The following is a 57671-nucleotide window of genomic DNA, read 5'->3' as shown; positions in this document are numbered from 1 at the left end:
GATTATTTCGACGGCGTCGCCGTCCCATGGTGGGGATGCTTTGCACTGGTAGCAGTCGTCGGGGGCGCTATCGCGTGGGCGTTGACTTAGCCAAACGACTGCTTCTGGGTTTAGCCGCCGATACCCAAGAGCATTGCCAGGAACGGAAAACCGATCAGCGTCAGGAATATAGTCCACCCTTCCCACGTCGCCGGAAAGTACGGTTTACCTCGACCAACGCGGAACCAGGCGGAGGGATGATTAAAGCGGGATCGCGACTTAGCCACGCCGATGAAGGTAGCCCGTGCTCGAATGTCCGCAAGTGGACGATTGCGGAAGGTCCGCTTGTGGATTGTTGGCTGCCGATGACCGTTCCCCGGCGGGGGCTATTTTCAGGGGTCAGGCCGTCGACTGATGTTCCGGCTGCGTGCGCCGCTTTCGAGAAAGGTGAGCGCTTTGTTTAGATGACCGGTTAACTGCTCTACCAGCCGTTGCGAGTCGTGCGCTGTCCAGAAGCGCGTCGGTAACCACCATGGCTTTCCCCAAAAATGGAGATACTCGCTCGGCCGCTGCACGAGGTTGCCCGAGCGAATCCAGGTATGAGGGAACGCGGCCTTACGCCGCGTCAGGTGAACCTGGAACGCGGGTCGGTGATGCTTGTCAAAGTTAAAAACAATGTCGTCGATCTCGTTGCCGAGCCTGCGCACTAGATTTATCTCGCCGCCGCCGACTGGCTGATCGAGATCGGCCCAAGAGGTCTCCGCCCATTCAAACCCTCTCTCAATTAGTGGCGGCACGAGCCGTTCCTCGACAAGCCCTGCCAGTGTAAGAAGTGGTTCGCCGCCGAGGCGGCACCAGTTAGTCAACCGTCCATGATGCTGCCTTCTTCGGTTCGCCACTCTTTGATTCCTCGAGAAGAGCCGTCGAATCATAGGCGGGGCCGGTGCTGTCCGCTACTGGGCGATCATCGTCGCTCGAATGCAATTGTCTCGTTTGTCGCGAAAGGCGGATTGACCACCGCCTCGTACCAATCGTTGCGAAATCCCGGCAGAGCAGAGAGGTGGGCAGTCAGTGCCTGCCACTCAGCCGCTTCTTCGTGGAAGGTCCAGAGACGGCCCTGTATCGCCACGGCGCAGCAGATCAGGTCCGTCGTGATCTCGTCGCGCTTGTAGAAAATGACCGCGTCGATCTCGGAAAGTGGTAGCTGGCCAAGGATGGCGAGATTGTTCGTCACCGCGTCATGCTGCCTTGCTGAACGATCGTCCGCAATCGGGAAGCGTGTCGGTGGCCGGGAGCGGCAAGCAATGGGCGCTTTCAGCCTGGCAGGTTTCGGGGTCCGCTTTTCGGCCCACGAATGTCGCGATCTGGTGGAGACCAGCCAGTCCGCTTTCGGGCGGCAATTGCCGAAAGCTGCCGTTCGTTCAGGCGACCGGGCAGGGGCTTGATTGCCCGGAAGTGGTGGGGAGCCGCCCGACCGCTTTGGAGAAACCAGGGGCGGTAAGCAGCCGTTCATTCATGATCGATCGGTCGGCAGCTGTGCGCCCTAATTCAGTCATTCGAGCCGCGGAACGGCGATCTCGAGTTCGCACCTGTCCCTTTCCCTGTGTAGTCTCAATCCAGAATTGATAGGTGTTCTGATTGCCTGTTATAGCAATAGCGGCACGCTTTGCGAACTGTGACGAAAACAGCTGACACTTGCGAGGCTACCGCATAGAAAATGGTAAACTGATGAGCGGGGGGAAGTATGGACGTTGACGCTTTCGAGGCACCGCTCGAGGAGCTACTCAAGGACGTCGGCGGAAGGCTGGAAGCGATCGAGACCGAGGCCGACGCACGCTTCCAGCTGATCGACCGGCTCCTAATCGAGGCACTCGGTTGGGGTCACGAGGACTTTCGGATGGAGCCTCACAACCCGTCCGGTTACACAGACTATCTCGTGCAGTATCGCGGCACACCTGCACTAGTCGTCGAAGCCAAGCGCATTGGGAAGCTATCTATCGACACGGCTGACCCGAAGCTCGGAAAATATAAGATCGGCGGTCCGGCGCTCAAGTCTGCGGCAGAGGGCTTCACTCAGGCGGCAAGTTATTGCCTTGAGCACGGGGTCGAGTTCGCCGCCCTCACCAGTGGCACCGTCTGGATTGCCTTCATGGCGCTGCGCGCGAGCGGCAAGTCCTTTCGAGAATACAAGGCGTTTGTATTTCCGAATATTTCCTCGATCCAGAGCAACTTCGCGACCTTCTATGATCTTTTCTCCAAGGAGGGAATGTCGCAGAAGATCTACCGGACGCACTTCGCCAAGCTTGACGGGGTGTCAGCAAAGCGCTTCGAGCCGATGCTGAGCGTGAACAAGCCGAACAACCTCCGGCTTCTAGCGAAGACCGATTTGGCGCGAGAGCTCGAGCCCGTGCTGTCGAGCTTCTTCGGCGACCTATCAGGTGTCAACGACCCGGAGCTCCGGCGTCAGTGCTTCGTGGAATCTCGCGAGAGCCGCACTGCGGATGTAACTCTGCAGAAGATGATCGGAACAATTTCGTCGGGCATCACGGCGCTGCCGACGGATACCGGCAGGCAGATCGTCGAGCGCATCAACGCGGTCATGGATACGAGACGCAGCGAGAACATACTGATCGCTGGCGGCGAGGGAGCCGGCAAGACGACGTTCATCACGAGGTTCTTCGAGGACGTGCTCGAGAAGCCTTTGAAGGAAGCCTGCCTAGTGATCCGGATCGATCTTGCCCTCATGCTGGACGATCCCGCGCTTGCTCCGCCGAACGTAACGGCTGCGGTCAAGGCGGAGATCGAACGGCAGCTCTACGCCGGTGGCTATCCCCAATACGATGACCTCTTGGGCCTCTATTTTGACGAGTATCAGCGCCAGAGTGACGGTGAGTTTCGCCCGCTCTACGAGCGCGACAAGGGCGCGTTCAAAGAGAAGTTTGGGGAATTCCTCCACGCGGCGGTCCGCTCGGATCCATTCTCCTACGTCGCTCGCTCGCTGGAAAGCGTCGTGAAGAGTCGCAAGCTGCTCCCCGTCTTCGTGTTCGACAATGCAGATAGCCGCAGCGTGGCCTTCCAAGAAGCGGTTTTCGAGTGGTCGCAAACGGTCAAGCGGCAGGTCCCGCTGTGCCTCGTCATGCTGCCTGTGTCGGACCGCACGATCTGGCGCATGTCTAGGGAGGGACCGTTGCGCACAAGCGACGGTAGAATCTTCTATCTCCCCACACCATCAACGAAAGAGGTTTTAGAAAAGCGAATTCGCTATCTCATCGATAATTCCGCGCCGCAAAAGGGGCGCGCCAAGTACTTTCTTGAAAAGGGCATCGGACTGAAGCTCACCGACATCAACGCATTCGCAGCTTGCGTAGAGGAGATCTTCATCAATGAGGACTTCATCTCTAGGCGGATCGGTTGGCTGACTAACCACAATCTTCTGCGTACGCTAGAGCTTACCAGAGACACGATTACGTCGCCATACCTTAGTATCGACGAACTTGTAGCTTCATACCTAAAGCATGGCGGGAACTCGGTCCCCATCAAACACCGCAAGTTTGTGCAGGCGCTGATCGGGGGTAACTATAATCAGTTTGATGGAACCAAGCACGGGTATATACGCGACGTTTTTGAAACCTCGGCGGACTTTCCGTCGAGTCCTCTGCTCACGTTGAGCCTCCTACGTCTCCTAATCGACAAAGCGGGTGATCAAGCGTCGAATAGTTCTCTGGGCTATGTCACCTACGAGCACATCCAGAGTTATTTCGGCGCCATGAGCGCCGATGACGACGCCGTGCGCGACGCGCTAGCGCGAGCCCTTGCAAACGGTCTTGTTGAACCGTTCGAAAAGGGTGACCTGGAAATCGCCAACGAGCAGCGCTTCGCTGTTACGAGTCCCGGCCGAATGCACTACGAAATGGCGTTGCGTGACGCTGTCTACGTTAGCGAGATGGCCTTCGCGACGCCAATCCGGTCTGAGGCAGCGATCGATCAGATGCGCGCGATTAAGAATGGCGGCGGTGCGATGCGCACTGATCAGTGGCGCGAAATATGCAAGATTTTTATCAATTACTGCATTGCCGAGGACCGAGCGTTCTTGGTTCTGCCTGGCGATCCGATGTTCGGGGGCCAGCACCAGCTCCGGGCTGACCTTGCAGCGCTGTGGGGTGAACAGGCGATGCCTGTGAAGGGAGCGACGAATAGCACGGCGTTGGATGCGGTCTCTCGCGACCAAGTCCGCGCCACGGTCAAGTGGATAGACGCCGCGAAGGGTTACGGCTTCTTGACCGATCCTGAAAGCGGAGAAGACGTATTCGTTTCCACGCGGCTCTTCCGCGAGCGAATGTTCGACGTCCCCATACAAGGATCAGTGGTGGTATGCGACGTCGCTCCGGGAAAGGAGGGGAGGCCTCAGGCAGTATCGATAAGCTCGGTCGAGCCAGCACCCGAAGAAGGTGGAAAATACGTCAGCGCACGCATCAAGTTCTACAACTGGGAGAGCGGATTCGGCTTCGCGACGCTAGCTAGCGGGGACGACGCCTATCTTTCTCGTAGGCTTGTAGAAGCCAGCGACGTGCAAAATCTGTCAGAAGGAGCGCCAGTCGAAGTGATCATCCAGCCAAACTCGAACCGAGGGATGCTGGCAACGGCTCTTCGGCCTGTCCGAAGTGTCTAGCTGATCATATAAGCTAAAGACCGGTTGTTTAAACGGCCAGAAAAATTTTAAACTCTCTTGTGGGTCTTTCCGCCTTTTGCGGATTGTTGTCGGACGTCCGTCTTTACTGGCAAAAGCGCTCGGAGCCGCCAGTCCGCAACCGGCCCAATCGCGGCCGAAGCATCCTGCATGAACGAACGTCCGCTTCCGGTCATGCGCAGAGCTGGCTTGAACGGCCGTAACTGGGTCGTCTGAAGTTGCGAAGGGTTTACGAAGGAGGCGCCGCCCCTGCGTTCATGCGTATCCGCGGCATAACCCCGCAATCTGCCCACGTTCGATCGAGATCAAGAAGACGGCGACGCTGTGATTTCAATTTGCCCGCGACGGAAAGGGGCCAGCACCGCGTTGAAGGAGCAGTGACAAGGAGAACGAGATGTTGAAGCTACGTTTTACCGCCGCCCTCACGGCAGCATTGGTGCTCGCCGGGGCTGCAGATGCGCAGAGCGTTAACCAGCGTCAGGGCCGTCAACAGGCGCGCATCAATCAGGGCGTTGCCAGCGGGCGCCTGACTGCCGGTGAGGCCGTTCGCGACGAGCGCCAGCAGGGTCGTATCAACGCCACCGAAGCGCGTATGCGCGCGAACAACAATGGCCACCTCAACGGCAACCAGCGTGCTCGCCTCGAGAACCGTCAGAACCGGGCCAGCGCGCATATCTACAACAGCAAGCACAACCGCCGCCGTTACTGAGCCACAGCCGGGGCGACCCCTGCCGCCCCGGCCTTTCGTTATGCTGTGGAGAGGCCCCCATGAACCGTCGTGATTTTGTTCAGGCGACTGCAGCAAGTGCCGCTGTCGCTGCAACAGGCGTTCGTGCTGTGACTGCGCGACGACGGCCTAATCTCCTCTACGTTTTCAGCGATCAGCACCGAGCCGCATCGCTGCCAGGCGAGCCTTTCAACCAGGCCGCGGCACCCCATCTCGACGCCTTCCGGCACGCGAACTTCTCGATGGATCGGTGCGTCTCCAACTATCCGCTTTGCACACCTTATCGCGGCATCCTGATGAGCGGACGCTGGCCGTATCAGACGGGTCTGACCCACAACAACGTCGCGCTGCCGTCGAACGAAATCTCGCTCGGCCGCGTGTTCCTCGATGCCGGCTACCACACCGGCTATGTCGGCAAATGGCATCTGCAGGGTCGCGGCAATGCGTTCATACCCGCTGGTCCCGACCGCATGGGGTTCGAAGATTGGCATGTCTGGGCGCGGACCAATGCGCACTACCGCTCCTGGACCTACGATCCCGATACCGGCGCCCGGATCCAGCCCGACGGCTGGAACTGCACGACGATGACCGATCAGGCGATCACCCTCATCGAGCAGCAGCACGGTGCGACCAAGCCCTGGATGTTGATGGTGTCGTGGAACCCGCCGCATCCGCCTTACAACCCACCTGCGCAGGACGCCGAGCGTTACCCTCCCGACCAGCTCAAGCTGCGACCCAACGTCTCGTTTCCCCTGCAAGGGAAGCCTGCCGCTGGTGAGGCGAAACCATTGACCGCCGCCGAACCGCTGCGTGAAGCGATGCAGGGCTATTATGGTGCGATCACCGGTGTCGATGCGGAGTTCGGACGGCTGCTGGCGGCGTTGGAGGCCAGTGGTCAGGCAGAGGACACGATCGTCGTCTACACCTCCGACCACGGCGACATGATGGGCTCGCAGGGGCGTATGGCGAAGCAGGTGCCCTTCGAGGAGTCCTGCCGGGTCCCGTTCTTCATCCGTTATCCCGGCGTTACGCCTAAAGGCGGTAAGTCCGACACGCTGTTCGCTGCCATCGACATCTATCCGACGCTATGTGCCTTGGCTGGCCTGCCGGTCCCGCGTCATTGCGCCGGGCGCGACATGTCGGCCGTGATGCGCGGTGGCAGCGTCGAGGCGTCGCAAGCCGTGTTCCTGATGAACCAATTGCCACATGCAGCCGAAGGAATGCCGGCAAGCGGTGAGGACGGCGATGCAGGAGAGACGGCGTCCGACAGCCTCGTACGCCACGGACGGGAGACGCGACCAGGCCACCAGTTCATCAACCAGCCGACCTATCGCGGTTTGCGGACCGACACCCATACCTACGCTGTTGCCGAGAGCGGTCGTTGGTGCCTTTACGACAATGTCGCCGACCCGTTCCAGATGAAGAATCTGGTCCGTGACCCGGCACACCAGGCGATGATGACGGGTTTCGACAAGCAGATCGGAGCATGGTTGATATCGGCTGGTGACCCCTTCCCGCTGGCAGATGCGGTCACACGTATTACCGACTTTCCGACCTGAGCGCTGATGGGTTGTTGTTCTCCCGATCACCCAAGCCAAGCACCACGCACGCCGTCGCTGCATGTCGGGGTGTGCTCCGCCGCGACTGATCCGATGGTCGAGATCCCGGGCGGCGTGTTCCGGATGGGTTCGGACGATCCGCTTGGGTTCCCCGAGGATGGGGAGGGGCCGGTTCGTGCCGTGCGCCTTCCCCCCTTCCTGATCGATGCGACCGCCGTCACCAACGCCTCGTTCGCGCTTTTCGTGAAGGCGACCGACCATGTCACCGATGCCGAGCATCTGGGCTGGTCCTTTGTGTTCGTAGGCGAAACGCGATCTAGCGATCCGGTCGTAGAGCAGGCGCCGTGGTGGGCGGCAGTCGAGGGCGTCAACTGGCGTCACCCCTCTGGCCCCCAGAGCGATATCAACGACCAGGGCGGTCACCCAGTCGTTCATGTCTCCTGGCACGATGCGCTCGCCTATGCAGGCTGGGCGGGCAAGCGCCTGCCGACCGAAGCGGAATGGGAATGCGCGGCACGCGGGGGGCTCGACCAGCAGATTTATCCCTGGGGCGATGTTTTCTTGCCCGAGGGCGAACCACGCTGTCGGATTTGGGACGGGCCGTTCCCAAGCCGACGAGCCGGGTTCCTACTCCCCGGCACGGGGCCGGTGCGCGAGTTTCCGGCCAACGGCTACGGCGTGTACGGCATGGCCGGCAACGTCTGGGACTGGTGCGCCGACTGGTTCGATCCTGCGCATCATCTCTTTGCATCGCGGGACAATCCTCACGGTCCCGCCAGTGGCGAGCGTCGGGTGCTGCGGGGCGGCTCGCATCTGTGTCACCCATCCTATTGCAACCGGTACCGGGTTGCGGCCCGTAGCAGCAGCACCCCCGAGAGCAGTACCGGTCATATCGGCTTTCGCTGTGCTCGAGACATGCCAAGCGGTGGCTAGATCGCCCTGTTGAAAACGAACTACGACGGAAACCGCTTTCGGTGGCGTTGAACGATTGTCCGGTTCAAATCCGGATGCGTAAGCAAATGAGAGGTGATCATGAAAATGCTTATCCTGGCGGCTCTGGCCGCCACAACAACGCTTGGCGTGGCGTCGACCGCCGACGCCGCGCAAGGCTGCGGGCGGGGCTTTCATCGCGCTGCCTACGGGCGCTGCGTTCCCAATCGCGGCCCTGGGTACGGGCGGCGCGGTCCGGTAATCGGCGTGTTCTACCCCGGCCGAGGCTATTGGCATGGCGGCCGCTATTGGGGGCACCGTTACCGCTGGCATGGCGGTTGGCGCTACCGCTGAGTGAATGATTGGCCGGGGCACCGCGGTGCCCCGGCTCTACGTTAAAATCCGTCAGCTGCGGTAAGCGGCCGGCCATAATTTGTCGTGAAGAGCGTGTGGACGAGCTGCCCCGAATTGCCCATCGGATTGGCTGGCGTTGATCCCTTGTATGTTGTCGGGGCCCATCCAGGCACCGTCTGGGTCATCACATCCGGCACGTCGAACGCCCCGCCGCCCAGCGGAATAGAATGGTCGCGCAGGTAGTTCAGAAGGTCGACCGCGACCTGATAGCTGGTTAGATTGCCAAGGCCGATATCGGCGCCGAACCCGGCGGACCATTCATCGGCCCAAACCGGCATTTTGGTGCTGGGAATGCCAAAATCCACATCCCATTTGCTCTCGTCGTCACTACCGCGCTGATATGGGTGGACTGCGTAGACGACACGGCCGAGCGGGTCGTTGATCGTCGGCGCGCCGTCGAGCGTGCGACCGATCCCTAGCCCGTCAAGCACCATGACATTCTGGCTGCCGGCCGCACGCAGATGGTCGACCAGCGGCTGCATACCGACCGCGACGGGATCGCTTGCGCCGGCAGCATTGGTACCGCCATTGGCCCATAGCGCCCAGTTCGCATCGCTCTTCGCCGATCGCGGCTCGTTGTACAGCTCATACAGCACACCACGGTCCGCCCCGAATGTTGCGTTGAGCGCATCCCAATCGCGTACCGTCACGGCGGTGGCGAAAGGGTTGAACCCCGTCTCTCCGCTATTGGTCTCGTCCTGCATCGAGATCATGACGACGAACCCGGCAGCTCGCGCCTGCTTGATCGCGGCGGTGACGCTGGCGGCATAAGCGGCATCGTAAAGCGGCGATTGCGGATCCAGCGACGGCTGGCTGACCTGGAAGCGAAGCGTGTCCGCGCCGAACGCCGTCGCTGCTGCCAGTTCGGCTGCCCCATAGTTCACGGTTCCCGTGTACGTTTTTGGCAGATTGGCCTGCAAATACGCAGGTGTGGCGACAAAGCCGCGAATCACTACGCTCCGCGGCATCCAGTTTTGACCGTTGAGGGTGAGGTGAAGCCCGGATACCCCGACCGCCTGCGCAGCCACTGGTGTGGGAGCAGGCGTTGGCGTTGGCGTGGGTAAAGACGCTGCTGTCGGGGTCGGCGTTGCGCCTGGGACAATGGCAATAGGCGCCGAAGTCGCACTGCCCCCGCTACCGCATGCCGCGACACACAGGAGGGCGGCGGTCGTCATCAGACGCGTTATCAGGCTTGTTCTCAATGGAGCGTGACCTTCTGTTCGGTTCGTTGCTCGTTGAACGGCGCGTCACTGCAAATCCGTCGCGACGCCCCGTTGCCATCGGCGTCACCGATCCCGCTTGCGTATTCTGCTGGTCAACGCATTCGCAATGCTCTGGCGGTCCGCCTGCGGGAGCGTGGCGGCAAAATCCACGGCGCGGTCTTCGACGATCGCACGGACCCGGGCGTCGTTGGCGCGAGCTCGAGCAAGCGACGCCTTGATCGCGACCGCATTCGGTACCGGCTCGCCTAGCAGTCTTGCTGCCTTCGCCTTGGCAGCGTTGCTGTCGACGATGAGTGGCCGCACCGACGCGCGGGCCTGACGCAGGTTGGTACGGAACGCACGGCGCTCGTCGCGTGGCAGTTCCGAGCCGATCACGCGTAGCGCGCCCGCAGCGATCATGCGGTGACCACCCTTCAGCCAGACCGTTCCGCCGATCAGTGCTCCTGCGAGGAACAGGTTGAGCAACAGCGAGGCGATGACCAGAATGCGCATCCTACCCATTGCTGTCACTCCCGGCCGGTAGGTCGCCGAATACCGTCATGCTGTCTGCCTGGCTCGTCGGTGTAAGAATCGTCGTAGCAGCGATGCCGGCCGTGGCGCCTGACAGTGCGGCGGTCATCCCGATCGCAGTCCACCAAAGTTTGACCGATCGCGCGATCGAGGTTCTGGGCGCACCCGCAAGAACACGGGCCGCGAGCGCGTGGTTGGGGGCTGGCACCAGCCAACTATCGAGCGTATCGTCGAGCGCCCGTGCATCGGCAAGGATAGCTCTCCCTTCCAGCGTTCTCGACACGCGCAGCGCGTCATCCTTCTGGGAAATCGGCCACCGTGCGATCACACCGCCATAGGCATCGGCCAGCGCTTGAAAACGCTCCAGGCTGAAAGGCTCAGATGTCACCGTTCGCTCCTTTTTGCGAAAGCTGTGCGCGCAAGGTCCGTCGACCGCGCGCCAGCAAGGATTCCAGCGCCTCGACGCTGACCTCCAGCGCTTCGGCTGCGGCCGCGCCTGTCAGATCCTGATAATGAACGAGCAATATGGCCTCTCGTTGACGTTCCGGTAGCGCGGCAATCGCTGCTGCTACCGCCCCATCGCGTTCTGCCGAGACAAGCGTAGCCTCGGCATTGGGCGTAGGGTCGGTAAGGTCGACGACCGCTTCGCTCGTAATCTCGCGCCGACGACGCAACCGATCGCGGCACAGATTGAGGACTACCGTGTGCAGCCAGGTATCGAACCGCGCACGCCCTGGCTCCCAGCTGCCAGCTTGCCGCCAGACACGGACGAATGCCTCCTGGGCGACGTCCTCTGCTTCCGTGGTATCGCGCAGCATGCGGTTCGCCAAGCCGACGATGCGCGGGAGCTTGCCCGTGACTAGCAAGCGCGCCGCTGTCGGATCGCCGCGTGAGAGGCGTGACAGCAACGCAACGTCGGGATCGGGGTTGTCCAAATTGGGCGTACCTTACCAGCAAGGTTCCTGACCCGATATCATTCGCCGGCGTCGTCGGCTGATCCAGCGCCACTACCGGTAGCCGAGGCGTGTCCCGCCTTGCGCTCAGCACGGGTCGGTCGACCATCGCTGTTGCTATCCAACCGGCGGAAACGCTGGCTGGCGGCCGTATCAATCTCCGGGCGATCCACGAAACCGTCGCCGTCGCGGTCGAGATGCTTGAACCGCTTGGCGGGGTCACCCTTGCCGTTCGTCATCGCTGCCACGAATTCGGCTCGGCTGACCCGGCCGTCGTGATTGGCATCTGCTGCCATTACTTTGCGTTCGCGATGCTGCTGAAACTGCTGAAGGCTCCAGCCAAGGGCGTTATGACGTCCGTTTGATGATGGAGCAGAGCCAGCGCTAGGAGAAATGCGAATGGCGGGCTGATCATTGGTGGCGACGGTCGATTGTGGCCCATCGCCGTTAGTCTGCTTGCCACACGCTGCTGTCGGAAGAGCGCCTGCGACCATCAACGCCAACGCTAAAATCCGCCGATCGATCATGATCATGAGCCTACCTACCTCGCTTGAACCTGTGTCGCCCGGTTCAACGTCAGGTTGATCGGCTTCCGTCGATTGAGCGAGTGGAAAAATTGAGACCGTCGATGTTCGATTCTTCAAAGCAGACAATGCCGTAGTGTACGCGGTGCCCAGCTAGCGGTTCGGCATTCCCCACAAGCCGGGCGGCAATCCGTGTCATCGTCGAGCGGGTCGCTTCGCAGTGAGGCGAAAGACATCGGTCCTGCAGCTTCGTCTCTGGTGTAAGCTCATATCCAGAATACCAGTCGTGCTGCGGACATGAATGGACGTCCGGTTTCCGCAAGCGGGCAGCGGACTGCCAATGACTGCAATTGGGTCGTGGAAGCCACGGCTCATGCCGAAGATGTAATACTCGAAAGCACGAACTCAGCTCGGCTTACCGTCTAATCACGCCCAGTTGCAGACGTCGGTGGCTCGGCCTCTCATTCTCGATAGCGGGCATTGCCTGAGCGTTGGAGTTCGGGCAGCTTCTTATAGATGACCGACGCTCGCACCTTCCTAATTGGCTTCCTTCGGCGCATTATAGATGGTGGCGACGTGACGAACGACGAGCTCAACGCTGCTACCGTCGATCCCGCAGCGCTGCGAGGTGCTGAGCGTAAGGCGTGGCATGGCCTGAGCTATTGGGCTGACGACGATGACATCCGAGCGAAAGACCCCGCATACGCGCCAGCACGTCGGAGCCAGCTCGCTGACCTATTAACCGACTTGGAAAACGAGAATGACGGCTGACGCCCAATTGTTAACTAAGTTAATCAAGCGCCTTACTTAGAATACAAGCTCATTTTCCTACAAAAAGGTGCGTCAATATCCCGGGGCTATCGCATAGCGCTGTTTATTTTAATAAGCAGTCAGCGCAATAATCGACACTTGGCCCCGTAGTATTATTTTAAATCGTGCAAATTGGCCGTATAAAGCGAAGTAGACGGGTGGTATAGGGAGATATTGCAATGACGTGGTGGGTCGCTGCGACATTTATGCAAATAACGTTATCGGCAACGGCGCTAGAACCGTCCGGCAAATGGGCGATCGATTTCGCATCACCCGGATGCGTGGCTACACGGCCTTTTAACAATGGACAGGCTCAGCTTTCAGTCGCAACGCCACCGCTTGAGCATAAGCTAGTTATCTCTGCGAATGTTGCATCGCCGGTTAAACTACCAAGAGGTACAACCTTGGCGCTTGTGATAGGTCCAGGCGGCCGACGGTTCGAAGGAAAGGCGATAGACTTCAATTCGCCAATTGCGAAATCACCAGAGTTCGGGCTTTACATTGACCGTGACGAGATTGCGCAACAAGCTATTGCTGACATATCCTTTGAACATGGTAAGGAGAGGCTCGCTGCCTTCAAAACGGGAGCGTGGAACGCTTTGCTAAAATCAATGGCGGAATGCTCTCAGGATTTTATTGTTAGTTACGGTATTGACCCAGAACGCGAGCATCAGGTTGAAACGCCGGCAGTGCCAAAGCTGGTTGATAAGCTGTTACTAGACAGTAGAATTTCATATGATGCTATCTCGCAGCGAGCGCAGAGCAAAATGGGATTGCGAGTACTAATTGGTACGACTGGACATATTGAGCAGTGCACACCCGTAACGTCCTCGGGAAGCCGAACGATAGACGAACGCGCCTGCAAGCTGCTGGTCGAACAGGGGCGGTATATTCCTGCGAAGGACCGCTCGAATACGGCGATCGTATCGGAGCAGCTAATATTTAATAGATGGCTGCCAGCTGTCGATAGGTAATCCGCAGTCTTTTTTTAATGGGGCGCAACAACATCTCGTCCGAAAACGGCAGCCACGGCCACTTCGCTTCTAAAAGTCGTCAGTCCGCTTTCCTCCCAAAAGCGGACCTGCCGCTTACGCCCGCTTCCGGACATTGGAAGCTCGGAGTCAAATGTAACTTGCAAAAGTCTGCTTATAGAGCGATCATTCGCGAATGCGTCCGTTTTTTCATTTCGCGTTCCGTGTGCACCTACGCACGGCGGCAATGCGGTTGGCCATAACTAGTTTCCTGCTTTCAGGTGCATGCTCGACGGCTCCATCTAATCGAGCGTCGGACGATGTCCTAAGGTCGCCCATCTTTGTCAAAATTGCTGACCGAGTATTTAGAACACGCTTGGCAGAGGTGCAGCTCGTCTCGAAACGTGGCGAGGCCAGTAACACTTCATACAATCCCCAAGATGAGGACACCGGGAAGATTGACGCCGAAAAGCTCGCACGAGACGCCTCAAGGTCATCGGCGCCTGTATCGGCTGGCCTTCTACAAATTGTTCCCACCGTACTCTACGAAGGGCGACCGCCAAATATCGATTGTGTAAGCTGGCGTTGCCGGTCAGCCAAAGCTGGCGTTGCCAACGATCTTCCTGCGAGCTTTATGCTCGTAGACCAACACGATTTGAGGCAGCTCGAAGCTTACTACAACGGAGACAAAAACGTTTTTGAGCTTTTGTCTGCTGTAGGGCCGTTTAACGACAAGCCTAAGGTTGCGTGTCCGAAGCAGGATACCACGCCGTCAGGTCCTGACGTCAAAGTACCATTAATCATCACGTCTTGTTACGCCGTCGTCCGGCTCTCTCCACAAGTTCTGGCTGTCTGGCCGCTTGATCCCAGAAGGCGCGAAAACGCCGAGGCGACGGCGGCGCGGCAAGCTCAAGCTCTGGCACTTGTTTCTAAAACGGAATGACGGAGGCACCGGAACTGTGGCTCAGCTCAACATGCCACCATGAGGCGAACGTCCGCTCTCCTCTCCATTCACGACATCCATGACGGTCGATCATGCGACGAGGCCATTCAGCGCGGAGATGAATGAATGTCTGAAGATGGGGAGCGGGGGAGGGGGCGCGAATGTCCGGGTTTGCGTCCTCGCCGTCGCCTTGTCATCGGAGCTAGCCTGCTTGATCGGTGACCTCTGCGGTATGAGAAAGGGCCGCTGCGATCATCGCGGCTAAAGCTTCCTCAGCCCGCTGGCGCCCGGCAGGATCTTTAGCGAGCAGATCGTGCCTGATCCATTCGGGCGCTCGACGTAGGACGCTCGTGATCGAAGCAAGCTGCTCATCAGACATTGCGTTTGCAGCACTCTCTCGTTCGATTGCGATAGGGTGTGAATGGACACACCCCTGCGGCTAGACCTTAACTTATCCTCCCACTTTGTCGGTCGACGCGTTGGGAACGGGCTCATTGCTGCGGCCAAAGCGTATGGCTGACGCCAACGCTGCGGCGTTGTATGGCTTCGGCAGAACTACACAGTCGATCTCGTTCGCCACGGCTCCGGGATCGCCGGTCGCGAAGATGACGATGGCATCAGGCCGCAACGCGCGTGCTTTTTCGGCGAGCTCGCGTCCGGAAGCTCCTGGCAGGTTGAGGTCGGTGACCAGAACGTCGACAGGGGCCGTCTGCAGCGCCATCAACGCTTCTTCGGCGCTGGCTGCCTCGACCACGACGAAACCGGCCTCCTCCAGCATCTCGCCAGTGTTGCCGCGGATCAGATCGTCATCTTCGACCAAAAGTGCGGTCTGACGGATCGTCGCCGAAGATGCGATCGGCGCGGAGCAGGTGGTGACAAGCTCGGCGTTTGCAGCTGTCGGGACAAATGTTTGCTTCCGCTGGCGTTGATTGGCCAGCACGTGCCGGAATTTGCGCGCCAACGCGTCGCGCGTATATGGCTTGGAGAGCAGCTCGACCCCCTTGTCGAGCTTGCCGCCGTGCACGATCGAGTTTTCGGTATAGCCGCTGGTGAACAGCACGGCGAGATCGGGCAGCCGTTCGCGAGCCTTGCGAGCGAGTTCCGGGCTCTTCAGCGTTCCGGGCATGACTACGTCGGTAAATAGCATGTCGATCGCCACACCACTTTCGATCACCGCCAGGGCGCTGGCCGCGTCGGGCGCCTTGAGGACGCTGTAGCCAAGATCGGTAAGCATCTCGACGACGGTGGCGCGGACCTCCTCGTCATCCTCGACGACCAGCACAGTTTCCGTGCCGCCGGTGACGGGGCCTGCATCACTCACGACCTCAAGGTCCTCGGCCTCGGTCGCGCGCGGCAGGTAGAGGCGGATGGTCGTGCCCTCGCCGACTTCCGAGTAGATTTTTACGTGGCCGCCGGACTGTTTGACGAAGCCATAGACCATCGACAGGCCGAGGCCCGATCCCTTGCCCTCGGCCTTGGTCGAGAAGAACGGTTCGAACACCTTAGCGATGATCTCGGGCGACATGCCCGACCCGGTATCGCTGACCGCCAGCATGACGTACTGCCCCGGCGTCACCTCGTCATGGGAGCGCGCATAGGCGTCGTCGAGATGCGCATTTGCCAGCTCGATGGTCAGCTTGCCGCGACCCTCCATCGCATCGCGCGCGTTGATCGCGAGATTGAGCAGCGCGTTCTCGATCTGCGCGGGATCGATAAAGGTGTTCCACAGCCCGCCGGAAAAGACGGTTTCCACCTCGATCGCCTCGCCGATCGCGCGGCGTAGCATGTCGTCCATTCCCTGCACGAAGCGGGTGACGTTGACGACCTTCGGCTCGAGCGCCTGACGGCGCCCGAAGGCCAGGAGCTGGGCCGCCAGCTTTGCACCCCGTGACACGCCGGCCATCGCGTTGTTGACGCGCTTCTCGGCGCGCTCGTTACCGGCAACGTCGCGGCTGAGCAGCTGAAGATTGCCGCCGACCACTTGGAGCAGATTGTTGAAGTCGTGCGCGACGCCGCCTGTCAGCTTGCCGACCGTCTCCATCTTCTGCGACTGAGCAAGTTTAACCTCAGCCTCGCGCCGATCCGCAATTTCCCGGATGACACGGCTTTCTAAATTTTCGTTGAGATGTCGGAGCTGATCCTCTGCCCGTTCGCGATGCCGCACCTGCCGCGACAGGCTCTCGGCGTGCTCGCGCAAGCTCGCCTCCGCCGCACGCTGGTGGGAAATGTCGGTGTGGACGCCCACCCATTCCGAAATCTCGCCGGCATCGTCGAGGATGGGCAGGGCACGAATAGCAAAGGTCCGCCATTCGCCATCGTGACGGCAAACGCGGTGCTCGTGCACGAACATGCTGCGGGCAGACACGGCTTGGTTCCAGGCAACGACGGATGCGGCCGCGTCGTCCGGGTGGACGGCCGATGCCCAACCGAAACCCTGGTACTCGTCCTGGCTTTGCCCGGTCAGCGCACTCCAGCCCGGCTGCTCGCCGACCATGCGGCCGTCGGCGCTGTTGGTCCAAAGCACGCCGTGCACGGCCTCCATGGCAGTGCGGAAACGGCTGTTGCTCGCCTTGATTTCTGCTTCGCGCTCGGCGCGATCGCCGATATCGATGCCGAGGATATAGACGCCGAGCGTCTCGCCGCTGTCCCCGACATGGGGAACATAGCGGATCTCGGTCTGACGTGGGCCAAGGGTCCGGTGATGCAATACCGTCTCCGCGACGAGCGGGCTGCCCGTCAACGCGAGGTCGAGGTCCTTTGCGCGGGTGCGGTACGCCTCGTCACCGATTACTTCCCGCACGGACTTGCCGACGACCGCATCGGGCGAGATGCCGAACCAGCTTTCATAGTCGGCATTGGCGAAGCGGTAGACGTGATCGCAATCGACGTAAGACACCAGCATCGGCACGGCATCCGCGATCCGGCGCAACTCGGCTTCGCTCGCGGCAAGTTTTTGCTCGGTGGCAATCCGTTTGCTGTTGTCGATGATGGTGCACAGCACGCCACCGGGCGTTCCATTCGCATCGTAGACCGGTGTGTAGAACAGGCTGAGGCCCAGCGTCTGCGGGCCATTGGCGCGCTGAAAGACGATCGGCTGATCAAGGTAGGATTGCGTCTCGCCCTGACGCACCGCCGCCAGTATCGGACGGTTCCAGTCCCACACTTCGGGAAACGCCTCTGCCACCGGTGTGCCGAGCGCCAACGGGTGCCGCTCGCCGGCGATCTCCCGGTAGGCATCATTGTAGAACATGATGTGGTCTGGTCCCCACATCAGCACCTTGGCGACCGGCGAGTTGACGAGATTGGAGATGGTGGCCCGCATTTCATGAGACCATGCTTCCGGCATTCCGAGCGCCGTGCGGCTCCAGTCGCGGTTACGGATCAGGGTGCCGCACTCACCACCTCCCACTGGCCAGCCATCCACCACCGTCTGGGAGGCGCGGCGCGGACCGTCTCGCAGCGAACACAACCCCGCGCGAACGACCTCGCTGACATTGGCATAATCACCCGTTGCCAAGCTGCTTGAGATGAAGCTCTTCAGCTCGGGGGTCAGCGATACATTGCAGGAAAGGCGCGTGGTCATCATCCGGCTCTGCGCACGTACCGCGCCTGTGTCAACAGATGGCACACCTCGACATCTGGGAGTACAGCTAGGCTGTACGCGCAACCACATAAGTCCGCGCCGCGTGCGCTTTGTCTGATCGGCGCGCTCATCCATCGCCCCTCGAATGCGCCTGCCCACGCGGTGACTTCCCAGCGAAGTTTCTTGGCTTCTGGTGCTCCTCACTATGCTCAGCGCTCATGAATGAATGGCAGAATTTGGGAAGCGGGCAGGGCGCTCCGAGTGGCCGGATTTGGGTCCGTTCAGCCGCGGTGCTTGTGAGTCATGCCTAAAAGGCACCGGCTGAAGATCATTCCGAGACGCAATCGGTGCAACTACAATCCGAGTGGACGAAGCTCGCGTACTAAGTCGATCAGCAGTTTGAGGCCAGTCGGCACCTGGCGTCTGCTTGAATAATAGATGTAATATCCTGGACCTACAGTGGACCAATCTTCCAACACGTAGCGTAGCTCGCCACGTTCGACATAGGGTTGGAATGACGACTTCAGGCCGTAAGTTAGGCCAGCTCCCGACCGTGCCGTGGATAGCATGGCCCGCCCGTCATCGAGAACGATTCTGTCAGGCACGGTAACGGCAAATTCTCCCTCTGGACCTTCAAACTCCCATCGGTAAATGCGGTCGTCGCCTAGCCGTACGCCAAGGCACTGGTGCTGTTGCAGGTCCTCCGGGCTCTCTGGCGTGCCCATCCGATCGAGGTACGATGGGGCACCAGCGACAATCCAGCGCAGATCGGCCGAAAGTCGCTGCGTGATCATATCTTCGGGAACGGTGCCGCCGTAGCGGATGCCCGCATCGAAACCGCCGTCGGTGATGTCGGTCATCTGATCGCGGGCTGCGATGTGCAGCTCGATATCCGGATATCGCTCGATGAAGACGGGCAGGACCGGCGCGAGCAGCAGCGAGGCAGCTTCCGCGACGACGTTCAGCCGAATGCGACCGGTGGGTGCCGCGCGATACTGATTAAGTCCCTCAATCGCTTGGGCGATCTGGCCGAACGGATCGGTCACGGCATCCCGCAATCCCTCTCCCGCTGCCGTAAGTGTGACACTCCTGTTGGTTCGGTTCAGCAATCGGACGCCCAAGCGCGTCTCAAGACCTTTGAGCGCGTGGCTGAGACCCGAAGCACTGACGCCAAGCTCCAGCCCGGCAAGGCGGAAATTGCGATGCCGGGCGATTGCGAGAAAGTAGGTCAGATCGGCGAGATCGGATCGATTAGTTAGCATGATGAATCCTGCTTGCCACCAAAGATTGCCGAACGAGGCGCTGGATCATTGGTCCGAAGCTGCAAACCCGGGAGACCTGGTGACGAGAGAATGTATCACGGCCGGATCATGACCTTCAACGCTTCCCGCTCATTCATCGCACGATAGCCATCGCGTACGCCGTCGAGGTCGACGGTGCGATCGAAGACCAGACCGGGTTGTATGCGGCCTTCCATGACATCTGGGAGCAGTTCGTCGATATAGGCGCGCACCGGAGCGGGACCGCCACCCACCGTCACGTTGCCGTAGAACATCGGCTGCGCACCTGGGATCACCTCATAGTGCGGCACACCGACGCGGCCGACCGTACCGCCTTTGCGGACGATCCCCATCGACGTTTCGGCCGACTGAGCGGTGCCGACGCATTCCAGCACGGACTGGACGCCGAGGCCTTGGGTCAGCTGACGCACACGCTCGACGGCCTCTTCGCCGCGCTCAGATACGACATCGGTCGCGCCGAAATGCCGGGCCAGGTCGAGCCGCGCCGGGTGTCGGCCCATGATGATAATCTGCTCGGCGCCGAGCCGCTTGGCGGCGATCACGCCGCACAGGCCGACGGCACCGTCACCAACAACCGCGACGCTGCCACCACGGCGCACACGCGCGGTGAAGGCCGCATGATGGCCCGTTCCCATAACGTCGGACAGGGACAGGAGCGAGGCCATCAGAGCATCGTCCGCCCCGACAGCAAGCGGGTAGAGCGTCCCGTCGGCATGCGGGATACGCAGTGCCTCGGCCTGCGCACCGCCGGGATCATCGCTCTGACCGAAGAAACCGCCATGCACGCAGGCGGTCTGCAGCCCCTCTTCGCAAAACAGGCAGCTTCCATCGGAGAAGGCAAACGGCATGACGACCAACTGACCCGGCTTGACCGTCCGGACCTCGCTGCCGATCGCCTCGACGATGCCGATAGCCTCATGGCCCATCGGTTGGCGACCGTCATTCGGGCCGCCATTGTAAGGCCACAGGTCGCTGCCGCAGATGCAGGCGCGGGTTACGCGGATCACCGCATCGGTTGGCTGACGGATGGTCGCATCGGGAACGTTCTCGATGCGAACATCCTGATTGGGGTAGAGGATTGTCGCGCGCATAATCGGGTCTTTCAGTTCGGCATTTTTGCGTGAAAGATCGTCGCGTTGCCGCCGGGGGAGCCATCACTGGCGACGATCGCGATGTCGGACGTGCCGGGCCGCAGGGCGAGGCTCGTGAGGTTGAGGTTCCGGCCTGCGTCCCGGCCGGGCAGAACGATCTGGGCAAGCGGCAGGCCGGTCGGCGTGAACACGAGGATCCGGCCTTGGCCGTACAGCGAGACATAGACGCGACCGGCTGCGTCAGCGCGCATCGAGTCCGGGGCAGAGCCAGTGAAATGATAGGGCGTCGTCGCGCCGAATGGCGCCGTCGTCGTCGCATCCGTCAGGTTGAGGCGGTGTAGCTGTCCAAGCGCAAACCCGCCGACCCACAAGGTTTTGTCATCCGGGCTGAGGGCGATACCGTTGGCGATGGGGAGGTGCTGCAGGACCGGCAGCGGCTTGGCATCGCCCTTGACGTACCAGACGCCGCCCTCCGGGGCTCCGATACCGCCACGCGCATCGGTGAAGTAGAACCCGTCTGCGTGATCGAATACGAGGTCGTTGGGCGAAAAACCCGCCGTCTCGGGCACGATGACCCGCTGATCGGATCCATCGGGCGCCATCGATACGACGGCGCCACCACCGGACGAGTTTGCTGTCGCGATGTAGAGGCGGCGGTCAGGTCCCAGCGCCATGCCACCCGGCATCAAGCCGGCAAGTTTGACGACGGACGCGATCCGCCCCGAGCGATCGAGCCGCATCACCCGTCCGCCTTGGACGTCGGAGAAGAGCAGTGTGCCATCCGGGAGGAAGACCGGTCCCTCCAGATCCTTGGTCGCGCCCTGCACGACGATCGGTTGATCGGCCATGATCATAGGCAAGGCACGTTCGCCCGGCGGAATTGGGACCGCGCTGGAGGAAAGGGCTTGTGGCACCTGTCCCACCGCGCTCGCGGAGGCGAGCGTGAGCGACAGCAGCGACACGATCCGAAGCACGAACATCAGGCGACCGCCGGCAGGTTTGCAAGGTGCTTGTCGAGCGTCAGCGGATAGGAGCGGACCCGCACGCCGGTCGCGTTGTAGACTGCATTGGCGATCGCTGGCGCGACACCGGTCAGGCCTAGTTCGCCGACGCCCTTGGCTTTCAGCGGCGACATTGTCGGATCGACTTCGTCGATGAAATGCGCCTCCAGGTGCGGCACGTCGGCATGGACGGGGACTTCGTAGCCGGCAAGATCGTGATTGACGAAGAAGCCAAAGCGGGTGTCGACGGCCATTTCCTCCATCAGGGCAGCGCCGATGCCCATCGTCATGCCGCCGATGACCTGGCTGCGGGCAGTGGTCGGATTGAGGATGCGTCCGGCCCCGCATACGGCCAGCATCCGACGGACACGAACCGCACCGGTATAGGCGTCCACGGCGACCTCGGCAAAATGGGCGCCGACGGTCTGCTGCGCGAAACGGTCCTTCAGGTCGCCATATTCCATAGAGTCTTCAGCGACGAGGTCACCATCCTTGGTCACATCGGCGAGCGCCACCGATCGTCCGGCCGATTGCACCATGCCATTAGCAAAGGTGACATCAGTTGTGTTGAAGCCCATGCGTTGCGCGATCAGATCGCGCAGCTTTGCGCATGCAGCATAGACCCCTGCGGTCACCGATGCCGCACCAGCCTGGCCGCCCGAGCCCGGTGTTTCGGGAAAGGTGGAATCGCCGAGTTTCGCCGTCACGTGCTCCAGGGGCACGCCCATCATCTCGGCCGCGGTCTGGGCCACGATCGTGTAGCTGCCGGTGCCGATATCGGTCATGTCGGTCTCGACAGTGACGTGCCCGTTCTTGTCCAGGCGCACGCGGGCACCGGCCTTGGAGATCGGCGCACCGCGGATCGCACTCGCCATGCCCATGCCAATCAGCCACTTTCCCTCGCGTCGACTGGCAGGCTTTGCAGCGCGTGCATCCCAGCCGAACCGGTCTGCGCCCTCTTTCAGACACTGCACGAACGGGCGGGTGGAGAAGCGACGTTCAGGCTTTTCCGGATCCACTTGCGTGTCGTTGGTGATCCGCAGCGCCACAGGGTCCATGCCGAGCTTCTCGGCGAGTTCGTCCATGGCAACTTCCAGCGCCATCATGCCCGGGGCCTCTCCCGGCGCACGCATGGCGTTGCCTTCCGCCAGATCAAGCTGCGCCAGATAGCGACGCAGCAACCGGTTCTCGCCGGCGTACATCAGCCGGGTCGGCAGGGTCGATGGCTCGGTCCGGCCGCCGGGCAGATTGCCCGACCAACTGTCATGACCCACGGCAAGCAACCGGCCGTCCTTTGCGGCCCCGAGCCGCACCCGCTGGATGGTCTTGGGCCGGTGGATGGTGTTGTTGAACATCAAGGCCCGCTGCAGCACGAGCTTGACCGGACGGCCCGATACTCGCGCGGCGAGGGCCGCGAGCGCCAGATCGCTCTGCGTCGTGCCCTTGCCGCCGAAACCGCCCCCGATGAAGGCAGAGTGCAGGCGGATCTTCTCCTTGGGCGTGCCAATGATGAGGCCCAGGTCGCGGCAGCCCCAATTCATTGCCTGGATCGACGTCCAGCAGGTGAGCTGGTCGCCGTCCCAGCGCGCGATCGTCGCATGCGGCTCCATCATCGCGTGTGCGTGATCAGGAACGGTGTAGGTCTCGTCGACCTGAACTGGTGCGCCCGCGAATGCGGTCGCGAACGCCCCGACTGAGACCGCGGTCGGGCCACCGAACGCCTCCTTGGGCGCGATTGGCGTCGACGGCTTTTGAACGGCCAGGTCGAAGCGGCCGTTTCCACGAGCGTAGCTGATGTTGATCAGAGATGCTGCAGCGCGCGCCTGTTCGAAGGTATCGGCGACGACGACGGCGACCGCCTGATGATAATGATCGACCATCGGACCGGCGAGGACGCGCTGGACGTAGAACTCGCCCGTGCCGATCGGGCCCGAATTCTCATGCGTGACGATCGCGCGGACACCCGGCGCGGCCTGCGCTGCGGCGGTGTCGATACGTTCGATCCGGCCCTTGCCGATCGCGGCACCCAGAATGTAGCCGTAAGTGGCTCCCGGGGCGACGTCGTGACGCTCGGCGGCATAGCGCGCGAGACCAGTCGTCTTTAGCTTACCTTCCACGCGGGGATGGGCGCGACCGACCACGGCCAGTCTGTCGATTGGCGTCGTGCCCGCAGGCGTATCGAACTTCATGGCATTTTTCTCCGTGACGCCGCCTGGCTAGCCAGGTGGGCATCGTCGCCGTCGCGCCTACAGGCGCGCCGCACGTCAGCAGGCTTGATCAGCGACCGGGACCCTTCAGGTAATCCTCGTCAGAAACCTTCTCCATCCACGTCACCGGCGAACCGTTCTCGCTCTCCTGAACGGCGATATGGGTCATGCCCTCTGTCGGCGTGGCGCCATGCCAGTGCTTCTCCTTGGCTGGGCAAAGCAGAACATCGCCGGCATGAAACTCAAGAACGGGTCCACCTTCGACCTGCGTCCAGCCCACCCCCTCGGTGACGATCAGCGTCTGGCCGAGCGGATGGGTATGCCAAGCCGTACGAGCGCCCGGTTCGAAATGGACGCGAGCGCCCGAGACGCGCGACGGTTCGCCACGCTGGAAGAGCATCGTCACCGTGGTCTTGCCCGTGAAGTTGTCAGCGGGACCATCGACCGTCTTCTGGTCGGCTTTGCGATTGATCTCGGTCACGTTGGGTTCCTTATGGTTCTTGGCCGGAGCGAGCCCGCTCAAGCGGCTGGATTGTCGATGGTCACCGAAGCGGGAGCGATTGAATTTCGTCGGTGGCGCGCCGCCAGGGCGTCGGCGTTCATGCAGAGCCCACTAGCTCGGTGAGAAAAGCTTCGTGCGTCATCGGCCGGGAAAACATCGGGAAGTTCTTTGTGACCGCCGCTTGCTGCTCTGCAGCGCTGAGGGTCGCGGTGCAGTCGGTCAGCGTCACGACGCCGAAGCCGCGCTCGTAGGCCGAGCGCATGGTCGACTCGACGCAGCAGTTGGTCAGGAAACCCGCGATGGCGAGATCGGTGAGGCCGCGCTGACGCAGGATGAAATCGATATTGGTGCTTGCGAAGCAATCGAGGCCGCGTTTGCCCTCGATCACGATGTCGCCATCGACCGGCGCCATGACATCGGCGATAGCCGCCCCCCAGCTGCCTTTCTGAAAGGCCTGCGCCTGCTTAATGCCGGCGAGAATCCCATAAGGATCGGCCGGCATCTCAGGATAGCCTGCGGCAAAGCTGATTGGCGCGTGCATCACCGTCACACCACGGGCGCGAGCCTGCTCCACGACGGCGCGGCTGTGCGCCAGCATGTCGGTTTCGGCCATCACAGCCTTCACCGCGTCATGCTGGGCGCCGCCTTCGCTGACGAAGTCATTCTGGTACTCGATCAGCAATAGGGCGGTGGTGTCGGGTGTCATCGTCATTCTCCATTCGCCCCGGGCGCGGCGTGGCTCACGCCACCGCCGGCAGCCGGTCTAGATGCTTATCGAGGGTGAGGGGGTAGTCGCGGATACGAACGCCGGTTGCGTTGTAGACGGCGTTCGCCACTGCTGCGCCGACGCCGCACAGGCCGAGTTCGCCGATACCCTTGGCCTTTATCGGATTGGCCTTGTCGTCGGCCTCCTCAAGGAAGATCACTTCCTGATGCGGGATATCGGCGTGGACCGGCACCTCGTAGCTGGCGAGGTCGTGGTTCACGAAGAAGCCGAAGCGCTTGTCGACGGCCAGTTCCTCCATCAACGCGCTGCCGACGCCCATCGTCATCGCACCGATCACCTGGCTGCGCGCTGTCGTCGGATTGATGATCCGCCCCGCCGCGCACACGGCCAGCATACGACGCAGGCGCGTAGCGCCGGTGTACATGTCGACCCCGACCTCGACGAAATGAGCGCCGAACGTGGACAGCTGCCAGGTCTTGTCGAGGTCGCCAAACTCCACCTTGTCTTCGGCAACCAGCTCGCCGGCCGAGGCTGCCTGCCGCAACGCGGCCGATCGGTTGCCACTGGTGACCCTACCGCTGTCGAACACCGCGTCCGCCGAGTTGTAGCCGAGCCGCTGAGCCACTGCCTCGCGCAGCTTGACGCAGGCAGCGTAGACGCCAGCGGTCGCATTCGCGGCACCGAACTGACCGCCCGAGCCGGCCGACACCGGAAAGGCGGAGCTGCCAAGCTTCACGATCACGCTATCGGCCGGCACCCCCATCATCTCCGCGGCCGTCTGCGCGATGATGGTGTAGCTGCCGGTGCCGATGTCGGTCATGTCGGTCTCGACCGTCACAACGCCATCCGTGCCCAACCGCACGCGCGCGCCCGATGGCATGTTCATGTGGTTGCGGAATGCCGAGGCGACCCCCATCCCGACGAGCCAACGTCCGTCACGCACCTGTGCCGGGGTCGCGTTGCGCTGCGACCAGCCAAAGCGCTGGGCGCCCTCACTCAGGCATCGAATTAGCTGTCGCTGCGAGAAGCGCCGCTTGGGGTCTTTTGGATCGACCTGCGTGTCGTTCTTCACGCGGAAGGCGATCGGATCCATGCCGAGCTTCTCCGCCATCTCGTCCATCGCAACCTCGAGCGCCATCAGGCCCGGGGCCTCGCCCGGTGCTCTCATCGCGTTGCCTTCCGGCAGATCGAGCACTGCCAACCGCATCGACGTGAGGCGATTGGCACCGGCGTAGAGCAGGTTTGTCTGCAGGACCGCGGCCTCGGGGCTACCGTTCGGCTGATCGCCCGATCCGCTCTGGTGGGCGATCGCGGTAATCGTACCATCCTTGGTCGTACCAATCCGGATACGCTGACGGGTGGCAGGACGGTGCGTCGTGTTGTTCGCCATGAATGGCCGGCTCATGGCGACCTTGACCGGACGACCGGCTGCCTTTGCACCGAGTGCTGCTAGCACCGCATCGCTTCGCAGGAAGAGCTTCCCGCCAAAGCCACCGCCGATGTACGGCGACACGAAGGTGACCTTCTCCTTGGGCATGTTGAGCGTCGTGGCAAGATCGGTGCGGCCCCAGTCAATCATCTGGTTCGACGTCCACACCGTCAGCGCATCGCCATCCCATGCCGCGATCGAGGCGAAGGGTTCCATCATCGCATGGCTGTGATCCGGCGTCGTATATTCGGCATCGAGCTTCACCGCTGCCGATGCGAAAGCCGTTTCGAACTTGCCGACCCGGTCCTCACCCTTACTGGGCTTGTCCGCATCGGTCAGGGGCGCTGTCTTCAGGGCCGCATCGAGATCGAAGCGACCGTTGGTCCGTGCATAGTCGACCCGCACCAGTGAGGCAGCGGCCCGTGCCTGCTCGAATGTCTCTGCGACGACAACGGCGACCGCCTGATGGTAATGATCGACATCGGGGCCGGCCAGCAGCTTGACAGTGTTGTACTTGCCCTTGCCGAGCTTGCCCACGTCAGCCGCGGTTACAACCGCGACCACACCAGGCGCTGCCTTGGCGGTTGCTGTGTCGACGGCGTTTATGCGCCCTTTGGCGACTGCGGCGCCCACAACATAGCCATAGGCAACGTTCTCGATCTCTCGATGATGCTCATAGGCATACGGCGCGCGGCCGGTTGTCTTGAGCGGGCCATCGATCCGGCTTCTGGCCTGCCCGACGACCTGCATGCGATCGATCGGGTTGGTTGTAGCGGGTGTTTCGAACTTCATGGGATTATGCCTTCGCTTCGGCGAGGACGGATGCGAGCGCGCGCGTGGCGAGCGGCAGCTTGAATGCGTTGTCCTTTGTTGGCGTTGCGCCCTGGAACACGCGCCCCGTCACCGCAGCGGCGCCGCGTGGTAGCAGGGCATCGGCCGCTTCGACGCGCCAGGGGCGGGGGGCGACGCCACCAAAGGCGACGCGTCCGGTGCCGTCGGGTTGGATCACCGCGGCGACGGATACGAGTGCATAGGCGTACGAGGCGCGATCGCGCACCTTCTCGTAGAAATGCTTGCCGCCCAGCGGCTTCGGCAACGTGACCGCGGTGATCAGTTCGCCCTGCTTCAGCACGGTGTCCTTTTCAGGCTTGTCACCCCACAGCCGATGGAAATCGGCGATCGGGATCGAACGGCGCTGACCGGTTGCATCGACGGTCTCGACGACCGCGTCCAGCACACGCATGGCAACGGCCATGTCGCCCGGGAACGTTGCGATGCAGCTGTCGCTGACACCAATGACGCCGAGCTGGCGCGAATAGCCGCCGATCGCGGCACAGCCTGATCCCGGCTTGCGCTTGTTGCACGCCATGTTGGTATCATAAAAATACGGGCAGCGCGTCCGCTGGAGCAGGTTGCCGGCGGTCGAAGCCTTGTTGCGCAACTGGCCCGACGCACCCGCGACGATCGCACGGGTCAGCACGCCATAATCGCGGCGAACGCGCTCGTCGGTCGCCAGATTGGTGTTGGTGACCAGCGCACCGATGCGCAGGCCGCCTTCCCGCGTCGCCTCGATCTTGTCAAAGCCGAGATCCTGGACGTCGACCAGATGCGTCGGCGTCTCCACCTCGATCTTCATCAGGTCGAGCAGGTTGGTGCCGCCCGCGATGAACTTGGCGGCCGAATTCGCGGCGACGGCGCGTGCCGCTGCGCTCGCATCCTTCGCGCGTTCGTAGGTAAAAGCTCTCATGCCCTTGCTCCCGCGACCTCGGCCATCGCTTCAGCGATGTTAGAATAGGCACCGCAGCGGCAGATGTTGCCGCTCATGCGCTCGCGCATTTCGACGTTGGTTGCAGTCGGCTTCGCCGTCAGGTCGCCCTGAACATGGCTGGGGACACCGCGCTTGATCTCGTCGAGCACCGCAACTGCGGAGCAGATCTGACCTGGCGTGCAGTAGCCGCACTGGTAGCCGTCATGCTTCACGAACGCCGCCTGCATTGGATGCAGCTTGTCCGGCGTGCCCAGGCCCTCGATCGTCGTGATCTCGTCGCCCTCGTGCATCACCGCGAGGCTGAGGCACGAATTGATGCGAACGCCGTCGACCATCACGGTGCAGGCACCGCACTGGCCGTGGTCGCAACCCTTCTTGGTGCCGGTGAGGTGCAGATGCTCGCGCAGCGCATCCAGGAGTGTCGTGCGCGGATCCAGCGACAGCTCGCGCCGCTCGCCGTTCACTTTGAAACGAACCGGCATTGCAGGCGTGGGCGGGGAGGGGGCCATGGCCATCGGTGCAGCGGATACAGGAGCGGCGACGAGCGCTGCGGTGGCAGCGCCAGCGGTCAGCACGCCGCGGCGCGATAGCTCCTGTTCGGAGGTCTCTGGCATGGGTAAGTGTCCTTCCTGCCCGGTGCATTCCCGGACTATTGTTCAGCCAGCGGCCGTTGTTCGGCCAGCGGCAACGCCGCGCAGCTGTTATAACGCGCGCGGTCCGCAATCGCGCGCTGACTGACGCTCAATGAAACGGTGCACTCCACTCACTGACCAGCCGACTTGCCGGGTTGCAGCGGCCGCCTCATAGGCTTGCACAACTTGCGCCATGACCGAGAGAGCAAGTGTGCGGGGGTCACGTGACGCTGCAAGAAGACCTACAGGGCCAATGATACGCTCGACGGCTGTTCGCTCTCCACCGGCCGCCAGCAGACGCCGTTGACGCTCCTCATGGGTCTTTCGGCTTCCCATGGCACCCATGAAGAATGGTTCGCCGTCGATCGCCTGAAGAAGCAGCGCCGTCTCCCAATCATGGTCGTGGAACAGCGTCACGACTGCCGTCCAACGATCGATCGTCAGATGCTCGGAGGGGCCGAGAGTGCGTAGAAGGTGCGCTTCAATGCCACGGCTGCTCGCTTCGTCGGCGAGACTACTCTGTGGCGTCAGAATGAGGGTTTGTGCGCCATAGGCCGCCGCGGCGTCGTGGAGCGCCATCGGCTCGGCACCATGCCCGAGGATGGCGACGCGCAGGTCCGGGTCATGCCGGACACGGAACTCACCGCCGAGCCATCCGGCATTATCCATCCGGGCGGGCGGCGTAGCGACGAACGCACCGCCCTCAGTCAGTCGAAGCGTCACGGGCCGGCGCTCTTCCAACATCGCGATGGCCTGCTTCATTTGGTCGATGGCGGGCTGCGGCGTGAACAGAAGGTCGATGCCGCCCCCGCAGGGCAGGCGGATGTCGATGTAGCGCGAACCGGCGCCAAAGCGCACGAGCCGTCCCTGTCGGGCGGCGAGCACATCCAGCGCCTCGGCGATAACCGCTGCCTCGACGCATCCACCTGAAAAGGAGCCGACCGCGGTGCCGTCTTCCGCAACTGCCATATGTTCACCGGATGCCCGGGCGGCGCTGCCGGTGACGTCGGTCAGCGTCACCAGCACGGTGCCTTTGCCGCGAGCGGCTTGATCCGCCAAAAAGCGAAGGATAGGCAACGCCTGCTTCATAGGCTCAGACGATCCCCATCCGTTTGTCGAGCCGCGCGACCGCCAAAGCCGACAGGGTGGCAAGTACGAGGAGCCCAGCACTCGCCAGGAACTCAGCCGCGGGGCCCGCGGCATCGAATACGATGCCGCCCCCTGTCGCTCCAAGCGTGATCGCGAGCTGCACGATAGCGACCATCAGCCCGCCACCAGCTTCCGCGTCACCTGGGACGGTGCGAGCGAGCCAAGTCCACCAAGCGACGGGCGCCGCAGTGCCAACGAAACCCCAGATGCCGAGCAACAGGGCAACTGCAGCAGTCGAGCCACCGAAGAGCGCCAGGGCGACGGCTACAGCAGCCATGATCGCAGGGATAGCGATCAGTGTACGGTTGAGCCCGGTTTCGATGACGCGACCGATCACCAGGGTGCCGACGAACCCGGCAACACCGGTCACCAGCAGCAGCCCAGACAGCACGGAGACGCTGACATGCGTCACCTGCTCGAGGAAGGGGCGAAGATAGGTGAAGAGCGCGAACTGGCCGACAAAGAGCAGTGCGACAGTGATGAGACCGAGAAGGACCGCAGGGCGCTTCAGAAGCGCGAACATGCCGCGGGCGCTACCCTTCGCAGTGACCACAAGGGCGGGTAGGGTGATCGCCTGCCAGACGATCGCGGCTACCGCGACAGGCACGACGCAGAAGAAGGCGCCCCGCCACCCGATCAGCCCCCCCATGAAACTGCCTAACGGCGCCGCGATCACCGTTGCGAGGGCGTTGCCGCCGTTCACGATCGCAAGCGCCTTGGCAACCGACTGCTCCGGGACCAGCCGCATGACCACCGACGTCGACATCGACCAGAAACCGCCGATCGCGACACCGAGCAACGCCCGGCCGCTCATCAGGACAAGGTAGGTGGGCGCAAAAGCTACGATCGCGCCAGAGACGACTAGCAACGCGGTCAATCCGAGAAGGGCCAGACGTCGATCCAGCGTGCCCAGGACAGTGGTGAGCGACAGGCTGGTGACGACCGCGAACACGCCCGAGATGGCGATGGCCTGACCGGCTTGCCCCTCGGTCAGCGCCAGCGTCTGAGCGATCGGGCTCAGCAGACTGACGGGCATGAACTCGGACGCGATCAGCACGAATGTGCATAGCGCCATCGCGTAGACCGCACCCCAGCGTGCGGGTTTGTTGTCGTGGCCGGCTAGACCGGTCGATGCCGTGGCGGCGAGGCTCACCATGATCGTCTTTTCCTGTTGTCTCGGGGGCGCCCGAACCTGGCATGTGAGGGGGAACACAAGCGCAAGGTTCGGGCGCGCGCGGCCCGTGTCGGGGAGGGATGGGCCGCGTACACGGTGGATCTAAGTCGCGGTCGCTGCAGCAACAATCCGGTCAGCAGTCCATGCGTCAGTGAGCGTTGCTCAACACTGCAGCGTCACGTCAGCTTTCCGGGTACTGGACTCGGTAGCGCAGCCACACGATTCCGCCGTCGAGGGTTTCCTGTTCTTCGAGCGTCAGACAGGTGAGGGGAAGGAGGTCTGCGCCAGGCCGCTCGGAACCATCGAAGACTGCTGGCGCACCGGCGTTGCCGTCTACGGCCGGGACGATCATCAGGCTGATCGCATCGATCAGCCCCGCGCGGAGGAACGTGCCATTGATATGCCCGCCGCCCTCAAGAAGAAGGTGGTCGATACCAGGCTGATCGCCGAGCGTCGCGATCGCCTGCTCGAATATCAACTCGTCGACGCCGGCGAAAAGATAGCCGACGCCATCGCCGCGTAGGCCCGCAAGGTGAGCGTCGGATACATGCTCCGTCAGCAGAACGATGATCGGATCGCCGCCTATTTCGGCGCGGCCCCAGGCGATCTTTCCGTGGGCATCCGCGACGACCGCGTACGCGGCCGCATCCCGTTGTGGCAGCCAAGATTCGCGCGGAAAACTCTGGTCCGTTTGCGTGGGATAGGCTTCGCCCTTGGCAAACTCCTGCCCCGTGACGCGCCCGACGATCCATGACCCGCCGCCAAGCCGGTCGTGAATTTGATCATAGGCTTCGTGGGAGTGGGCATCGCGAGGCGACCAGCGTTCGGGCAAGATACGTCCATCAAGGCTGCTCGCCATGTGGCAGGTAATCCGTGGTCGCATTGATGATCCTCGCGTCTGCGCTTGATCAGATAACTCACCACTCGAGCTCTCGCGGCATGATGCATTCGCAACGCTACGTTGAGAACGGGTCATGGAAGCATGGCGAGAGGCAGTCGTTCTTTGCTCATCTCGGCACCGCGATAGGCGGACGCCGGTCCATTCATTCAAAGGACAACTCATGCCGAACGCTGCACGCTTCACCAACAAGGTCGCCTTCGTCACCGGCGCCGCAAGCGGTATCGGCCGTGCTGCTGCGGTCGCTTTCGCGGCGGAAGGCGCGAAGGTCGCGATACTCGATCGCACTGTCGATGCTCTACAGGAGGTCGAAGCTGCCGTGCGTAACGCCGGGAGTGGCGAGGTGCTGACGATCGCGGCCGATATCTCGAAGCCGGAAGACGTTGAGGCCGCCGTCAAGAAGGTTGTCGACGCATTCGGCCGCCTCGACGTCGCCTTCAATAACGCGGGCGTCGAGAACAAGGCCTTCCCGGTCGCTGAAATCCCGCTGGAGGAGTGGGACCGCATTCTAGACATCAACCTGCGCGGCACGTTCGTCTGCATGAAGCACGAGCTGGCGCAGATGGTGGCGCAGGGCAGCGGTGTGGTGGTCAATACGTCCTCGGGCGCCGGCATCAAGGGTGTACCTGGCGGTGCTGCCTACGCGGCGTCCAAGCATGCCATTATCGGTCTCACCAAGTCGGCCGCGCTCGATTACGCCAAGCAAAACATCCGGGTGAATGCGGTCCTACCGGGCAATATTGAGACGCCCATGATGAACCGCTTCACCGAGGGCGACATCCAGAAGGCGATCGATCTTGAGCCGGTTGGCCGCCTCGGCAAGCCCGAGGAGATCGCCGAGGCGGTTCTGTGGATGTCGTCGGACCTGAGCGGTTTCGTCACCGGCTCGGCAATCGTCGTCGACGGAGGTTGGTCGCTCTGACCATGCGATTGCGATAGCTGTCGATTAAGCTCGTGGAGCGATCTGCCCGCGTTTCTGCCGTCATTACTCCTTCCGCCAAAACGCGGCAGCAAAGGCGTCCATGACGGCAGCGAGGGCCGATCCTGCTGGGCCGGGGCGCGCAACACCCACACGGCCCAGGGAGGCGGTGCGTAGGCGTCGGGCACCCGTGTGCGACTGGCAGAGGCGAGCAGCACCGCAGTGCTTCCGAGCCGGTCTGCGCGGTCTTAGCGCCGAGCGCCGCCGCTGCCCGCATGGCGCCCGATCCGTGGAGGACGAGACCGAAGTTGGGTTGAAGACGGCGCGTACCGCTTTGCACGCGGAAGGTCCATGGCATCATCCGCCCCGTCGGCGAGAACTCATCACCACGTTGGGCTACTTAAACAGTTCAAACCGACGGCCGCAAGCGGACAAGCGCTGGACGTGAACAAGCGGCCGAAGTTGGAAAGCCGAGTAGAGGGCGGGAACGTCCGGGTTTGGGTCTTAGCGGCAACACTCCCCTTCCATGCCGCCGTATAAAGCGAAAGCGTACTCACCTGGTCGCCTGTAGGATAAGCGCTGCTGTTTCGCGCGGCATGTCCCACATTGGAAAGTGGCCGCTGTGGTCAAACCAGTGCAGCGTTGCAGCCGGAAACGCCGCTGCCGCGCGGGTCGCCTGCCGGGGCAAGCACAATCGGTCATGCCTGCCCCAACCGATGACAATGCGTTGCGCTGGATCAGCGGCTGGGCCTTTCTGCTCGGGGCCCGTAGCAAGGTCAACGACAAGGCTATCGAACGTTGCCGTGTCCGTGATGCCGGTCAATTCAGTGCACACCAGCGCAGGTGGCAACGCAGAAGGCTTTGCGGAAAGCTGAGCCAATAGCGCCGTGCGCGCCGCGGCACTGCGGCTGATTACCGGCAGACGCGATCGCAGGACGCGCAGCAGCTTCGCAGAGAGGCCGATCGTGGTGCGGAAGTAGGAACGCTCCCAACCACGCCAAAAACCACCCGGATCGAGCGAGACGACGTTGCCGACCTTCCCCCGGCGAGCCAGTTCCAGCACGATCCGGGCACCCATCGAGCTGCCCACGACATCGATGCCGACAAGATCGTTCACGAGGAGGTAGCGCTCGACGCTGCCGACCAACCCCTCGAACGTACCGCTGTCCTGCTCGGCCGCTGTTGCACCGTGGCCGGGGAGATCGATGGCGATCACCGATCGTTCTGCAGCTAGGTCGTCCAGGATCAACTGCCAAGCACGCCAGCTGCTACCCAAGCCATGGATAAGCAGAAGCGGCTTGCCGACGCCGCGAGTGATGTGATGCATGAACCATGACCCCTTCAGGGACCTTCAACGTTCGAACGGCCATAATGGCTCGTGCATGCAGGAACGCTGTCACGCACGCGTCGGCATGCTTGCTTTGCTAAAGGCTGAGCCACGATGCTGCGCTAGCTGGGGCTTCATCCCGACTGTTCCTGAACTAACGTCCGCGCGTGCACTCAGACTGACATGCCGTTCGGTGCCCGAGAGATCATTAGGGCAAGAGGCTGGGACGTGGTAATTAGGCACATCGTCGCTTCCGCCCAGGGCACCGCGACGGCTAAGAGACCGCTAGCGCTCCCGCTTTGATATGGGAGACGGTCATGCCAATTATCCGCAGCAATAATTTGGCGCGCGCACGTAGCGAGCGGCAGATGGCCGATCGATCGGCCAGCAACGTCGAACGCACCATTCATAACAAACTGGCCGATCTCCATTCGGCGGCCGGCCAAGCGCGCCCCACTGAACCGCTGGTCGACAGCGAGGCCGTTTGAACATGGATGCGCTGCTGCAACGCCCGCCCTTCGCACAAATCGCTGCGTGAACTCAGTTCTCGCAGGGTCACCGAGCGTACAAGCTGGGCCGGTAATCGAGCGCTGAAGGATGGCTAGATCATGGTCCCTCGTCGCTGGCACGCGTCTCAACTCGCAAAGCCTTGCCGGCCTTGAAGCCCAGCGCGGCGCCAACGCGGTCGTCCCAGCCATAGGGATCGTTGCGCGCAATCGGCTCGCCCGCGTCGTCGAACAACACCGTCTGATAAAGCATCCTCACCGGGATCTGCTTGGGCAGCTTGACGAACGTCTCCTTACCCATGCCGCGCGCTTGATGCCATTGATCGGTCATGCCTTCGTCGCGCGCCAGTATTTCGGCGAAGCCGAGCGCGTCGTCGACTCGGACGCAACCGTGACTACGCTGCCGCTGGACCATACCAAACAGCTGCTTGGCAGGCGTATCATGCAAGTAGATTGCCTGATCGTTAAGCATGTCGAACTTGACAAGACCGAGCGAGTTCTTCGGTCCCGGCTGCTGTACCAGCCAGCCATCCTTGCGCGCGATATTGTTGGCCTTAAGATAGGCAGCGCCCTTCGCCGCCGTTTCGCCCTCGATCGAGCGCGGGATCGTCCAGGTCGGGTTGGCGACCAGGCGGAAGATCGGCGAGCCAAGTTGCGGCGTCTCGCGGTCGGGTTCGCCTACCACGACCTTGCGGCTGTCGACGATCTTGCCGTCACGCCAATAGGTCAATCGTGCCGCAGCGAGATTAACGTCGATGCGCGTGGCGGGCGGCGTACGCTCAAGCCAGCGTAGCCGCTCCATCGCTATCGCTACCGCGCGCGCGCGATCGATATCAGACATGTTGAGGATCGCAAGTGCCGCGCTACCAATAACGCCATCAGGCTTCATGCCGTAATCGGCCTGCATCTCCTGCACCGCCTTAACCATAGCAGGCGTGTAGCGATCGCCCTGTGCCGCTCCCTGATCCAAATAGTCGAGGATCACTAGCTCACGCGCAATCGTCGCGATGCGCGGATCAGTGGCACCGGGCTTGATCGCCTCGCCGTTGACAGGAATCGCCGGAGTCGGCGAGCCGGGTTGCTGACGTAGTGCAAGATAGGCCTTGGACAGACGCTGGTAGTTCTGGTCGGCAGGCGCGAGGCTGGCAAGCCAACCCTTCACGTTGTTCGCGACCAAAGCGGTAGCCAGCCCCGCGCGCAGATCCGGGTTAGGACGGGGTACGGTGTACACGTCGTACAATTTGGTCGGGTCGGTCGCGCCGTGTGCTAGGGCGGAAGCGTAGGCGAGCGCCTGCTTCGTAATGCCTGCCTCGTCACTCGCGTCACTGGCGAATGACATCTGATCGAGCCCGTGCACCGCCCGCGCATCGATTGCCTGGCGCAACTGCGCGCGGGTATCTTTGGTCCACTGGGCCGGTACGGCGGGTTCGCTCGTATTCGCAGTTGTTGATTGATTGTCGGGCACCACACTGACGCTGCATCCCGCCAGGAGCAACGCGGCTGCCGATAATTTGCCCCACTGTGCGTGCACGCGTGTCCCCTGTCATTACGATACCAGAACGCGCGCGCTCGCCGTCTGCTCCCGCCCAGCACGCGCGGCCTCTTTCAACATCTTCAGGTGTTAGTGCAAAAAGACTAAAATCTTATCCCATCTATGAGCTCGCAAGCTGGGAGGGACGGTTGATCCACCGCGGTCGAGATTAACGAACGGCAGAAAGCGGCGAGCGGGGAGGCAGCCTCGAATGTCGGCTTTTGGGTCGCCGCTGACTAAGGATTAGCGAGAGGGCTCTGCTAGCGTCTAAACCTGCCAGGTTTTCGGTGCCGGTGGCCGTCGGAACTGCCAAGTCGCAGCCGCTTTAAGTCGACACAGTGCACTTGCCCAGCCATCTTGCGTCTACGGGGAAGAGACCTGGGGGGCAGAATGAAGCTGGTACGCGACGCTCGAACGCTCAAGACCAAGGCCATCGAGTCGCTTCGGACTGCAATGACGGCGTTCAATAGCTACGACGACACCGGACGGATCACTACGGTCCTGATGCATACCCAGCACGCCTGCGAGATGCTGCTCAAGGCTGTCCTCGTCCAGGGTAAGGCGAAGGTCTTCGACAAGGACAGCGGCAAATCGATCGGCTTTGAGAAGTGCCTCGGCCTGTGCCAGTCGCACCACGACCTCACGGCCGACGAGGCCGGCATAATGCGGGCGATCGACGCTCAACGGGACGCGGCGCAGCACTGGTTCGTCTTCGTGTCGGAGGACTTGCTTTACATGCAGCTACGGGCGCTGATCACCGCGTTTGACGCCTATTTGAAGCGCAAGCTGGATGTGGCTCTGCAGGAGCACATCCCGCCCCGGGTCTTGCCGATCTCTACCAAGCCGCCGGGCGACTTCGAATTCCTGGTCGACAAGGAATTCAACCTTGTCAACGAGCTGCTGCAGCCCGGCCGTCGCGCGCGCGACGAGGCCCGTGCCCGAATCCGCGCTATGCTTGCGATGGAGGCAATCGTGACCGAAAAAGTCGAAATTTCCGAACGCGACATTGACCGGATCGAGAAAGCGATGCGTGGTGGCGCTGAATTCACCGCGGTCTACCCGCGCCTAGCAACCGTTGGCACCACCACTGAGGGTGAGGGCGTCAACTTGGTTGTTCATTTCACGAAGAAGCAGGGTGCGCCGGTTCACTACGTCGGCGGCGACGATCCGGCAGCAGCGGCAGCCGTTCGCGAAGTCGATCTGCGTAAAAAGTTCCACCTTCAGCGGAACGAGCTTGCCACCAAAGTTGGCCTCAGCCCCCCTAAAGCCAAGGTACTCCGCGACCATCTTGGCATCGATGACGACCCGAGTTGCTGTCACGTCTTTGAATTTGGAGCGCAGAAGATCCCGTGCTTTTCTGATAACGCCAGGCGACGGATTGAAGAGGCGCTACCAAACATCGACATGGCCGAGCTCTGGGCCAACCGGAACGGCTGACTGGCTTGAGCGGGCTGACCTTCGCCAGAAGCCGCCGATGGCTGAGGTGAACGAACGGCGGAAGTTGGGCAGCCAAAACAGGCCGCGAACGGCCGCTTGTGGGTCACCGCTGCAATCGCGATATGCCTTTTGACCGCATGGCAGCAAAGCGGTTGCACCTATAGACGGTATTCGGAACTTATCAGACTTGCAGCAGAGAGCGAAACTCGGTTTGCAAAGCGGTCATGAAGTTGATTTCCACTTACCCAATCATCGCCGAGTCGAACTTGGCATTTTGCTTTCGTGCAGGCGTGAGATCGCGATAAATCCTCGAATATCAGGTGCCGCATCGACTTTATGAATGCAGGTGTCGTGACCAAGTAGGATTGCCATATCCGCAGCATTCCAAAGTCGATGTGTGCCACTTGATCCAAGTCCAATGCTGTCGAGATGACGGGCTAAGGTGCAGTAGACGCCAAGGATGCCATCAGGGCGAAGGACACGACGCAATTCGGCGACCACCGTCTCGGCATCGTCCCAGAAATAGGCAACATTGATGGCGACGATCCGGTCAAAGCTGTCATCCGGATAGGGAAGGCTGGCGAAGCTTCCGAGCGTGACATGCGCGCGGGGATTGGCGTTTGCGGCCCTGGCGATCATTAGGGGCGAATGGTCGATGCCATGTATTTCTCCCAGCGGTGCCGCCTCGATCAGGAGCGCCAGTGCTTCACCGCCGCCGCAGCCGAGATCGAGCACGTGGCTGTCCTGGTCGATGCCGATCTTCGCGATCGTTTGGCTGATCACGCGCCGATTGGCCGTCGCCATGGCTTGCGCGACCAGCAGGCCGAAGATGCCCCGCGGACGGCCCAATTGTCGCCCGAGTGCCTGTGCGAAGATATTCACGCCTGTTTGAGCTTGGCGTTGATCTTCGTAAGGAGCGCACGCATCTCGGCTCGGCGGCCGGCGTCCCATATCGGCCGAGCCGTGTTCACCGGGGCTGCCAAACCACGAAGGACGTATGTCCTTGCCTCCTGAGGATGGCCTTCGTCGTTGAGGAAATCGGCGTAGAAGAAGTTATTATCCAGCCCACGGGGATCCTGCTTCAACGCGGCTTCGAGCAGCTGGCGCGCCTTCGCCGTGCTGCCGAAACCGATGGGGAAGCCCGGGACACGATAATAGAGCACGCCGAGGCTCATCTTGATCCCGCCATCGGCGACGTTCGGATCGATCGCCTGCGCCTTTTCGAGGATCGCACGCGCTTCTTTGGCGAGGCCGAGCTGGCGCAAGACGCTGGCGCGGGCCGCCTCTTCACTGACGACGATGCCCTGCCACAGCAGCGGTTCCGCACGATTGGGGTAGCGGTCCGCCACCTGCGCGGCGCGTTTGGCAAGCGCATCGAGCTGTCGATACTGCTCGTTCCGATCGGCGACCTGATACCGGATATGGGCCCATTGTTCGTTCACCTGCTGGACGGCGACGTCCATCGCAGGCGTGTTGCTTGCGCTGGCCGACGGCGCCCAACTCAGGGACGCGGCAAGGAACAGCGCGACGTGGAAGCGGGGCATGCGTTTCTCCGTTCTATCGGGCGAAAAGGCTGCGTGCGGCGGTGATCTGGCCGGCAAGGCCTCGGTCGACGACGGCGGGCAGCAAAGCGTTGAGCTGGGCGAAGAGCCGTTCCGGCAGTCCGATCGAAATGTCGGACGCCCGCCGTTCGACCGCCGCCACGATGCGATCGGCCACGCCGTCGGGGGCATCGGCGGTCATCTTGGTGAGCGCCATGAAACGTTCGATGGTTGGCGTGTTGAAGCCCGTACGTACGGCGCGCGGTGCGACGTGCGTCACCGCGATGCCGCGCCCGCGAAGCTCCCGCCGCAGGGCTTGGCTCAGACCCTTGAGGCCCGCCTTGGCACTCGAATAGGTCGTGAAATAGGGGAAGGGGATCGCCCCCATGACCGAACCGATGTTGACGATCTGTCCGTCACCACGCGCGATCATCTGCGGCGTCACGGCCGCCGCCAGCGCCGCGGGCGCGACGAGGTTCACCGCATAGCCGAGCGCGATACGCTCGACCCCCTGTTCGTCGATCGGCCCGAAATACTGCAGGCCGGCGACGTTGAGCAGGATGTCGACGTGCCGGTCGGCCAGTCGGTCTGCAAGGGCGGCGAGTGCCGTGCGGTCGGCGAGATCGCTGACGATCGTCTCGTTGCATCGCGTACCGGCGATGCGATCGATGCCGGTGACGTGGACGCCCGCTGCGCGGAGCCGCGCTGCCAGCAACGTTCCCAGCCCGCCCGCCGCACCGGTCAGGACGGCGCGGCGGCCGTCAAGCGGCAACACGCATGCCCTCCAGCTCGATCCCGGCAAACAGTCCGCCGAACAGTCCGAACATCGCATTCGCCATGGCGACGATCGCCGCCTGGTCGTGCGGATCGTCGATCCGGTTCATCAGGGTCTCGAAAAATACCATATGGTCCTGATCCAGCGCGCCGTGCGAGGTCAGATAGCGGAAGGCGGTGTCGGGCAGGGCGAGCGCGGTCTGGACGGCGCCGGCGCCATGGCTCGCCATCGCGATGCTCGTCCCCTCCAGAACATACACCATGCCGAAGAAGGCGGCGGGATTGCCTTCGCGGATCGTGCGATAGGCATGCGCGACCATCGCCGCGGTGGCGGGGGCCGGATCGCTGTCGCGGACGGCCTTGCCGCTGCCGCCGGCAGCATCGATGTCGTCGAGGATCCATTCCTCGTGGCCCGTCTCTTCCTCGATATATTCATCGAGGGCCGCCACGAGCAACGGGCGATGGGCAAGGCGCGCGCGCGCCTCGCGCATCAACGGCACGGTATGGCGAACGTGATGATAGGCCTGCGCCAGATAGGCGACGTAGTCGGCCACCGATATCCGCCCGGTCAATCCGGCGACGAGCTGCGGGGTGACGGAAAAACGCGCCTGCGCCTCGCGTGTTTCCGCCACCAGTCGATCGAAGAAGGGCCGTACGGTTGGCTGGTCGGCCGTCTGTGTCGTCATATCGGGCTCCTGACAGGGATAGGCGCGGTCGATCACGTCGCGGCGCAGGCGACCGTTGCCGGTAAGCTGCCCGGTCGCCGGGGTGAACGGCGGCACGATCTGCCAGCGGCCGACCTGAGCATAAGCGGGCAGCGTCGCATTGGCGGCGGCGACGGCGCCGGCGACATCGGCGTCGGGGGACGTCGGGACGAGGACGGCGTCGAGCTCGGCCCGACCGTCGCCGCGAACCATCGCCTGCAGGATCGCCGGGCGCGCGGTCAGCGCGCCTTCGACCCATTCGGGCGAGATGTTGCGACCATGGCCGGTGACGATGAGGGCGGATTTGCGTCCCTCGATCCACAAGCGCCCGTCCGCGTCGATACGGCCTATGTCGCCGGTCGCGAGTGGCCCGGGCGGGCGAGGGGCATCGATCGTGCCGAGGTACAGCGGTCCGTCGACGAGGATCTCGCCGTCGTCGGCGAGGCGGATGCTATTGGCCCCGATGCTGCGGCCGACGCTGCCGCGGCCGGCGGAATCGCCGCCGTCCAGCGTCACGACCGAGCCGCATTCGGTGAGGCCATAGCCCTGCCGAACCGGCAGCCCGAGCGCCGCGGCCGCGTCGAGCAGCGAGGGGGCGATGCGCGCGCCACCGACCGCGACGAGCGTCAAGTCTGGCAGGCGGATACCGGTTGCGGTCATCGTAGCGATCAGACCCCCGAGCAATTCGGGCACGAGGATCAACGACGTGATGCGATGCCCGATGATCGCCCGCAGCATCATGACGAAGTCGGGGCGGAAGGGATTGGCCATTCCGACTTCGGCCTGGGGCAAGGCGACATACGTGCCGCCGGCCAGGATCGTCGCATACAGGCCGGCGACGTTTTCGAGGAGGATGCCGGGCGGCAACAGGGGAAGATGCCGCCCGGCATGGTGGACACCGAGGTGTTCCACCACTGCGCCCGCCACGTGGGACAGGTGGTCGAGCGACAGACAGAGGCCCTTGGGATCGCCGGTCGATCCCGAGGTGAAGGTGATACGTCCGGTGCCGGTGGGCAGCGTCACGGCCGGGCCGTGCAACCGATCGACCGCGACATCCAATGGCGCCGCGGTGCGCTTCGCCAGCGTCACCGGGCCATAAGCGAGGGCCGATGCCCCGGCACGCGCCAGCGCGGTCATCATCTGCGCGGCAGTAAAGAGCCCCGACAAGGGTATCGTCGGGATGCCCGCCTCGACCGCGGCTAGATCCAGCACGGCCTCGCCCGGGCCGTGATCGAGACGAAGTGCGAGCGGCCGCCCGTCGGTGAATTGCCGCTGCATCGCCGCCGCGATGATCGGCACCCGCGCTGCCAGATCCTTCCAACTGATGCGTCGGTGGCCGTCGATCGCGAGGGCGCGCGGTCGGGAGTCGGCATGGGCGCGGATGGCGGTGAGGAGCGGGGTCATGCCTGCCTCGTCATGGCGCGCGCGAGACGGATGTGGCTCTGCGCGATGTCGCCCGCACAGAGCATAGGATCGCTGTCATAATAGCGGCCCCAGCGATCCGCGGCGGCGCCCATCGCCGCCATCGGTGCGGGCGCGAGGATCAGGATCGGCAGATCGAGCCGCGCGAACATCGATCGCAGCCCGCGTGTGAGCACCGCCACCGCGACATCGGCCTGACCGTCTAGCGCCGCGGCAGCCTCGCGCCACAGGGCGAGGGTGGCGGTGGCGCGGTGGGAGGCGTGGGCGCCGATCTCGACGATCCGGCTGCGTGGCACCGGGCGTCCGAGCCGTTCGCTCAGCAGCCGTTCGATCGGACCATCGACGTAGCGCTCGACAAACAGCGCGTCCGCCCCGGCCGGACGATAGCCCAACACGGCCTGCGGCATATCGGGGGCGCCGACCGTCAGATAGGCCGGAAATTCGACGGCCGGTCTGGCGTCGTGAACCGCGACGTAGCGGGACTGGATCAGGGTTCGGATTGCGGCGTGAGACATAGGGGCCCTCGTGCGATACGCGAAGGACGCCGCGCCCTCGGACCCACCCCAGTCGCGGCGAACCGCGCGACGCAAATATTCAGGCCGCGGGCACGTCTACCATCGGCGTTGCAGCGAGAGGGTGACGGTGCGGGGTCGTACGGGTGTGTGTTGCGGCGTCGCCGCGATCGTGAACGGGTTGCCGAATGCGAAGCTGTCGGCGCGGGAATTGCCGATGTTGTCCACGCCCGCGCGCCACGTCCATCGGCCGTGTCGGCTCGCCAAGGATGCCGCAAGCAGCGATATGGCTCCGCTTTCTCGGTTCAGATCAGGGTCGAAGCTCAGCCGGCTCTCGCCGACATAGCTGAAGCGGATATCGGCCCGGTGCTGCCACGCGCCGGTGCGGAATGTTCGGGTCAATTGCGCGTGGGCGCTCATGTCCGGCACGACGGGCAAGCGCCGGTCGCCGCCGGTCGCGGCGGCGGCATCCTCCTCGAGCCGGGCGCGCTGAATGAGGATTCCGGCGGTCAGCGACCAACGGCGATCGGGTTGCCATTCGATCGTTGCCTCGCCGCCACGATCGTGCGCGTCACCGGCATTGCGGGTCGAGACGAGGCCGGTCGATCCGATCCGATCCGCCTGGACATGCGACCAGCCCGAGGCGAACACGCCCGCGTCGACGACAAGCCGGCCATCCGCCCCGGTCCAGCGCAAACCGAGGTCCACCGCCCCCAGTTCGTCCGCATCGTATCTGTTTGCGGCCTGACCGTCCGTGGCGGTTTGCTCGATCCCGCCGGGGCGAAAGGCGGTGGCGTAGCGTGCGTAGAGCATGAGGCGGGGCCGCGGGATCCAGGCGAGCGACAGGCTGGGGGTGGCACGAACCACGGTTTCCCCCGCCGTCGCCGGAGTGCCGGCGTCGCCGCGCCGGTCGTCGATCGCCGAGCGGAAAATGCGAACGCCGCCCGTCGTCCGCCACGCCGATCCAAGGTGCAGCGTCGCCTCGCTGAACGCGGCGATTTCGTTGATCTCGCGCCGGAATTGCAGGACGGTCGAGGCGGCGACGGCGGCGTTCAACGTCCCGATCGCGTTCGTCCGGGACGACAGCAGCGAGCCGCCGGCCAGCCAGTCGATCGCACCCGACGATCCGGCGACGCGCAATTCGTAATTGCGGACCTGATAGTCGCGATGATCGAGATAGGTGGTGGGAGCGGAGACGCCGAATAGCGATGCCTTGGTTGAGGCGTCATAGCGCGCATCCAGCTCCTGCCACGTCGCGCTCGCCGCCGCGGTCAGCAGCAGTGCGCCGACCGGACCGGAAACCGTCAGGCTGGCGATCGTGACATCGGTATCCTGCGGTTCGGGCAATCGCGCCGTGCGTGCGATCGCACCGCGCGTCTCGACATATTGGCTGTCGGCGATGGCGGAGGACTGTGTCACGCCCTGCACGTCGATGGTCCAGCCGGATGCCGGACGGGCGCGCACGGCGATACGACCACCGCTGGTTGCGCCGTGATTGACGTCCCGCTTGCCGCCGGTCGTGTCGATCCAGCCGGCCTGACCGATGCGATAGCCGACCGCGCGCAGCCCGATCGTGTCGGCGACCAGCGGAATGTCGACCATGGCGTCGATCGTGCCGGCCAGCCCGCCGTCCTGGGTGGCCGACATCGCGGTGCGCAGCCAGCCATGCGGCCGGTCGAGATCGGGTTTGGCCGGCACCATTCGGTACACGCCGCCCAGTGCGCCAGTGCCGTACAGCGGACCCTGCGGTCCTTTGAGCACCTCGACCTGCGCCATGTCGATCAGGCGCAGGTCGGGGTCGGGCGCATCGTAGGTCAGCCGTGCCTCGTCGAGCTGGACGCTGACGCTCGACTGGCCGAAGCCGTCGAACGGGCTGTCGGCGATGCCGCGGATGAACAGGCGGTCGCGTCCCGGGCCGAGATTGGTGGCGGTCAGGCCGGTGATCTGTCCGGCGACGGCGTTGGTATCGGGGGCGTCGCCGAGCGTGGCGAGGTCCGCCCGGCCTAGCACGCGCAGCCCGCCCGCCACGGTCGCGATCGTCTCGGCGCGTTTGGTGGCGGTGACGACGATGTCGGTCTGGGTCGACGCGGGCGTCCGTGGACCGGTCGCGGCGCGGACGACTGCATGCGGCCGTGCCTGCGGTGGCGCGCGTTCGACACGCCAGAGGTTTCGGCCGAGCGCGACGGCACGAAACGGCGTACCGCGCAACAGTCTGGCCAGCGCATCCGCGATCCGGATCCGCCCGCGCACGGCGGGCGCGGCGACCATCGACACGTCCGGGGGCCAGCCGATCGAGGCCGATGCCTGCGTCCCCAACAACGCGAGCGAGCGCGCCAGCGGCGCTGCCGGCAGATCGATCGCGATGCGTTGCGCGGCGGCGGGGTCAGCCGCGAGGCTCGAGAAGCAGACGAGCGCCGTCATCGCGGGCGCTGACACCCAGGATCGTCGCCACGTCTTGCCCAAGCCCGGTGCCGTCACCGATGATCAACACCCCAGAGAAACGGCGGCCGGCGATACGCGGATCGAGGGTCACCCGGCGCCCTGCATAGCGTCCGATATCGGCAGCGACCAGCGCCAGTGGTGCCGCATCGTAGACCAGCCGGCCGCTGCGCCAGCTGGCGACCGCGGCGGCGGGTTGGCGGGCAAGGGTGACGCCGTCGTCGCTGGCGAGCATGACCTTGCCCGCCGCGAGCGCCACCGGGCGTTCCAGCGTATCGGCGGTAACGGACAATCGGCCCTCGGCGACGGCGACCTTGGTGGCGTGGCGATCAGCGACGATCTCGAAGCGCGTGCCGATGTCCCGAACGGTATAGGCGCCCGCGGTGATCGCCAGCGTCCGACCGTCGCGATGCGGCACATCGAAATAGGCGGCGCCGGCCAGCGCCAGCCGGGTGTCATCACCGCCGGCGGCGACGAGGCGGCTGTGCGGGGCGAGCACCGCCCGGATGCCGCCGTCGAGCGCGATCGTCTGCGCGCGCTCCGTGGCACGCCACACCCGATCCGGGCGTGCCGCGGGCCAGCCAATCGCCAGCGCCAATGCCGCCGCAAGTCCGCCGCTGATGACGATCGGCCAGCGCCGGCGGGTGGGTGCCGCGAGCGGCGCGGGCAACTGTCGGGCGATCTCGTCGCGCCGGGTCGTGACCGCATCGTCGATGACGACCAGCGCATCCAGCGCGGCGCGATGGCGCGGGTCCGCCTCGAGCCAGTCGGTGAAGCCGTCCCAGTCCATGTTGTCCGCATCCTGTGCGGCGTGCCATCGTGCGGCCTGATCGTGGATCGACTCGGTCATAATATCCTGGTCGCGGCATGCCCCGCCGCGGCTCCCTGTTCGGATGCTGTGACGACAGGTGCGGCGATCACCCCAGTGCGTCCCGATCGGTGACGGTCAAGAGCCGGCGTAGATGCGCCATCGCGACCGCCACATGCTTCTCCACCCCCTTGCGGCTGATACCGAGCTGCGCGGCGGTCTCGAGATGGCTGAGGCCGTCGATCTTGTGAAGGCGAAAGGCGCGTCCGGCACCCGCCGGAAGTTGCGTGATCGCCGATGCCAGCCGCGCCGAATCCTGCACCGCGATGAGCAGATCGTCGCTGCCCGCCTGCTGCGGCTCGGGGCCGTCGGTCCGCTGATCGAGCGCGATATCGGCCCAGGCGGTCTCGCGCGCGGTGCGCCGTGATCGCTCGCGGATCCGGTCGACGACGAGATTTTGCGCCATGCGATACAGATAGGCGCGCCCGTTGGCGACCGGCCCCGATGGCGCGGTGGCGATCCGCAACCACAGCTCCTGCAGGATATCTTCCGCCTCGGCGGGCGCGCCGGTGCGCGCGATCAGAAAGCGGAGCAGCGCCGCCCGGTGCTCGACATAGAGTCCGGCCAGTCCCGTCTCAGCCGGCAAGGCGCCGTCCTGCGCGTTGCGGCAGGACCGCGACCAGCGTCACGATCACCGCCGCGAGCAGCACCGAGGCCAGCGGTCGACTGACGTCCAGCCCGCCGTGGTCGGCGGGTTTGTCGAGGAAATCCCCGACCGTCGCGCCCAGCGGGCGGGTCAGGATGAAGGCGAGCCAGAACAGGGAAGTTCGCGAGATGGCAGTGGTCCTGTACAGAATGGCTAGGACGCATAGCGCCGCGCCGAACATCGCAGCGCCGCCGAGATAGCCGAAACCACCGTCATCCGCCAGCCAGTCGCCGAGCGCCGTCCCGAGCGTCTGCGACAGGGTGATGGTGATCCAGTAGAAGGTCTCGGCCTTGGGTTCGTGCACCGTCTCGACCGATATCGCGCCCATCGCTGCACGCCAGACGGCCAGCGCTGCCACGAGCAGGACCAGCAACAGCAGCGCCCCACCCGCATAACCGATGCCAACCGATCGGGTCGCGAAATCCGCCAGCGTCGTGCCGGCGGTCGTCGATGCGACGATCGTCGTCCAATAGAGCGCAGGGTGAAACCGCGATGCCCGCATCTGCAGCGCGACCGCTGCCAACAGCACCGCGACGAAGCCGATCGAGCCGAGCAGATAACCCAGGCCCAACGTCATCGTCGCGGCATCGCCCGCCGTCTCGCCCAGCGTCGTGGCAAGGATCTTTATGAGCCAGAAGCCGGCCGTGACCTCCGGCACCTTGGTCTGCGGTAAGGGCTGAATCGGCCCCCTCGCGGCGATTCGCTCGGATATCCGCCGGATCAGAACCTGGCCGCCAGGCCGAGGCCGCCGCCGTGCCGCCCGCCCCAGGGCACGAGGCGCACCGTCTCGTCATGGCGCGACGTCAGCAGCCAGCCGCTGACCGAGCCGATCGCCGCGCCGGCCAAAACGTCGTGGACGTAATGTTTGGATGCCTGCACCCGGGCCAGACCGACAAAGCTTGTGACGACGAGCGCCGGCACCCCGGCACGCCAGCCGTAGCGCTTTTCGAGGCTGACGGCGGCGGCGAACGACAGGGAGGTATGGCCAGAGGGAAAACTGCGATCGTCGCTGCCGTCGGGACGCCGTTCGTCGATCAGCTCCTTCATGACGAAGGTCGCACCACCGGCCGCCGCCATGCTGCCCGCGGCTTGGAGATCGCCCTGCCAGTCGCTCTGCACCGCCGGGATGCCCAGCGATGCCGCGACCAGCACGTCACGGCCGATGTCGCTGGCCTGCGCCCAGCGGCGATCGCTCGCGAAGGCGGGTTGGGGATGGAGTAGCGCCATGGCCAGCCCGGCCGGGATCAGGACGTTCCGGTGGAAGCGCACCGGCGGGGCCACCGTCCGATCCAGACGACGGAACGGCAAACTCAGCATCGAACCGACGATCATCATCAACCCGACCGCCACGTAGACGAGGAGGCCGATCGGCAATCCCATCGGTTTGCCGACGGCCGGGCGCCGCCGGAGCCTATTCGATCTACCGGCGAAATAGCGTGTCATGGCTTGGATCTCCCGGAGCTTGGACGTCGCGACATGGCACCACCCCAGTTCCCCGCACCGGATAGACGCGTCATATGCGCAAGGAGGCGGCCGGGCCGTCGTATACCGGGGGTGCCGTGCCGGGCGCCGACGCGAGGCGCGGTCCGCACCAGAGCCGCCCGAATTCCGCATCGAGTTCGGGCGGTTCGACCGGTTCGAGCCCGGAACCCGGATAAAAGGTCATCTCGCCGAACCGCGGCCGATCGTCGATCTCATAAAGGTCGACGCGGACGAAAGCGAAGCCGTGGCCGAGGGTTTCCGCGCCGTCGATCATCTGTGCTAGCGAGGCCGGCGCGACGGTATCGGCATCGCGGCTCGGCTTGGATATCCTGCGCCACGACCGGTCGAAGACGATCCAGCGATGATCCGTCTCGCGCGCCAGATGGACCTGGATCGCCGCGACGCGACCGTGGAAGACGAACAGCTTGTAATCGATCGGCAGATCCGGCCCTGTGCCGATGAAGGGTTCGATGAGGAGACCCCGTGGGACGTCGCGATAGCCCCATTCGTCGAGCCACGCTCCATAGGGCTTCCGCATCCAGCCGTCCGCAACCCGCCGGATCCGGTTCCAGTCCGCATCGTCGCTGCGGACGATGGCATGTTGATTGCAACCGTGTCGTGACTTCACCACGAACGGCGCGGAGCAGGGCGGTGCAGGCGGCAGCGATCGGCCGGACCATAAGGTCGGCGTCACCCATTCGGCACCCAGCCGGTCGGCGACCAGCACCTTGACCGCGAGCTTGTCGATCCACCACGGCATGCGCGGGTCGCGATCGAGCAGCTTGCGCTGCTGGATCAGTTCGGTGAACAGGCGCGGTGTGGCGAGCGAGAGACGGCGGCGATGCCGCCACCAATAGAGCAGATGCAGGCGGACATGCGCAGTCATCGCGCGAGGCGGGGCGGTGATGGCCGGCAAGGGCGGTCGCATGCCCGGCGGGGACGATCGCGGAACGCCTAGCGACGGCGGTGCGGGATCGCGGTCAGCCGACATCCAGCTCGCCCTTGCTCTTTGACGGTCGGGCGCGGATCAGCCAATTGTAGAGGCTGGGCAGGAGGAGCAGCGTCAGCATAGTCGAGGTGACGATCCCGCCGATCACCACGGTGGCGAGCGGGCGCTGCACCTCGGCCCCGGCGCCGCTTGCGATCGCCATCGGTGCGAAACCGATCGAGGCGACCAGCGCGGTGGAGAGCACCGGGCGTAGTCGGTCATGCGCGCCCTGCCGCACTGCCTGATCGACCGGCAGCGGGTCGTTGCCCTCCCGCCCGTCGCGCAGGCTGTTGATATGGTCGATCAGGACAAGGCCGTTGAGCATCGCGATTCCCGACAGCGCGATGAATCCGATCGCCGCGGTGATCGAGAACGGCATGCCGCGCAGCCACAGCGCGAGCACGCCGCCGGTCACCGCGAAGGGAATGCCGGTATAGACGATCGCCGCCTCCCTGACGCTGCCGAGCGCGGCGTAGACGAGGAGGAAGATCAGCAGCAGCGCCGCGGGGACAACGATCTCCAGCCGCTTCTGCGCGGCCTCCAACTGGTGGAATTGCCCACCGAATTCGATGCGATAGCCGGGTGGCAATTTGACCCCGGCGTTGACCGCGGCGCGGGCGCGCTGGACATAGCCAGCAAGATCGCCGGTGCCGAGATTGACCATGAGTGCGGCGCGGCGCTTGCCGCCGTCGTGCAGGATCGGCTCGACCGCATGCACGCGATGCAGTCGCGCGATGCGCGAGAGCGGGACCATGCCATAGTCGCCGACGCGCAGCGGCAGCGCGAGGATCGCGGCGGGATCGGCGCGCAGCCGTTCGGGCATGCGCACGACGATCATGTGCCGCGCCTCGCCTTCGGGAATGAAGCCAACCTCCGCACCAGCCACCCCGTCGGTGATCGCGCTGTTCACCTCCGCCGTACCGAGGCCGAGGCGCAGCATCGCGGCATGATCTAACTCGACGACGAGGCTTTCGGGCCGGCCTGCGGTCTCGAACGCGACGCCTTCGGTCCCCGGCTGCTTCTGCAGGATCGCCTTGGCCTGTTTCGCCGCACGTTCCAGCACGTCGTAATCCTCGCCGAAGATCTTGACCGAGACGTCGGCACGGACGCCTTCGAGCATCTCGTTGAAGCGCATCTCGATCGGCTGCGCGAATTCGAAGGTCTGGCCGCGATACACCTCGCGCCCGACCTTCTCGATCCCGGCGATCAGGTCCTGTTTTGTCTTGGGTTGGCCGTTACCCGTCGGCCAGTCGGTTTCGGCGGCATAGAAGATGTAGAGGTCGTTCTCGTTGGGCGGCATCGGATCGGTGGCGACTTCGCTGGTGCCGATGCGCGAGAAGCTATGGGTGATCTGCGGGTATTTTCGCCGGATCGCGCGCTCGGTCGCCGCCTCGATCGCGAGGCTGCGGTCCAGCGACATGCCGACCGGCCGATAGACCATCGCGGTGATCGCGCCCTCGTCGAGCTGGGGGGTGAATTGCGAGCCGAGCGTGCGGAACAGCAGATAGGTGACGATCAGCAGGACCGCCGCCGCCGCGGTCAGCCAGACGGGATGCGCGATCGCGGTATCGAGCGCCGGGGTATAGCCGCGCTCGGCGATGCCGACGAAGCCCTTCGACCTGCCGTGGTCATCGCGGTCGGCGGGGGCGCGCAGCAGCCAGGCGGACAGCGCCGGGACGATCGTGAAGGTCCAGACGAGACCGGCGAGAATCGCCAGCATCACCGCCTGCGCCATCGGCTGGAACAGCTTGCCCTCGACCCCGCCGAGGCTGAGGACGGGGACGTAGACGAGCGCGATGATCGCGATGCCGAACAGGGTGGGGCGTGCGACCATCCGCCCCGCGTCGGCGACGGTGGCGCGGCGTTCGTCGGCGGTGAGATCTTCGCCCTTGTCGCGTCGTCGCGCGGCGAGCAGCCGCAGGCTGTTTTCGACCACCACGATCGACCCGTCGACGATCAGCCCGAAATCGAGAGCGCCGAGGCTCATCAGATTGCCCGATACGCCGATCGCATGCATGCCGGTGACGGTGACGAGGAAGGCGAGCGGGATGACCAGCGCGACGATCAGCGCCGCACGCCAATTGCCCATCACGAGCAGCAGCACGATCGCGACCAGCAGCGCGCCGACGCCAAGATTGTGCTCGACGGTGGCGATCGTTCGCTCGACGAGGTCGGAGCGGCTGTATTGGCGGTGGATGACCATGCCCTTGGGCAGTGCGGCCTGCACGTCGGGCATCGCCTGTTCGACGCGGAGCGCGACTTCGCGGCTGTTCTCGCCGACCAGCATCATAACGGTGCCGAGCACGGTCTCGCGGCCGTCCTGCGTCGCCGCGCCCTGACGCGGGGCCGATCCGATGACGACGTCGGCAAGGTCGCGGACCTGCAACGGCAGCACGCCGGCGGCGAATTTGACCGGTATCGCGCCGATCTGCGTCGCGTCCATCACGCGCGCGTCGGTGCGCACGGCCAGCCGTTCCGGTCCCTGCGCGATGATGCCGCCACCGGCATTCTCGACGTTCCTGCCGACCGCCTGCGCCAGTTCGCGCGCGGTAACGCCGTGCTGCGTCAGGCGCGCCGGATCGGGCTGGACGACGAATTGCTGTTCGATGCCGCCGTTGGAATTGACGTCGGCCACGCCGGTGACCGCGCGCAGCATCGGGCGGACGGTATATTCCTGCGCCTCGTACAGCTCCATTAACTGCCGCTGCGCGTCGAGTCCGGCCGGCGGACGGCGCCATTCGACGGTGTAATAATAAATTTCGCCGAGTCCGGTGGTGATCGGCGCGAGCTGGGGCGAGGCGCCGGTTGGCAATTGGTCGCGGACCGTGGCGAGCCGTTCGGTCACGAGCTGACGCGCGCGCAGCTGGTCGGTGCCGTCCTTGTACAGCAGCGTCACCTGACTGAGCCCGGTCTTGGTCAGCGAGCGCGTTTCGTCCAGCCCCGGCTGCCCCGCCATCGCGCGCTCGATCGGCAAGGTGGCAAGCCGCTCGATCTCTTCGGGCGCGAGCGCGGGGACCATCGTGTTGATCTGGACCTGCACGCCCGTGATATCGGGGATCGCGTCGATCTTGAGCGTCGCGAACGACCAGAAGCCGATCGCGGCGACGATCGCGGTGACGAGCGCGACCGCCAGCCGGCGTCGCGTGACGAGGTCGAGCAGCGCGGCGATCATCGCGACAGCACGTTGCCGCCGTTGAGCGCACGCAATTGCAACAGCGCCTCGATCGCCTCGCGCCGGGTGTCGAGGATCGCCACCGTCGCATCGACATAGGCCTGCTGCATCTGCGTATAGGTCGCGAGCGGGATCGCGCCGAGCCGGTAGTTGCGGTCCGCATCCTCCGCCGCAGCGGCGAAGCGGCGCGACGATTCGCCGTCCCATTGCGCCAGCGCACGGCGTTTGGCGTCATATTGCGCCGCCTGATCGAAGACGTCGCGCGTGATGCGGCGTTCGGCGGCGAGCAGGGTCGCATTGGCCTGTGCCTGCCGACCCTGTTCGACGGCGACATCGCCGGCCTGACGGTTCCACAGCGGCAGCGTCGTCGACAGGCGCAGGCCATAATTGGTCTCGCGAATGTCGGACCGGGCGTGATCGTAATAGGGGCCGACGCTGACCACCGGAATCCGCACCTTGCGGGCGAGATCGACCCGCAGCCCCTGCTGCTCGAATTGCGCGCGTAGCGACTTCAGCTCGAAATTGTTCGCCGCGGCATCGGCGGCGAGCGCCGCGCCGGACGGCAGGTCGGGCAGCGCCATGTCTGGGCGGATGATCCGGATGCGCGCGGCGAAGGCGGTGCCGCGCAGCTGGTTAAGTTCGTAGAGGATCGAATTGGCCTCGGCGTCGGCAGAGGCGGCGGTGCGCTCGGCGCTGATCGCATCGGCCTGCAACGCCGCCGCCTCGAGCTGCGGCGCCGGGCCGGCGGGATCGCGCGAGACGATCGTCCGCGCCAGATTGCGCATCCGCGCGGCGACGGTGCGGGCCGTCGTCGCCTTCTCGTCCGCCGCGAACAGGCCATAGCCGAGCGATCGCGCGCGCGCCGCCAACGTCGCGTCGAATTGCTGCAGGCCGATGCGGGCGAGCGCGATCTGATGCTCGGCGATCGCGCGGCGCAGCGCGATCCGGCCGCTGAATTCGATCGGCTGGACCACCGACACCGCATAGGTCTGCCCGTCGCCGATCGGCGCACCGGTGGCGCGGTCGCTCGCGCGCCGTTCGCCGAATTCGACCACCGCTTCGGGATCTGCCCAGCGGCCGGCCGCCTCGCGTTCCGTCCCGGCGGCATCGATCTGCTGCTGATAGAATAAGCGTTCGGGATTGTAGGCGATGACCTCCTGCACCAGCCGATCGAGCGAGATCGCCGTGGCGGTCTGCGCCTGTGCGGGCGTCACGGTCATCGCCGCGGCGACCAGCGCCCATCCCGTCGTCTTCATCGCACGCGCTCCCCGCCGGCGATCGGGTGCCGGCAAGAGGGGGCATGCGCGGGGGCGGCGCCGACGTCGATTAAATCCGCGTTCAGACTCTGAACTGCTATTTATTTGACGCGCCCGCGCGCCCGTGGCGAACGGAACGCCGTGACGCACATATTGCTTATCGAGGACGATGCGGGGACAGCGAACGAGATCGTGCTCGAGCTGACCGCGTGCGGGCATCATGTGACGCACCGCGCGACGCTGGCCACGGCCTTCGCCGCCGCGCGCGCGCAGACCGCCGATCTGTTGATCGTCGATCGCCAGTTGCCCGACGGCGAGGGGCTGGACCTGATCGCGCAGCTGCGGGTCGAGGGGCGTCGTACCCCCGCGCTGGTGCTGAGCGCGCTCGGCAGCCTCGACGACCGGGTCCGGGGGCTGCGGGTGGGCGGCGACGATTATCTGCCCAAGCCGTTCGCGCTGGTCGAACTCGTCGCCCGCGTCGAGGCATTGCTGCGCCGGCCGAACGAGACACGCGAGACGCGGCTGATCGTCGGCCCGCTCGACCTCGACCTGCTCGCCGGCACCGCGTCGCGCGCGGGCCGGCCGCTGGAATTGCTGCCGCGCGAGCTGAAGCTGCTGGACTATATCGTCCGGCGGCCGGGGCGGATCGTCACGCGATCGATGCTGCTCCAGGACGTCTGGGGCTATACGTTCGAGCCCGACAGCAACGTCGTCGACGTCCATATCGGCCGGTTGCGACGCAAGATCGATGCCGAAGGAGAGGTGCCGTTGATCCGCAGTGTCCGGGGGCAGGGCTATGTCTTCGACATTCCGGGTTGATCCCCGCGTCCGCGCGACGTGGCGCTGGGGCGGGGCGATCGCCGCGCTGCTCGTCGTCCAGTCGCTCGCGGTCGCCGCGATCGTCTGGGTGATGGTCAGCGGCAGTCATCGCCGCGAGATCGATACCGCGCTGGCGGGCGATTGCCGTTTCTTCGCACGGACATCGGTCGGCGAGCAGCGCGAGGAGCTGCGCGAGATGCTGACCCGCGACATCCATCGCGACCGCTTCCTCGCGCTGTTCGATGCCGGCGGGCGGCTGATCGACGGCAATGTCGCGCGCCTGCCCGATCGGGCCGGAACGGTGCGCGGGTCGTTCGTCGCGACGGTCGCGCCTACCGAATTGCCGGGCAAGGCCAGCGACGTCGCGCGGCTGATGCTGTGTCCGTTGCCGGGCGGCGGCCACCTGCTCACCGGGTTCGACCTCGACGATGCCGAGGATGCGTTGCGAATCGTCGAGCGGGCGCTGTTGCTCGGCCTGCTGCCCGCCGTGGCGCTCGCGGTCGGGTTCGGGCTCGTCGCGGGACGACGCGCGGCGCGACAGGTCGATACCGTGCGGCAGGTGACCGGACGGATCGTCGCGGGGTCGCTCGGCGAGCGGCTACCGGTCGGCGACAATCCCGACAGTTTCGGATTGTTGTGTGCGCATATCAATACGATGCTTGATCGCATCCAGTCGCTCGTCGCCGACGTGCGCGGGGTGGGGGACGATATCGCGCACCAGTTGCGCACCCCGCTCACCCGGCTGCGCGCCGGGGTCGAGCGCGAGATGCGGGGCGCGGACGACCGGGCGGCGTTCCAGGCGGCCTCCGATGCGGCGCTGGCGGAGATCGACCAGTTGCTCGGCATCGTCGCGGCCTTGCTCCGGATCCGCGAATTCGAGGATCATGCCCGGCGCAGCCGCTTCGCTCCCGTCCCGCTGGCGGCGGTGGCCGAGGATGCATGCGAACTCTACCGCCCGACGGCGGAGGATCGCGGCATCGACCTGCGCTGCGAGATCGCGACCGTCGGCCTGGTCGAGGGCGATGCCAGCCTGTTGATCGAGGCGATGTCGAACCTGATCGACAATGCGATCAAGTTTAGCCCGGCGAAGGGGCGCGTGACGCTGTCGCTGGCGGAGCGCCCGACGGGCATCGTGCTCACCGTCGCGGACGAGGGGGCGGGGGTTCCCGAGGCGGAGCGAGTGCTGGTGACGCAACGCTTCTATCGTGGGCGGCACGAATGCGAGGGGGCGGGGCTCGGCCTCGCGCTGGTCAAGGCGATCGTTGATCTGCACGGCTTCTCGCTAGGCTTCGCCGCGACGGGCAGCGCGGTGTCGATCGTGGCGCCGCTGCGCCAAGTCTGAACCCGAATTTAGACAACCTGCGGCCGGATCGGGCGTTCGGCCTTCTGTAACGGAACCGCGACCGGCTGCGGCTTCCCCCATCAGAGGATATGGACGATGCGCTTTTTCCTGCATGGCGCGCTGCTTGTTGGCGGCGTGGCGGTGATGACCGTACCCGCGTTCGCGCAGAACGCCGCGCCCGCCGGCGGCTTTCCGACGAACAGCGTCAGCGATCGCGTCCATGGCGGTCCGCAGGGGGGCGATGCCCGCGCCTCGGTCCAGGCGCTGCAGCAGACGCTGACCGAATTGCAGCAGCTCCAGCTACAGACCAAACAGGCGCATTGGAACGTCTCCGGCACGCTCTTCTATCCGCTGCACGAGCTGTTGCAGGATCATTATGAAGGCGTCGCCAAATATGCCGACGAGGTCGCCGAACGGCTGCTGGCGATCGGCGTATCCTCCGACGGGCGCGCCAACACCATCGTCCGTACCAGCCGTATTCCCGAATATCCCGGCGGCTTCGTCGACGATGCGCAGGTGATCCAGTGGTTCGCGCGATATTATCGCGTCACCAGCGACGAAATCGGGCAAGGGATCAAGGCAAGCGAGGACAAGGACCCGACGACCGCCAACCTCTTGCAGGAAGTCCAGCATGCCATCGACAAATACCAATGGCAGATGCGCGCCATGATCCAGCCGACACCGACCGATTCCAACACGGGTAGCGATCTCAACAACGCAAGGCCGATCCTGCCGGCGCGAGCGGGCAATGGCGGCTGACCGTCCGATCCGCCGCGCGACGATCGGTCTGGCTTCGGTCGCCGCCGCGACGTTGGTGACCGGTTGCCTGCCTGCGGGTGGCCGGATCGCCGCGCCGGCGGCGACGCCGGTGTTCGATCCTATCGCATTCTTCCGCGGCGCGACGCACGGGACGGGGATGCTGGCGGTGGTGTTCCATCATCGTCAGACGACCGATGTTCGCGGCTTCGGCACCGTCCAGGATGATGGCAGTATCCAGCTTGATCAGGACGTCATGCGCGACGGGGCAAAGCCGCAGCATCGGACATGGCGCCTGCGCGCGACGACGCCCGGTCATTATGCCGGCACGTTGACCGATGCGGTCGGCCCGGTCGTCGCCGATGCCACGGGGAACCAGCTGCATATCCGCTTTGCGATGAAGGGCGGTTTGCGGGTCGACCAGCGCCTGGCCTTGCAGCCGGAAGGCCGGGTCGCGCTCAACCGTATGACGGTCACCAAATTGGGGATCGTCGTGGCGCGACTGGACGAACGGATCGAGCGACGATGACGACAGGGCGTGGCACGTCACCGCTCGCGGCCGAGGGACCGATGGAGCATCATCTGGTCCACCGCGTCGGCTGGCTGCGCGCGGCGGTTCTCGGCGCCAACGATGGCATCATCTCGGTGTCGAGCCTGGTGGTCGGCGTGGCGGCCGCGCCCGGGGCGACGCGGGCGGCGATCCTTCTTGCCGGCACCGCGTCGCTGGTCGCGGGCGCGATGTCGATGGCGGCGGGCGAATATGTCTCGGTCAGTTCGCAATCCGATACGGAACGCGCCGACCTGGCGCGCGAGCAGGCTGAGCTGGCCCGCGCGCCCGAGGCGGAGACCGTCGAACTCGCCGCGATCTACGAAGGCCGCGGTGTCGCGCCGGCACTCGCCCGGCAGGTGGCCGAGCAGATGATGGCGCACGATGCGCTCGGCGCGCACAAGCGTGACGAACTCGGCTTGTCCGATGATCTTGCGGCGCGCCCGATCCAGGCCGCCGTGTCGTCGGCCCTGGCGTTCACGTCGGGTGCCGCGCTGCCCGTCACCATCGCGGTGCTGGCACCCCGGGGGGCGGTGGCCATTGCCGTCGCGATCGGCGCCCTGCTGCTGCTGGCCATACTCGGCGCGACTGGCGCGAAGATCGGCGGCGCACCCTTGTCGCGCGCAGTAGTTCGCGTCGTTTTTTGGGGGGCAGCGGCGCTGGCGGTGACAAGCGTCATCGGCCGTATGATCGGCGCGGCAGACTGACGCTTGCCACAACTTCGATGGTTGGCGGAACGTAGGGCAACATCCCTGAGCCACGATAGGTCAAGGACCGACGGACCGGTCAAAGGTAACGCTCGGTCCGCGGGCGGGGTACCAGACGCGTGTCTGCTGGAGCCTACTCACTTAAATCGAACGTCCACGTGCCGACAAGCGTCCCTATCAGACTGACAGCTAACCCGATGGCAGCTGCCCCAGGGGGCGTTGACATCAAATTATGAACGAGCGGCCGGAGTTGAGATGTTGGGAAGGGGCCACGAAAGACCGGT

53 protein-coding genes (1 of these 53 running past the window's edge) are annotated in these 57671 nt (G+C 64.1%); 17 read left to right on the top strand and 36 right to left on the bottom strand.

Going from position 1 to position 57671, the window contains the following annotated elements; genetic code table 11:
* Positions 1 to 90 carry the 3' portion of a hypothetical protein gene (locus tag SFC76_RS19095; RefSeq protein ID WP_322851002.1) on the top strand. 240 nt of this gene lie to the left of the window's left edge, so the window shows 90 of its 330 coding nt (coding positions 241-330); its start codon lies beyond the left edge, outside the window; the stop codon is at positions 88 to 90.
* A gap of 281 nt (positions 91 to 371) precedes the next feature.
* On the opposite strand, the gene SFC76_RS19090 is transcribed toward SFC76_RS19095, so the two are convergent.
* Both SFC76_RS19090 and SFC76_RS19085 read right to left on the bottom strand, forming a co-directional pair.
* Positions 372 to 845, bottom strand: a complete 474-nt coding sequence (locus SFC76_RS19090) for a hypothetical protein (protein WP_322851001.1) — start codon at positions 843 to 845, stop codon at positions 372 to 374.
* Positions 846 to 943: 98 nt separating this feature from the next.
* Positions 944 to 1213 (bottom strand): hypothetical protein, encoded by a 270-nt coding sequence (locus tag SFC76_RS19085; RefSeq protein ID WP_322851000.1) that lies wholly within the window; start codon positions 1211 to 1213, stop codon positions 944 to 946.
* Positions 1214 to 1723: 510 nt separating this feature from the next.
* On the opposite strand from SFC76_RS19085, the gene SFC76_RS19080 reads away from it, so the two are divergent.
* The 5 genes from SFC76_RS19080 (at position 1724) to SFC76_RS19605 (ending at position 8236) form a co-directional block, all read left to right on the top strand.
* Entirely contained in the window at positions 1724 to 4648 is a 2925-nt protein-coding gene (locus tag SFC76_RS19080) for a cold shock domain-containing protein (protein ID WP_322850999.1), read from the top strand.
* 412 nt (positions 4649 to 5060) lie between these two features.
* Positions 5061 to 5375: a hypothetical protein gene (locus tag SFC76_RS19075; protein WP_322850998.1), complete on the top strand. Its 315-nt coding sequence runs from the start codon at positions 5061 to 5063 to the stop codon at positions 5373 to 5375.
* Positions 5376 to 5434: 59 nt separating this feature from the next.
* A complete protein-coding gene (locus SFC76_RS19070; protein ID WP_322850997.1) occupies positions 5435 to 6952 on the top strand; it encodes a sulfatase in 1518 nt (505 codons plus the stop codon).
* A 93-nt stretch (positions 6953 to 7045) separates the two neighbouring features.
* Positions 7046 to 7885 carry a formylglycine-generating enzyme family protein gene (locus SFC76_RS19065; RefSeq protein WP_322850996.1) on the top strand — a complete coding sequence of 280 codons (840 nt, stop codon included), beginning with the start codon at positions 7046 to 7048 and terminating at the stop codon, positions 7883 to 7885.
* A 99-nt stretch (positions 7886 to 7984) separates the two neighbouring features.
* A complete protein-coding gene (locus SFC76_RS19605) occupies positions 7985 to 8236 on the top strand; it encodes a GCG_CRPN prefix-to-repeats domain-containing protein (protein WP_416222450.1) in 252 nt (83 codons plus the stop codon).
* A gap of 41 nt (positions 8237 to 8277) precedes the next feature.
* Here SFC76_RS19605 and SFC76_RS19060 read toward each other — a convergent pair whose 3' ends face one another.
* From SFC76_RS19060 to SFC76_RS19040, 5 genes are all read right to left on the bottom strand, one after another.
* The gene (locus SFC76_RS19060) at positions 8278 to 9324 is read right to left on the bottom strand and encodes a cellulase family glycosylhydrolase (RefSeq protein ID WP_322850995.1); all 1047 of its coding nucleotides are present in this window, start codon (positions 9322 to 9324) and stop codon (positions 8278 to 8280) included.
* A gap of 258 nt (positions 9325 to 9582) precedes the next feature.
* The gene (locus SFC76_RS19055; RefSeq protein ID WP_322850994.1) at positions 9583 to 10011 is read right to left on the bottom strand and encodes a periplasmic heavy metal sensor; all 429 of its coding nucleotides are present in this window, start codon (positions 10009 to 10011) and stop codon (positions 9583 to 9585) included.
* A gap of 1 nt (position 10012) precedes the next feature.
* Entirely contained in the window at positions 10013 to 10417 is a 405-nt protein-coding gene (locus SFC76_RS19050) for a hypothetical protein (RefSeq protein WP_322850993.1), read from the bottom strand.
* Positions 10407 to 10964 (bottom strand): RNA polymerase sigma factor, encoded by a 558-nt coding sequence (locus SFC76_RS19045; RefSeq protein ID WP_322850992.1) that lies wholly within the window; start codon positions 10962 to 10964, stop codon positions 10407 to 10409. The genes SFC76_RS19050 and SFC76_RS19045 overlap by 11 nt, the downstream gene beginning before the upstream one ends.
* A gap of 38 nt (positions 10965 to 11002) precedes the next feature.
* Positions 11003 to 11515 carry a signal transduction protein gene (locus SFC76_RS19040; protein WP_322850991.1) on the bottom strand — a complete coding sequence of 171 codons (513 nt, stop codon included), beginning with the start codon at positions 11513 to 11515 and terminating at the stop codon, positions 11003 to 11005.
* A 507-nt stretch (positions 11516 to 12022) separates the two neighbouring features.
* Here SFC76_RS19040 and SFC76_RS19035 point away from each other — a divergent pair.
* The 3 genes from SFC76_RS19035 to SFC76_RS19025 all read left to right on the top strand — a co-directional run bounded on the left by SFC76_RS19035 (position 12023) and on the right by SFC76_RS19025 (position 14230).
* The gene (locus SFC76_RS19035) at positions 12023 to 12277 is read left to right on the top strand and encodes a hypothetical protein (RefSeq protein WP_322850990.1); all 255 of its coding nucleotides are present in this window, start codon (positions 12023 to 12025) and stop codon (positions 12275 to 12277) included.
* 218 nt (positions 12278 to 12495) lie between these two features.
* Positions 12496 to 13290 carry an energy transducer TonB gene (locus SFC76_RS19030; RefSeq protein ID WP_322850989.1) on the top strand — a complete coding sequence of 265 codons (795 nt, stop codon included), beginning with the start codon at positions 12496 to 12498 and terminating at the stop codon, positions 13288 to 13290.
* A gap of 373 nt (positions 13291 to 13663) precedes the next feature.
* Complete coding sequence (locus tag SFC76_RS19025; protein WP_322850988.1) at positions 13664 to 14230, top strand: hypothetical protein; 567 nt, start codon at positions 13664 to 13666, stop codon at positions 14228 to 14230.
* A gap of 202 nt (positions 14231 to 14432) precedes the next feature.
* Here the strand turns inward: SFC76_RS19025 and SFC76_RS19600 are convergent, their stop codons facing one another.
* The 14 genes from SFC76_RS19600 to SFC76_RS18960 form a co-directional block, all read right to left on the bottom strand.
* Positions 14433 to 14609 (bottom strand): DUF6771 family protein, encoded by a 177-nt coding sequence (locus SFC76_RS19600; RefSeq protein WP_416222449.1) that lies wholly within the window; start codon positions 14607 to 14609, stop codon positions 14433 to 14435.
* A gap of 72 nt (positions 14610 to 14681) precedes the next feature.
* Positions 14682 to 17813: a PAS domain-containing protein gene (locus SFC76_RS19020; protein WP_416222448.1), complete on the bottom strand. Its 3132-nt coding sequence runs from the start codon at positions 17811 to 17813 to the stop codon at positions 14682 to 14684.
* Positions 17814 to 18166: 353 nt separating this feature from the next.
* On the bottom strand, positions 18167 to 19075 hold the full coding sequence (locus SFC76_RS19015) for a LysR family transcriptional regulator (protein ID WP_322850987.1): 909 nt from the start codon (positions 19073 to 19075) through the stop codon (positions 18167 to 18169).
* A 95-nt stretch (positions 19076 to 19170) separates the two neighbouring features.
* On the bottom strand, positions 19171 to 20205 hold the full coding sequence (locus SFC76_RS19010; RefSeq protein WP_322850986.1) for a zinc-dependent alcohol dehydrogenase family protein: 1035 nt from the start codon (positions 20203 to 20205) through the stop codon (positions 19171 to 19173).
* Between the two features lie 11 nt (positions 20206 to 20216).
* On the bottom strand, positions 20217 to 21185 hold the full coding sequence (locus SFC76_RS19005) for an SMP-30/gluconolactonase/LRE family protein (protein WP_322850985.1): 969 nt from the start codon (positions 21183 to 21185) through the stop codon (positions 20217 to 20219).
* Complete coding sequence (gene paoC / locus SFC76_RS19000) at positions 21185 to 23395, bottom strand: aldehyde oxidoreductase molybdenum-binding subunit PaoC (RefSeq protein ID WP_322850984.1); 2211 nt, start codon at positions 23393 to 23395, stop codon at positions 21185 to 21187. Before paoC (SFC76_RS19000) ends, SFC76_RS19005 begins: the two co-directional genes overlap by 1 nt.
* A gap of 88 nt (positions 23396 to 23483) precedes the next feature.
* Positions 23484 to 23894 (bottom strand): cupin domain-containing protein, encoded by a 411-nt coding sequence (locus tag SFC76_RS18995; protein WP_322850983.1) that lies wholly within the window; start codon positions 23892 to 23894, stop codon positions 23484 to 23486.
* Between the two features lie 118 nt (positions 23895 to 24012).
* A complete protein-coding gene (locus SFC76_RS18990) occupies positions 24013 to 24621 on the bottom strand; it encodes a cysteine hydrolase (protein ID WP_322850982.1) in 609 nt (202 codons plus the stop codon).
* Between the two features lie 34 nt (positions 24622 to 24655).
* Positions 24656 to 26863: an aldehyde oxidoreductase molybdenum-binding subunit PaoC gene (gene paoC, locus SFC76_RS18985; protein WP_322850981.1), complete on the bottom strand. Its 2208-nt coding sequence runs from the start codon at positions 26861 to 26863 to the stop codon at positions 24656 to 24658.
* A 4-nt stretch (positions 26864 to 26867) separates the two neighbouring features.
* A complete protein-coding gene (locus SFC76_RS18980) occupies positions 26868 to 27818 on the bottom strand; it encodes a xanthine dehydrogenase family protein subunit M (RefSeq protein ID WP_322850980.1) in 951 nt (316 codons plus the stop codon).
* A complete protein-coding gene (paoA, locus tag SFC76_RS18975; protein WP_322850979.1) occupies positions 27815 to 28453 on the bottom strand; it encodes an aldehyde dehydrogenase iron-sulfur subunit PaoA in 639 nt (212 codons plus the stop codon). Before paoA ends, SFC76_RS18980 begins: the two co-directional genes overlap by 4 nt.
* An 87-nt stretch (positions 28454 to 28540) precedes the next feature.
* A complete protein-coding gene (locus SFC76_RS18970) occupies positions 28541 to 29560 on the bottom strand; it encodes an XdhC family protein (RefSeq protein WP_322850978.1) in 1020 nt (339 codons plus the stop codon).
* Positions 29561 to 29564: 4 nt separating this feature from the next.
* On the bottom strand, positions 29565 to 30776 hold the full coding sequence (locus tag SFC76_RS18965; protein WP_322850977.1) for an MFS transporter: 1212 nt from the start codon (positions 30774 to 30776) through the stop codon (positions 29565 to 29567).
* Between the two features lie 199 nt (positions 30777 to 30975).
* Positions 30976 to 31677, bottom strand: coding sequence for a dihydrofolate reductase family protein (locus SFC76_RS18960; protein WP_322850976.1), 702 nt, complete (start codon positions 31675 to 31677; stop codon positions 30976 to 30978).
* A 178-nt stretch (positions 31678 to 31855) separates the two neighbouring features.
* Between SFC76_RS18960 and SFC76_RS18955 the strand changes: the two genes are divergently transcribed.
* The gene (locus SFC76_RS18955; protein WP_322850975.1) at positions 31856 to 32614 is read left to right on the top strand and encodes a glucose 1-dehydrogenase; all 759 of its coding nucleotides are present in this window, start codon (positions 31856 to 31858) and stop codon (positions 32612 to 32614) included.
* Positions 32615 to 33164: 550 nt separating this feature from the next.
* On the opposite strand, the gene SFC76_RS18950 is transcribed toward SFC76_RS18955, so the two are convergent.
* Positions 33165 to 33938 (bottom strand): alpha/beta fold hydrolase, encoded by a 774-nt coding sequence (locus SFC76_RS18950; protein WP_322850974.1) that lies wholly within the window; start codon positions 33936 to 33938, stop codon positions 33165 to 33167.
* A 317-nt stretch (positions 33939 to 34255) separates the two neighbouring features.
* Between SFC76_RS18950 and SFC76_RS18945 the strand changes: the two genes are divergently transcribed.
* Positions 34256 to 34426 carry a hypothetical protein gene (locus tag SFC76_RS18945; protein WP_322850973.1) on the top strand — a complete coding sequence of 57 codons (171 nt, stop codon included), beginning with the start codon at positions 34256 to 34258 and terminating at the stop codon, positions 34424 to 34426.
* A gap of 118 nt (positions 34427 to 34544) precedes the next feature.
* Here the strand turns inward: SFC76_RS18945 and SFC76_RS18940 are convergent, their stop codons facing one another.
* Positions 34545 to 35975, bottom strand: a complete 1431-nt coding sequence (locus SFC76_RS18940; RefSeq protein ID WP_322850972.1) for a L,D-transpeptidase family protein — start codon at positions 35973 to 35975, stop codon at positions 34545 to 34547.
* 390 nt (positions 35976 to 36365) lie between these two features.
* On the opposite strand from SFC76_RS18940, the gene SFC76_RS18935 reads away from it, so the two are divergent.
* Positions 36366 to 37412: a hypothetical protein gene (locus SFC76_RS18935; protein ID WP_322850971.1), complete on the top strand. Its 1047-nt coding sequence runs from the start codon at positions 36366 to 36368 to the stop codon at positions 37410 to 37412.
* A 249-nt stretch (positions 37413 to 37661) separates the two neighbouring features.
* Here SFC76_RS18935 and SFC76_RS18930 read toward each other — a convergent pair whose 3' ends face one another.
* From SFC76_RS18930 to SFC76_RS18870, 13 genes are all read right to left on the bottom strand, one after another.
* Positions 37662 to 38294 carry a class I SAM-dependent methyltransferase gene (locus SFC76_RS18930; protein WP_322850970.1) on the bottom strand — a complete coding sequence of 211 codons (633 nt, stop codon included), beginning with the start codon at positions 38292 to 38294 and terminating at the stop codon, positions 37662 to 37664.
* On the bottom strand, positions 38291 to 38956 hold the full coding sequence (locus SFC76_RS18925; RefSeq protein WP_322850969.1) for a hypothetical protein: 666 nt from the start codon (positions 38954 to 38956) through the stop codon (positions 38291 to 38293). Before SFC76_RS18925 ends, SFC76_RS18930 begins: the two co-directional genes overlap by 4 nt.
* Positions 38957 to 38969: 13 nt before the next feature.
* Complete coding sequence (locus SFC76_RS18920) at positions 38970 to 39728, bottom strand: SDR family NAD(P)-dependent oxidoreductase (protein ID WP_322850968.1); 759 nt, start codon at positions 39726 to 39728, stop codon at positions 38970 to 38972.
* Entirely contained in the window at positions 39715 to 41835 is a 2121-nt protein-coding gene (locus SFC76_RS18915) for an AMP-binding protein (RefSeq protein ID WP_322850967.1), read from the bottom strand. The genes SFC76_RS18920 and SFC76_RS18915 overlap by 14 nt, the downstream gene beginning before the upstream one ends.
* Positions 41832 to 42368 (bottom strand): thermostable hemolysin, encoded by a 537-nt coding sequence (locus tag SFC76_RS18910; protein ID WP_322850966.1) that lies wholly within the window; start codon positions 42366 to 42368, stop codon positions 41832 to 41834. The genes SFC76_RS18915 and SFC76_RS18910 overlap by 4 nt, the downstream gene beginning before the upstream one ends.
* A gap of 96 nt (positions 42369 to 42464) precedes the next feature.
* Positions 42465 to 44786, bottom strand: coding sequence for a TonB-dependent receptor (locus tag SFC76_RS18905; protein WP_322850965.1), 2322 nt, complete (start codon positions 44784 to 44786; stop codon positions 42465 to 42467).
* Positions 44749 to 45654 carry a FecR family protein gene (locus SFC76_RS18900; RefSeq protein WP_322850964.1) on the bottom strand — a complete coding sequence of 302 codons (906 nt, stop codon included), beginning with the start codon at positions 45652 to 45654 and terminating at the stop codon, positions 44749 to 44751. Before SFC76_RS18900 ends, SFC76_RS18905 begins: the two co-directional genes overlap by 38 nt.
* A gap of 67 nt (positions 45655 to 45721) precedes the next feature.
* Entirely contained in the window at positions 45722 to 46258 is a 537-nt protein-coding gene (locus SFC76_RS18895) for an RNA polymerase sigma factor (protein WP_322850963.1), read from the bottom strand.
* The gene (locus SFC76_RS18890) at positions 46248 to 46976 is read right to left on the bottom strand and encodes a hypothetical protein (RefSeq protein WP_322850962.1); all 729 of its coding nucleotides are present in this window, start codon (positions 46974 to 46976) and stop codon (positions 46248 to 46250) included. Before SFC76_RS18890 ends, SFC76_RS18895 begins: the two co-directional genes overlap by 11 nt.
* 62 nt (positions 46977 to 47038) lie before the next feature.
* Complete coding sequence (locus tag SFC76_RS18885; RefSeq protein ID WP_322850961.1) at positions 47039 to 47761, bottom strand: phosphatase PAP2 family protein; 723 nt, start codon at positions 47759 to 47761, stop codon at positions 47039 to 47041.
* Between the two features lie 70 nt (positions 47762 to 47831).
* Positions 47832 to 48686, bottom strand: a complete 855-nt coding sequence (locus tag SFC76_RS18880) for an ATP-grasp fold amidoligase family protein (protein ID WP_322850960.1) — start codon at positions 48684 to 48686, stop codon at positions 47832 to 47834.
* 94 nt (positions 48687 to 48780) lie between these two features.
* Positions 48781 to 51960: a CusA/CzcA family heavy metal efflux RND transporter gene (locus SFC76_RS18875; protein ID WP_322850959.1), complete on the bottom strand. Its 3180-nt coding sequence runs from the start codon at positions 51958 to 51960 to the stop codon at positions 48781 to 48783.
* Entirely contained in the window at positions 51957 to 53216 is a 1260-nt protein-coding gene (locus SFC76_RS18870) for a TolC family protein (protein WP_322850958.1), read from the bottom strand. The genes SFC76_RS18875 and SFC76_RS18870 overlap by 4 nt, the downstream gene beginning before the upstream one ends.
* A gap of 141 nt (positions 53217 to 53357) precedes the next feature.
* Between SFC76_RS18870 and SFC76_RS18865 the strand changes: the two genes are divergently transcribed.
* The 5 genes from SFC76_RS18865 to SFC76_RS18845 all read left to right on the top strand — a co-directional run bounded on the left by SFC76_RS18865 (position 53358) and on the right by SFC76_RS18845 (position 57387).
* Positions 53358 to 54035 carry a response regulator transcription factor gene (locus SFC76_RS18865; protein ID WP_322850957.1) on the top strand — a complete coding sequence of 226 codons (678 nt, stop codon included), beginning with the start codon at positions 53358 to 53360 and terminating at the stop codon, positions 54033 to 54035.
* Positions 54013 to 55377: a HAMP domain-containing sensor histidine kinase gene (locus tag SFC76_RS18860; protein ID WP_322850956.1), complete on the top strand. Its 1365-nt coding sequence runs from the start codon at positions 54013 to 54015 to the stop codon at positions 55375 to 55377. Before SFC76_RS18865 ends, SFC76_RS18860 begins: the two co-directional genes overlap by 23 nt.
* 96 nt (positions 55378 to 55473) lie before the next feature.
* Positions 55474 to 56136 (top strand): DNA starvation/stationary phase protection protein, encoded by a 663-nt coding sequence (locus SFC76_RS18855; protein WP_322850955.1) that lies wholly within the window; start codon positions 55474 to 55476, stop codon positions 56134 to 56136.
* Entirely contained in the window at positions 56126 to 56662 is a 537-nt protein-coding gene (locus tag SFC76_RS18850) for a DUF3833 family protein (RefSeq protein WP_322850954.1), read from the top strand. Before SFC76_RS18855 ends, SFC76_RS18850 begins: the two co-directional genes overlap by 11 nt.
* Complete coding sequence (locus tag SFC76_RS18845) at positions 56659 to 57387, top strand: VIT family protein (protein ID WP_322850953.1); 729 nt, start codon at positions 56659 to 56661, stop codon at positions 57385 to 57387. Before SFC76_RS18850 ends, SFC76_RS18845 begins: the two co-directional genes overlap by 4 nt.
* Positions 57388 to 57671 lie beyond the last annotated feature (284 nt).

Source organism: Sphingomonas sp. CD22 (genome assembly GCF_034556155.1).
GTDB lineage: Bacteria > Pseudomonadota > Alphaproteobacteria > Sphingomonadales > Sphingomonadaceae > Sphingomonas.
The sequence above is the reverse complement of the archived record's forward strand: the minus strand, read 5'-3'. Positions and strand labels throughout refer to the sequence as shown.

What these genes read in the sequence shown, in the direction of transcription:
- SFC76_RS18855 (WP_322850955.1), top strand. Translation starts at nt 55,474, where the DNA reads ATGCGCTTTTTCCTGCATGGCGCGCTGCTTGTTGGCGGCGTGGCGGTG.
- SFC76_RS19080 (WP_322850999.1), top strand. Translation starts at nt 1,724, where the DNA reads ATGGACGTTGACGCTTTCGAGGCACCGCTCGAGGAGCTACTCAAGGAC.
- SFC76_RS18965 (WP_322850977.1), bottom strand. Translation starts at nt 30,776, where the DNA reads ATGGTGAGCCTCGCCGCCACGGCATCGACCGGTCTAGCCGGCCACGAC.
- SFC76_RS18905 (WP_322850965.1), bottom strand. Translation starts at nt 44,786, where the DNA reads ATGACGGCGCTCGTCTGCTTCTCGAGCCTCGCGGCTGACCCCGCCGCC.
- SFC76_RS18980 (WP_322850980.1), bottom strand. Translation starts at nt 27,818, where the DNA reads ATGAGAGCTTTTACCTACGAACGCGCGAAGGATGCGAGCGCAGCGGCA.
- SFC76_RS18955 (WP_322850975.1), top strand. Translation starts at nt 31,856, where the DNA reads ATGCCGAACGCTGCACGCTTCACCAACAAGGTCGCCTTCGTCACCGGC.
- SFC76_RS19055 (WP_322850994.1), bottom strand. Translation starts at nt 10,011, where the DNA reads ATGCGCATTCTGGTCATCGCCTCGCTGTTGCTCAACCTGTTCCTCGCA.
- SFC76_RS18945 (WP_322850973.1), top strand. Translation starts at nt 34,256, where the DNA reads ATGCCAATTATCCGCAGCAATAATTTGGCGCGCGCACGTAGCGAGCGG.
- paoA (WP_322850979.1), bottom strand. Translation starts at nt 28,453, where the DNA reads ATGCCAGAGACCTCCGAACAGGAGCTATCGCGCCGCGGCGTGCTGACC.
- SFC76_RS18875 (WP_322850959.1), bottom strand. Translation starts at nt 51,960, where the DNA reads ATGATCGCCGCGCTGCTCGACCTCGTCACGCGACGCCGGCTGGCGGTC.
- SFC76_RS18915 (WP_322850967.1), bottom strand. Translation starts at nt 41,835, where the DNA reads ATGACCCCGCTCCTCACCGCCATCCGCGCCCATGCCGACTCCCGACCG.
- SFC76_RS18960 (WP_322850976.1), bottom strand. Translation starts at nt 31,677, where the DNA reads ATGCGACCACGGATTACCTGCCACATGGCGAGCAGCCTTGATGGACGT.
- SFC76_RS18910 (WP_322850966.1), bottom strand. Translation starts at nt 42,368, where the DNA reads ATGTCTCACGCCGCAATCCGAACCCTGATCCAGTCCCGCTACGTCGCG.
- SFC76_RS18950 (WP_322850974.1), bottom strand. Translation starts at nt 33,938, where the DNA reads ATGCATCACATCACTCGCGGCGTCGGCAAGCCGCTTCTGCTTATCCAT.
- SFC76_RS18885 (WP_322850961.1), bottom strand. Translation starts at nt 47,761, where the DNA reads ATGACACGCTATTTCGCCGGTAGATCGAATAGGCTCCGGCGGCGCCCG.
- SFC76_RS18850 (WP_322850954.1), top strand. Translation starts at nt 56,126, where the DNA reads ATGGCGGCTGACCGTCCGATCCGCCGCGCGACGATCGGTCTGGCTTCG.
- SFC76_RS18970 (WP_322850978.1), bottom strand. Translation starts at nt 29,560, where the DNA reads ATGAAGCAGGCGTTGCCTATCCTTCGCTTTTTGGCGGATCAAGCCGCT.
- SFC76_RS18870 (WP_322850958.1), bottom strand. Translation starts at nt 53,216, where the DNA reads ATGAAGACGACGGGATGGGCGCTGGTCGCCGCGGCGATGACCGTGACG.
- SFC76_RS19040 (WP_322850991.1), bottom strand. Translation starts at nt 11,515, where the DNA reads ATGATCATGATCGATCGGCGGATTTTAGCGTTGGCGTTGATGGTCGCA.
- SFC76_RS18880 (WP_322850960.1), bottom strand. Translation starts at nt 48,686, where the DNA reads ATGACTGCGCATGTCCGCCTGCATCTGCTCTATTGGTGGCGGCATCGC.
- SFC76_RS19070 (WP_322850997.1), top strand. Translation starts at nt 5,435, where the DNA reads ATGAACCGTCGTGATTTTGTTCAGGCGACTGCAGCAAGTGCCGCTGTC.
- SFC76_RS19075 (WP_322850998.1), top strand. Translation starts at nt 5,061, where the DNA reads ATGTTGAAGCTACGTTTTACCGCCGCCCTCACGGCAGCATTGGTGCTC.
- SFC76_RS19035 (WP_322850990.1), top strand. Translation starts at nt 12,023, where the DNA reads ATGACCGACGCTCGCACCTTCCTAATTGGCTTCCTTCGGCGCATTATA.
- SFC76_RS19015 (WP_322850987.1), bottom strand. Translation starts at nt 19,075, where the DNA reads ATGCTAACTAATCGATCCGATCTCGCCGATCTGACCTACTTTCTCGCA.
- SFC76_RS18935 (WP_322850971.1), top strand. Translation starts at nt 36,366, where the DNA reads ATGAAGCTGGTACGCGACGCTCGAACGCTCAAGACCAAGGCCATCGAG.
- paoC (WP_322850981.1), bottom strand. Translation starts at nt 26,863, where the DNA reads ATGAAGTTCGAAACACCCGCTACAACCAACCCGATCGATCGCATGCAG.
- SFC76_RS19020 (WP_416222448.1), bottom strand. Translation starts at nt 17,813, where the DNA reads ATGACCACGCGCCTTTCCTGCAATGTATCGCTGACCCCCGAGCTGAAG.
- SFC76_RS19030 (WP_322850989.1), top strand. Translation starts at nt 12,496, where the DNA reads ATGACGTGGTGGGTCGCTGCGACATTTATGCAAATAACGTTATCGGCA.
- SFC76_RS19010 (WP_322850986.1), bottom strand. Translation starts at nt 20,205, where the DNA reads ATGCGCGCGACAATCCTCTACCCCAATCAGGATGTTCGCATCGAGAAC.
- SFC76_RS19600 (WP_416222449.1), bottom strand. Translation starts at nt 14,609, where the DNA reads ATGTCTGATGAGCAGCTTGCTTCGATCACGAGCGTCCTACGTCGAGCG.
- SFC76_RS18925 (WP_322850969.1), bottom strand. Translation starts at nt 38,956, where the DNA reads ATGCCCCGCTTCCACGTCGCGCTGTTCCTTGCCGCGTCCCTGAGTTGG.
- paoC (WP_322850984.1), bottom strand. Translation starts at nt 23,395, where the DNA reads ATGAAGTTCGATACGCCTGCGGGCACGACGCCAATCGACAGACTGGCC.
- SFC76_RS19605 (WP_416222450.1), top strand. Translation starts at nt 7,985, where the DNA reads ATGAAAATGCTTATCCTGGCGGCTCTGGCCGCCACAACAACGCTTGGC.
- SFC76_RS19005 (WP_322850985.1), bottom strand. Translation starts at nt 21,185, where the DNA reads ATGTTCGTGCTTCGGATCGTGTCGCTGCTGTCGCTCACGCTCGCCTCC.
- SFC76_RS19065 (WP_322850996.1), top strand. Translation starts at nt 7,046, where the DNA reads ATGGTCGAGATCCCGGGCGGCGTGTTCCGGATGGGTTCGGACGATCCG.
- SFC76_RS18845 (WP_322850953.1), top strand. Translation starts at nt 56,659, where the DNA reads ATGACGACAGGGCGTGGCACGTCACCGCTCGCGGCCGAGGGACCGATG.
- SFC76_RS18860 (WP_322850956.1), top strand. Translation starts at nt 54,013, where the DNA reads ATGTCTTCGACATTCCGGGTTGATCCCCGCGTCCGCGCGACGTGGCGC.
- SFC76_RS18900 (WP_322850964.1), bottom strand. Translation starts at nt 45,654, where the DNA reads ATGACCGAGTCGATCCACGATCAGGCCGCACGATGGCACGCCGCACAG.
- SFC76_RS18990 (WP_322850982.1), bottom strand. Translation starts at nt 24,621, where the DNA reads ATGACACCCGACACCACCGCCCTATTGCTGATCGAGTACCAGAATGAC.